Origin of the sequence: Pseudomonas sp. SIMBA_067 (assembly GCF_046534675.1) — a bacterium.
GTDB lineage: Bacteria > Pseudomonadota > Gammaproteobacteria > Pseudomonadales > Pseudomonadaceae > Aquipseudomonas > Aquipseudomonas putida.
The window spans coordinates 229,357-285,228 of record NZ_JAWRYH010000002.1 but is presented as its reverse complement, the minus strand read 5'-3'; the positions used below and the strand labels follow the sequence as shown (position 1 = coordinate 285,228).

55 protein-coding genes (2 of these 55 cut by a window edge) are annotated in these 55,872 nt (G+C 63.7%); 25 read left to right on the top strand and 30 right to left on the bottom strand.

The genetic code is table 11. The annotated features are described in order from the left end of the window. Positions 1-791: the 5' portion of a GTPase/DUF3482 domain-containing protein gene (locus SB765_RS06560; RefSeq protein ID WP_341797034.1), read on the bottom strand. 574 nt of this gene lie to the left of the window's left edge; 791 of the gene's 1,365 nt are visible here — the first part of the coding sequence; it begins with the start codon at positions 789-791; its stop codon lies beyond the left edge, outside the window. Continuing rightward, the gene (locus tag SB765_RS06555) at positions 784-2,175 is read right to left on the bottom strand and encodes a DUF2868 domain-containing protein (protein WP_341797033.1); all 1,392 of its coding nucleotides are present in this window, start codon (positions 2,173-2,175) and stop codon (positions 784-786) included. Before SB765_RS06555 ends, SB765_RS06560 begins: the two co-directional genes overlap by 8 nt. 54 nt (positions 2,176-2,229) lie before the next feature. On the opposite strand from SB765_RS06555, the gene SB765_RS06550 reads away from it, so the two are divergent. Beyond that, positions 2,230-2,745, top strand: a complete 516-nt coding sequence (locus SB765_RS06550) for a dihydrofolate reductase (RefSeq protein WP_410910997.1) — start codon at positions 2,230-2,232, stop codon at positions 2,743-2,745. 77 nt (positions 2,746-2,822) lie between these two features. On the opposite strand, the gene SB765_RS06545 is transcribed toward SB765_RS06550, so the two are convergent. Together SB765_RS06545 and SB765_RS06540 are read right to left on the bottom strand one after the other, a co-directional pair. Beyond that, the gene (locus SB765_RS06545; RefSeq protein WP_410931186.1) at positions 2,823-3,029 is read right to left on the bottom strand and encodes a hypothetical protein; all 207 of its coding nucleotides are present in this window, start codon (positions 3,027-3,029) and stop codon (positions 2,823-2,825) included. Between the two features lie 145 nt (positions 3,030-3,174). Continuing rightward, positions 3,175-4,566 carry an L-cystine transporter gene (locus SB765_RS06540; RefSeq protein ID WP_410910998.1) on the bottom strand — a complete coding sequence of 464 codons (1,392 nt, stop codon included), beginning with the start codon at positions 4,564-4,566 and terminating at the stop codon, positions 3,175-3,177. Between the two features lie 244 nt (positions 4,567-4,810). Here SB765_RS06540 and SB765_RS06535 point away from each other — a divergent pair, with 244 nt between their 5' ends. After that, the gene (locus SB765_RS06535; RefSeq protein ID WP_241799568.1) at positions 4,811-5,866 is read left to right on the top strand and encodes a haloacid dehalogenase-like hydrolase; all 1,056 of its coding nucleotides are present in this window, start codon (positions 4,811-4,813) and stop codon (positions 5,864-5,866) included. Between the two features lie 111 nt (positions 5,867-5,977). On the opposite strand, the gene ilvD is transcribed toward SB765_RS06535, so the two are convergent. Next, on the bottom strand, positions 5,978-7,819 hold the full coding sequence (ilvD, locus tag SB765_RS06530) for a dihydroxy-acid dehydratase (protein ID WP_016502088.1): 1,842 nt from the start codon (positions 7,817-7,819) through the stop codon (positions 5,978-5,980). A gap of 271 nt (positions 7,820-8,090) precedes the next feature. Next, the gene (locus SB765_RS06525; RefSeq protein WP_234226492.1) at positions 8,091-9,287 is read right to left on the bottom strand and encodes a class I SAM-dependent rRNA methyltransferase; all 1,197 of its coding nucleotides are present in this window, start codon (positions 9,285-9,287) and stop codon (positions 8,091-8,093) included. A gap of 423 nt (positions 9,288-9,710) precedes the next feature. Between SB765_RS06525 and SB765_RS06520 the strand changes: the two genes are divergently transcribed. Continuing rightward, entirely contained in the window at positions 9,711-10,529 is an 819-nt protein-coding gene (locus SB765_RS06520) for an HDOD domain-containing protein (RefSeq protein WP_341798936.1), read from the top strand. 3 nt (positions 10,530-10,532) lie between these two features. Beyond that, positions 10,533-11,345 carry a bifunctional DNA-formamidopyrimidine glycosylase/DNA-(apurinic or apyrimidinic site) lyase gene (mutM, locus tag SB765_RS06515; protein WP_049276511.1) on the top strand — a complete coding sequence of 271 codons (813 nt, stop codon included), beginning with the start codon at positions 10,533-10,535 and terminating at the stop codon, positions 11,343-11,345. A 116-nt stretch (positions 11,346-11,461) separates the two neighbouring features. Here the strand turns inward: mutM and SB765_RS06510 are convergent, their stop codons facing one another. The 3 genes from SB765_RS06510 to SB765_RS06500 form a co-directional block, all read right to left on the bottom strand. Further along, positions 11,462-11,713 (bottom strand): YfhL family 4Fe-4S dicluster ferredoxin, encoded by a 252-nt coding sequence (locus tag SB765_RS06510; RefSeq protein ID WP_019473229.1) that lies wholly within the window; start codon positions 11,711-11,713, stop codon positions 11,462-11,464. Positions 11,714-11,821: 108 nt separating this feature from the next. Continuing rightward, the gene (coaD, locus tag SB765_RS06505) at positions 11,822-12,301 is read right to left on the bottom strand and encodes a pantetheine-phosphate adenylyltransferase (RefSeq protein WP_016489662.1); all 480 of its coding nucleotides are present in this window, start codon (positions 12,299-12,301) and stop codon (positions 11,822-11,824) included. A 151-nt stretch (positions 12,302-12,452) separates the two neighbouring features. Next, positions 12,453-13,883 (bottom strand): coniferyl aldehyde dehydrogenase, encoded by a 1,431-nt coding sequence (locus SB765_RS06500; protein ID WP_341797029.1) that lies wholly within the window; start codon positions 13,881-13,883, stop codon positions 12,453-12,455. 151 nt (positions 13,884-14,034) lie between these two features. Between SB765_RS06500 and SB765_RS06495 the strand changes: the two genes are divergently transcribed. Both SB765_RS06495 and SB765_RS06490 read left to right on the top strand, forming a co-directional pair. After that, complete coding sequence (locus tag SB765_RS06495; RefSeq protein ID WP_410931097.1) at positions 14,035-14,700, top strand: TetR/AcrR family transcriptional regulator; 666 nt, start codon at positions 14,035-14,037, stop codon at positions 14,698-14,700. A gap of 35 nt (positions 14,701-14,735) precedes the next feature. Further along, a complete protein-coding gene (locus tag SB765_RS06490) occupies positions 14,736-15,590 on the top strand; it encodes a sulfurtransferase (protein WP_410931096.1) in 855 nt (284 codons plus the stop codon). Between the two features lie 174 nt (positions 15,591-15,764). Here SB765_RS06490 and SB765_RS06485 read toward each other — a convergent pair whose 3' ends face one another. The 6 genes from SB765_RS06485 to SB765_RS06460 form a co-directional block, all read right to left on the bottom strand. After that, positions 15,765-16,757, bottom strand: a complete 993-nt coding sequence (locus SB765_RS06485) for a hydrolase (protein WP_341797026.1) — start codon at positions 16,755-16,757, stop codon at positions 15,765-15,767. 60 nt (positions 16,758-16,817) lie between these two features. After that, positions 16,818-18,182, bottom strand: coding sequence for a M16 family metallopeptidase (locus SB765_RS06480; RefSeq protein WP_410931095.1), 1,365 nt, complete (start codon positions 18,180-18,182; stop codon positions 16,818-16,820). Then, the gene (locus tag SB765_RS06475) at positions 18,175-19,476 is read right to left on the bottom strand and encodes a M16 family metallopeptidase (protein ID WP_341797024.1); all 1,302 of its coding nucleotides are present in this window, start codon (positions 19,474-19,476) and stop codon (positions 18,175-18,177) included. Before SB765_RS06475 ends, SB765_RS06480 begins: the two co-directional genes overlap by 8 nt. Positions 19,477-19,570: 94 nt before the next feature. Beyond that, the gene (gene rsmD / locus SB765_RS06470; RefSeq protein ID WP_019473221.1) at positions 19,571-20,173 is read right to left on the bottom strand and encodes a 16S rRNA (guanine(966)-N(2))-methyltransferase RsmD; all 603 of its coding nucleotides are present in this window, start codon (positions 20,171-20,173) and stop codon (positions 19,571-19,573) included. After that, positions 20,173-21,663 (bottom strand): M16 family metallopeptidase, encoded by a 1,491-nt coding sequence (locus SB765_RS06465; protein WP_341797023.1) that lies wholly within the window; start codon positions 21,661-21,663, stop codon positions 20,173-20,175. Before SB765_RS06465 ends, rsmD begins: the two co-directional genes overlap by 1 nt. Then, a complete protein-coding gene (locus SB765_RS06460) occupies positions 21,656-23,011 on the bottom strand; it encodes a M16 family metallopeptidase (protein WP_410931094.1) in 1,356 nt (451 codons plus the stop codon). Before SB765_RS06460 ends, SB765_RS06465 begins: the two co-directional genes overlap by 8 nt. A gap of 231 nt (positions 23,012-23,242) precedes the next feature. Here SB765_RS06460 and ftsY point away from each other — a divergent pair, with 231 nt between their 5' ends. The 4 genes from ftsY (at position 23,243) to rpoH (ending at position 27,476) form a co-directional block, all read left to right on the top strand. After that, positions 23,243-24,814: a signal recognition particle-docking protein FtsY gene (gene ftsY, locus SB765_RS06455; protein WP_410931093.1), complete on the top strand. Its 1,572-nt coding sequence runs from the start codon at positions 23,243-23,245 to the stop codon at positions 24,812-24,814. Positions 24,815-24,816: 2 nt separating this feature from the next. Beyond that, positions 24,817-25,488, top strand: coding sequence for a cell division ATP-binding protein FtsE (gene ftsE, locus SB765_RS06450; RefSeq protein ID WP_012274659.1), 672 nt, complete (start codon positions 24,817-24,819; stop codon positions 25,486-25,488). Beyond that, complete coding sequence (gene ftsX / locus SB765_RS06445; protein ID WP_019473971.1) at positions 25,485-26,510, top strand: permease-like cell division protein FtsX; 1,026 nt, start codon at positions 25,485-25,487, stop codon at positions 26,508-26,510. The genes ftsE and ftsX overlap by 4 nt, the downstream gene beginning before the upstream one ends. Before the next feature lie 111 nt (positions 26,511-26,621). Beyond that, positions 26,622-27,476 carry an RNA polymerase sigma factor RpoH gene (gene rpoH, locus SB765_RS06440; protein ID WP_003249083.1) on the top strand — a complete coding sequence of 285 codons (855 nt, stop codon included), beginning with the start codon at positions 26,622-26,624 and terminating at the stop codon, positions 27,474-27,476. A 133-nt stretch (positions 27,477-27,609) separates the two neighbouring features. Here rpoH and mtgA read toward each other — a convergent pair whose 3' ends face one another. After that, positions 27,610-28,320 carry a monofunctional biosynthetic peptidoglycan transglycosylase gene (mtgA, locus tag SB765_RS06435; RefSeq protein WP_341798935.1) on the bottom strand — a complete coding sequence of 237 codons (711 nt, stop codon included), beginning with the start codon at positions 28,318-28,320 and terminating at the stop codon, positions 27,610-27,612. A gap of 64 nt (positions 28,321-28,384) precedes the next feature. Between mtgA and SB765_RS06430 the strand changes: the two genes are divergently transcribed. The 4 genes from SB765_RS06430 to trmB all read left to right on the top strand — a co-directional run bounded on the left by SB765_RS06430 (position 28,385) and on the right by trmB (position 30,658). After that, entirely contained in the window at positions 28,385-28,756 is a 372-nt protein-coding gene (locus SB765_RS06430; RefSeq protein WP_341797020.1) for a DUF423 domain-containing protein, read from the top strand. A gap of 102 nt (positions 28,757-28,858) precedes the next feature. Continuing rightward, the gene (gene thiS / locus SB765_RS06425) at positions 28,859-29,059 is read left to right on the top strand and encodes a sulfur carrier protein ThiS (protein ID WP_033692437.1); all 201 of its coding nucleotides are present in this window, start codon (positions 28,859-28,861) and stop codon (positions 29,057-29,059) included. A 54-nt stretch (positions 29,060-29,113) separates the two neighbouring features. Then, complete coding sequence (locus tag SB765_RS06420) at positions 29,114-29,926, top strand: thiazole synthase (RefSeq protein WP_016489647.1); 813 nt, start codon at positions 29,114-29,116, stop codon at positions 29,924-29,926. Between the two features lie 9 nt (positions 29,927-29,935). Continuing rightward, complete coding sequence (trmB, locus tag SB765_RS06415; RefSeq protein WP_060516925.1) at positions 29,936-30,658, top strand: tRNA (guanosine(46)-N7)-methyltransferase TrmB; 723 nt, start codon at positions 29,936-29,938, stop codon at positions 30,656-30,658. Between the two features lie 629 nt (positions 30,659-31,287). Here trmB and SB765_RS06410 read toward each other — a convergent pair. The 9 genes from SB765_RS06410 to SB765_RS06370 form a co-directional block, all read right to left on the bottom strand. Then, positions 31,288-31,614: a DUF3392 domain-containing protein gene (locus SB765_RS06410; RefSeq protein ID WP_016502064.1), complete on the bottom strand. Its 327-nt coding sequence runs from the start codon at positions 31,612-31,614 to the stop codon at positions 31,288-31,290. Positions 31,615-31,623: 9 nt separating this feature from the next. Further along, positions 31,624-32,799: a radical SAM family heme chaperone HemW gene (gene hemW / locus SB765_RS06405; RefSeq protein ID WP_016502063.1), complete on the bottom strand. Its 1,176-nt coding sequence runs from the start codon at positions 32,797-32,799 to the stop codon at positions 31,624-31,626. Beyond that, on the bottom strand, positions 32,796-33,392 hold the full coding sequence (rdgB, locus tag SB765_RS06400; protein ID WP_341797017.1) for an RdgB/HAM1 family non-canonical purine NTP pyrophosphatase: 597 nt from the start codon (positions 33,390-33,392) through the stop codon (positions 32,796-32,798). Before rdgB ends, hemW begins: the two co-directional genes overlap by 4 nt. After that, positions 33,389-33,823 (bottom strand): DUF4426 domain-containing protein, encoded by a 435-nt coding sequence (locus SB765_RS06395; protein WP_341797016.1) that lies wholly within the window; start codon positions 33,821-33,823, stop codon positions 33,389-33,391. The genes rdgB and SB765_RS06395 overlap by 4 nt, the downstream gene beginning before the upstream one ends. Positions 33,824-33,845: 22 nt before the next feature. Continuing rightward, on the bottom strand, positions 33,846-34,466 hold the full coding sequence (metW, locus tag SB765_RS06390; protein ID WP_016502060.1) for a methionine biosynthesis protein MetW: 621 nt from the start codon (positions 34,464-34,466) through the stop codon (positions 33,846-33,848). A gap of 7 nt (positions 34,467-34,473) precedes the next feature. Continuing rightward, complete coding sequence (locus SB765_RS06385) at positions 34,474-35,613, bottom strand: homoserine O-succinyltransferase MetX (protein ID WP_341797015.1); 1,140 nt, start codon at positions 35,611-35,613, stop codon at positions 34,474-34,476. Between the two features lie 88 nt (positions 35,614-35,701). Further along, entirely contained in the window at positions 35,702-36,292 is a 591-nt protein-coding gene (locus tag SB765_RS06380) for a YggT family protein (protein ID WP_016502058.1), read from the bottom strand. Between the two features lie 10 nt (positions 36,293-36,302). Beyond that, positions 36,303-37,121, bottom strand: a complete 819-nt coding sequence (gene proC / locus SB765_RS06375; protein ID WP_341797014.1) for a pyrroline-5-carboxylate reductase — start codon at positions 37,119-37,121, stop codon at positions 36,303-36,305. Positions 37,122-37,159: 38 nt separating this feature from the next. Continuing rightward, complete coding sequence (locus SB765_RS06370) at positions 37,160-37,846, bottom strand: YggS family pyridoxal phosphate-dependent enzyme (RefSeq protein ID WP_410911008.1); 687 nt, start codon at positions 37,844-37,846, stop codon at positions 37,160-37,162. Between the two features lie 65 nt (positions 37,847-37,911). Between SB765_RS06370 and SB765_RS06365 the strand changes: the two genes are divergently transcribed. Next, the gene (locus SB765_RS06365) at positions 37,912-38,910 is read left to right on the top strand and encodes a type IV pilus twitching motility protein PilT (protein WP_410931092.1); all 999 of its coding nucleotides are present in this window, start codon (positions 37,912-37,914) and stop codon (positions 38,908-38,910) included. 111 nt (positions 38,911-39,021) lie between these two features. Here SB765_RS06365 and SB765_RS06360 read toward each other — a convergent pair whose 3' ends face one another. Beyond that, a complete protein-coding gene (locus SB765_RS06360; RefSeq protein ID WP_341797011.1) occupies positions 39,022-39,648 on the bottom strand; it encodes a C40 family peptidase in 627 nt (208 codons plus the stop codon). 166 nt (positions 39,649-39,814) lie between these two features. Here SB765_RS06360 and SB765_RS06355 point away from each other — a divergent pair, with 166 nt between their 5' ends. Continuing rightward, positions 39,815-40,231, top strand: coding sequence for an NINE protein (locus SB765_RS06355; protein ID WP_016489634.1), 417 nt, complete (start codon positions 39,815-39,817; stop codon positions 40,229-40,231). A gap of 65 nt (positions 40,232-40,296) precedes the next feature. On the opposite strand, the gene SB765_RS06350 is transcribed toward SB765_RS06355, so the two are convergent. From SB765_RS06350 to SB765_RS06340, 3 genes are all read right to left on the bottom strand, one after another. Further along, entirely contained in the window at positions 40,297-40,995 is a 699-nt protein-coding gene (locus tag SB765_RS06350) for an SPOR domain-containing protein (protein ID WP_341797010.1), read from the bottom strand. 1 nt (position 40,996) lies between these two features. Further along, positions 40,997-42,733, bottom strand: coding sequence for an arginine--tRNA ligase (gene argS / locus SB765_RS06345; protein WP_410931091.1), 1,737 nt, complete (start codon positions 42,731-42,733; stop codon positions 40,997-40,999). Between the two features lie 187 nt (positions 42,734-42,920). After that, positions 42,921-45,140, bottom strand: a complete 2,220-nt coding sequence (locus tag SB765_RS06340) for a primosomal protein N' (RefSeq protein ID WP_341797008.1) — start codon at positions 45,138-45,140, stop codon at positions 42,921-42,923. A gap of 167 nt (positions 45,141-45,307) precedes the next feature. Here SB765_RS06340 and rpmE point away from each other — a divergent pair, with 167 nt between their 5' ends. From rpmE to SB765_RS06325, 3 genes are all read left to right on the top strand, one after another. Continuing rightward, positions 45,308-45,523: a 50S ribosomal protein L31 gene (gene rpmE / locus SB765_RS06335; RefSeq protein WP_016489630.1), complete on the top strand. Its 216-nt coding sequence runs from the start codon at positions 45,308-45,310 to the stop codon at positions 45,521-45,523. Between the two features lie 2 nt (positions 45,524-45,525). Beyond that, positions 45,526-46,347 carry a thermonuclease family protein gene (locus SB765_RS06330; protein WP_341797007.1) on the top strand — a complete coding sequence of 274 codons (822 nt, stop codon included), beginning with the start codon at positions 45,526-45,528 and terminating at the stop codon, positions 46,345-46,347. Between the two features lie 178 nt (positions 46,348-46,525). Beyond that, positions 46,526-47,794, top strand: coding sequence for a malic enzyme-like NAD(P)-binding protein (locus SB765_RS06325; RefSeq protein WP_016502048.1), 1,269 nt, complete (start codon positions 46,526-46,528; stop codon positions 47,792-47,794). A gap of 156 nt (positions 47,795-47,950) precedes the next feature. Here the strand turns inward: SB765_RS06325 and SB765_RS06320 are convergent, their stop codons facing one another. Continuing rightward, positions 47,951-50,401, bottom strand: coding sequence for a penicillin-binding protein 1A (locus SB765_RS06320; protein WP_410931185.1), 2,451 nt, complete (start codon positions 50,399-50,401; stop codon positions 47,951-47,953). 193 nt (positions 50,402-50,594) lie between these two features. On the opposite strand from SB765_RS06320, the gene pilM reads away from it, so the two are divergent. From pilM to aroB, 6 genes are all read left to right on the top strand, one after another. Continuing rightward, the gene (gene pilM, locus SB765_RS06315; protein WP_341797005.1) at positions 50,595-51,476 is read left to right on the top strand and encodes a type IV pilus biogenesis protein PilM; all 882 of its coding nucleotides are present in this window, start codon (positions 50,595-50,597) and stop codon (positions 51,474-51,476) included. Continuing rightward, positions 51,473-52,009, top strand: coding sequence for a PilN domain-containing protein (locus SB765_RS06310; RefSeq protein WP_341797004.1), 537 nt, complete (start codon positions 51,473-51,475; stop codon positions 52,007-52,009). The genes pilM and SB765_RS06310 overlap by 4 nt, the downstream gene beginning before the upstream one ends. Before the next feature lie 11 nt (positions 52,010-52,020). After that, entirely contained in the window at positions 52,021-53,022 is a 1,002-nt protein-coding gene (locus SB765_RS06305) for a pilus assembly protein PilP (RefSeq protein WP_341798934.1), read from the top strand. Further along, positions 52,946-54,214 carry a type IV pilus secretin PilQ gene (locus SB765_RS06300; RefSeq protein WP_410931090.1) on the top strand — a complete coding sequence of 423 codons (1,269 nt, stop codon included), beginning with the start codon at positions 52,946-52,948 and terminating at the stop codon, positions 54,212-54,214. The genes SB765_RS06305 and SB765_RS06300 overlap by 77 nt, the downstream gene beginning before the upstream one ends. Positions 54,215-54,218: 4 nt before the next feature. Continuing rightward, positions 54,219-54,737 carry a shikimate kinase AroK gene (gene aroK / locus SB765_RS06295; protein WP_024717571.1) on the top strand — a complete coding sequence of 173 codons (519 nt, stop codon included), beginning with the start codon at positions 54,219-54,221 and terminating at the stop codon, positions 54,735-54,737. Positions 54,738-54,834: 97 nt separating this feature from the next. Then, positions 54,835-55,872 carry the 5' portion of a 3-dehydroquinate synthase gene (gene aroB, locus SB765_RS06290; protein WP_234226551.1) on the top strand. It continues 60 nt past the right edge of the window, so only the first 1,038 of its 1,098 coding nucleotides appear in the window; it begins with the start codon at positions 54,835-54,837; its stop codon lies off the right edge, out of view.

Genomic DNA, 55,872 nt, shown 5'->3' with positions numbered 1-55,872 from the left:
CGTTGGCGTATGTCCTGGCGCAGCGCCTCTATGGCCTTGGCTTCCGCCGCTGGCTCGGCCTCGACGCTACGCCGGCAGGCGGCGCAGTCCAGCAGCAACTCGGCAATCAGCCGCTTGCCACTGTGCTGGCGGGCCAGGCGCTGTGCCTGCTGGTCGTCGATCAGCCGCTGCAGGGCCGGGCGGGCGTCCTCCAGCAGCAGGGCCAGGCTTTCATACAAGCGGCGCTCGCCATCCTCGGGCGGGGCCACGCTGTCGAACCGCACCAACGCGTGAAGCCCAAGCCGGGCAAGGGCTTCACGCCATTGCGGCTCGCGGTGCTGGTGGCTGGCGACGAAGTTGAGCACCGGCAGCAACGGCTTGCCGCAGCTGGCCAGCACTTCCAGTTCATCGCGGTACTTGGCCAGCACCGGCTCGCGCGCATCGATTACATACAGGCCGGCATCGCTGGCCAGCAACTGGCGCAGCACCTTGGCTTCCTGCTCGAAACGCTGGCGCGCTTCGCTGCCTTGCAGAAAGCGCTCCAGGCGGGCCGGGCCGTCCAGGCGCTCGCCCGGGCGTTCCAGCCGCTCGAGGTAGTCGAGCAGGGCAATGGCGTCCTCCAGGCCCGGGGTGTCGTACAGCTCCAGCAAGGCTTCGCCGTCCACCGACAAGCGCGCACCTTCTACATGGCGGGTGGTGCTGGGGCGGTGGGACACTTCGCCAAAGCCGACGTCACGGGTCAGCGTGCGCAGCAGCGAGGTCTTGCCAACGTTGGTGTGGCCGACCACGGCCAGTTTCAGTGGCTCAGTCATGGCCATGCTCCAGCCAGGTCAGCGGTGAGGTGTCGGCATGCTGCAGGCCAAGGCGGTCAAGGGCTTCGTGCCAATCGCCGAGGCGCTGGGCATCGACGGCCTGGCCCGGTGCAGCCTGCAGCAGCCAGATACGGGTTGCGCCGGCATTGCGCGCCAGTTCGGCGAGCAACGCCAGGCTGCCGCGGTCGGGCGAGCGCCGGGGGTCGCAGGCGATGGCCAGGCGTGCCGGGGGGAAACGGCTGAGTTGTTCGAGCAACCTGTTGCGCGATTCGCGGCTGTCGAGCACGCCGGCATCGATCACGCTTTCCGGCAGGGCGGGCGGCCAGGGGCGCTGGTCGTCCAGTTCCAGGCCCACCAGCAGGGCACCGCTGCTGCCGCTTTCCAGCTGGCCGGCGGCAAACTGTGGCAGGGCCTCGGGCGCGGCATCCTGCACGCCGATGCGTTCGCTGCGCGGCATCAGTGCATCACGCAGTTGCGCGTAGCCGGGCAGGCTCAAGTCCAGTGCCAGGCGCTCGCGGCCCTGGCGCCAGCGCCACAGGCACAATGCAGCCAGTACCATGCGTGGTAACAGGCCATACACCAGCACCACCCCCAGCAACCAGCTGGCCCAGGCCTGTCGGGCTTGCTCCAGGGCCGGCAAGGTGTCGCCGCTGGCGCGGATCATGGCTTGGTCGGGCACGGCAAAGCCCAGCAGCGAAGGCAGGGCGCCCAGGGCTTGGGTCAGGTGGATGAACGGGTCGGCGGCAAGCAGCGTGGTTTCCCAGACAAAGCCATAGCGCCGGGTCGCCAGCAAGGCCAGCAGCATGCCCAGGGCGGTGAGCATGGCCAGCAGCCACAGGCCATGCACCAGCAGGCCGAGCAGCCAGCGGTTCAGGCGTTGGCGTTGCAGCAGCACCAGCAGCGCAGGTGCCAGGTGTGCGGCCTTGGCATCGCGGGCAAAGCGTTCACTCAGCCATAGCCACAAGCGGCCCAGCCCTGCGCCATGCTCGCCGCTTACGGCAAAACCGATGGCCCAGCCCAGCAGCGTCAGCAGGTTCAGCCCGAGCAGGCTGCCCAGGGCCCAGAACACGTTCACCGGCCGCTGCCCGTCGCCCAGGGCGGCCAGGGCCAAGCCCGCGCCGCTGAGCACGGCCATCAGCAGCAAGGCCAGCAGCGCCAGGCGCGCGCCTTGCTTCCAGTGGCGCAGGGCGGTGCTCATGCCATCGCGTTCGGCCAGGAACAGTGCACGGGTTTCGATGCGGGCCGCCAGGTCGCCGCCCAACTGGCGGGCGCGACGGTTGGCTTCCTGGTCTTCCAGGGGGCCGGCGTGTTCCTCGCGCAGGCGTACCGCTTCGGTGAGCCAGCGCTTGTCCAGTGGAGTCGGTTCAGTCACATGGTCTTCCATTGCACAGGTCAGGGCAGAAGCATAACCCACACGCCCGGTGCTATCCTCGCTGGCATGAATACATCACTCCCCCTCAGCCTGATCGCGGCTTATGCCGAGAACCGCGTGATCGGCATCGACAATTCCATGCCCTGGCATTTGCCCGGGGATTTCAAGTACTTCAAGGCCACCACCCTGGGCAAGCCGATCATCATGGGGCGCAAGACCTGGGATTCGCTGGGGCGGCCGCTGCCGGGGCGGTTGAATATCGTCGTCAGCCGCCAGCCGGGGCTTGAACTGGCGGGTGCCGAGGTGTTTGCGTCGCTTGAAGATGCGCTGGTGCGGGCCGAGCAGTGGGCGCGCGAGCAGGGCGTTGAAGAGCTGATGCTGATTGGCGGGGCGCAGCTGTATGGCCAGGCGCTGGAGAAGGGGCTGGTCAGCCGCATGTACCTGACGCGGGTGGAGCTGTCACCGCAGGGGGATGCCTGGTTCCCCGAGTTTGACCAAGCGGTTTGGAAACTGGCGTCCAGCGAGGCGCAGGCGGAAGAGGGTAAGCCTGCGTATCACTTCGAGGTTTGGGACCAGATTTGAGAAAGCCGGGGCTGCTTTGCAGCCCTTTCCGACCGGGCCGGCGCCCCGGTAAGGCCGCTCTTGCGGTGGGGCGGTGCTCAGGTGAGCAACTTGATGATCAATGCGGTAACCGTCGCCACCGTCGTGACGAAACCTACGGCGATGGCAACCGGATACCAGAATGTTTCGCGGCTCATTTTGACCGCCTCGGCATTCAGCTTGCGCGTCTCGGCCATCAGTTTGTCGACTTCGACGCGAATCTTGGCTACCTCGATGCGGATTTTTTCGGCTTCGGCCTGGGTCATGTCGTACTGGTGCATGTTGGCTCCTTTCCCTCGGCGTATGCGCTACGCCCGGCTAGCAGTATAGCGACGCCTGCAGCGACCAGTTGCTGGCTTCCCTTGCCATTGCGTTACTGGATATTGGGGCGCACTGCGCCCCGGCAAACAGTCAGGTATGGCTCAGATCGGCATGCTCATCGCCCGCCAGCACGTCCTTGTCTGTCTCTTTCAAAAGCTGGCTGGTCACCACGCCCGCAGTCATCGAACCGTTCACGTTCAGCGCCGTACGCCCCATGTCGATCAGCGGCTCCACCGAAATCAGCAACGCCACCAGCTCCACCGGCAAGCCCATGGCCGGCAGTACAATCAGTGCGGCAAAGGTGGCACCGCCACCCACGCCGGCAACCCCTGCCGAACTCAAGGTGACGATGGCCACCAAGGTCGCGATCCACAGCGGGTCGAAGGTATCGATGCCCACCGCCGGTGCCACCATCACCGCCAGCATGGCGGGGTAGAGGCCGGCGCAGCCGTTCTGGCCAATGGTGGTGCCGAACGATGCGCTGAAGCTGGCAATCGACTGTGGCACACCCAGGCGGCGGGTTTGCGCTTCGATGTTCAGCGGAATGCTGGCGGCGCTGGAGCGGCTGGTGAAGGCGAAGGTCAGCACCGGCCACACCTTGCGGAAGAAGCGCAGCGGGCTCACACCCGTCGCCGCCAGGATGAGGGCGTGCACCACGAACATCAACCCCAGGCCCAGGTACGACACCACCACGAAGCTGCCCAGCTTGAGGATGTCTTCCATGTTCGAGCTGGCAACCACCTTGGTCATCAACGCCAGCACGCCATACGGGGTCAGTTTCATTACCACCCGCACCAGGCGCATCACCCAGGCTTGCAGGGTGTCGATGGCCGACAGGGCGCGCTCGCCTTTCTCGGCATCGTCCTTGATCAGCTGCAGCGCGGCCAGGCCGACGAACACGGCGAAGATCACCACGCTGATGATCGACGTCGGCTTGGCCCGCGCCAGGTCACCCACCGGGTTGCTGGGGATGAACGACAGCAGCAGCTGCGGGATGTTGAGGTCGGCGACCTTGCCGGCGTAGTCGCTGTGGATAACCTGCATGCGGGCGCTTTCCTGCACACCGGCCACCAGGCCTTCTGCACTCAGGCCGAACAGGTTGGTCAGCACGATGCCGATCAGCGCGGCAATGGCGGTGGTCAGCAGCAGGGTGCCGATGCTCAGCACGCTGATGCGGCCCAGCGACGAGGCATTGTGCAGGCGCGCCACGGCACTGAGGATCGAGGCGAAGATCAGCGGCATGACAATCATCTGCAACAAGCCGACATAGCCGTTGCCGACCAGGTCAAGCCAGGCGATGGTGGCCTTGAGCACGGGGTGGCCAGCGCCGTAGATCGTGTGCAGGGCCAGGCCGAAGACTACGCCCAGCACCAGGCCCAGCAGTACCTTCTTGGCCAGGCTCCAGTCGGTGCGGCGGGTTTGTGCCAGGCCCAGCAACAGGGCCAGGAACGCCAGCAGGTTAAGTGACAGCGGCAGGTTCATTGAAGCTCCAGCAGAAAAAAGCAGAAGTGGCATCGCCTCTGTGAGCGATTGCGAACGGAAATGCTAACAGCCTGAAAACAAACGAATTTATACCCAAATGGAATTTGCATAGTCGTTTATGGAATAACGAAGTGTCGCAGATTGCAATGAACGCGGCGTTTGCGGCTGCATTGAGGTCGTTATCGAAGGTTGGCAGTGGGGATTGTTGCACTAGCGTTTCTGGGTCATTTCAGGAGATTCGTACATGAAAGTCGCTGTGAAAGCCGCCGCCATCGGCCTGTCCCTGCTGTTCAGTATCGAAACCTTCGCCACCGAGCTCAAGCATTGGCCCGCCGAGGCGGCCAGGCAGCTCGACAGCATGATCGCTGCCAATGCCAACAAGGGTAACTACGCGGTGTTCGACATGGACAACACCAGCTACCGCTATGACCTGGAAGAAGCCCTGCTGCCGTTCATGGAAAACAAGGGCCTGCTGAGCCGCGACAAGCTTGACCCGTCGCTGAAGCTGATGCCGTTCAAGGACACTGCCGAGCACAAGGAAAGCCTGTTCAGCTACTACTACCGGTTGTGCGAAGTCGACGACATGGTCTGCTACCCGTGGGTGGCCCAGGTGTTCTCGGGTTTTACCCTGAAGGAGTTGAAGGTGCAGGTGGATGAGCTGATGGCTTCTACCAAGCCGATCCCCAGTACTTATTACGAAGGCGACCAGGTCAAGGCCATCGAGGTACAGCCGCCCAAGGTCTTCAAGGGCCAAGCCGAGCTCTACAACAAGTTGATGGAGAATGGCATCGAGGTGTACGTGATTTCGGCGGCCTCCGAAGAGCTGGTGCGCATGGTCGCCTCGGACCCCAGGTACGGCTACAACGTGAAACCGCAGAACGTGATCGGCGTGAGCCTGCTGCTAAAGGACCGCAGCAATGGGCAACTGACCACGGCACGCAAGCAAATCAGTGCTGGCCACTATGATGCCAAAGCCAACGAAGGGCTGGAGCTGACACCGTACCTGTGGACCCCCGCTACCTGGATGGCGGGCAAGCAGGCGGCCATCCTGACCTACATCGATGAATGGAAGAAACCGGTGCTGGTGGGCGGCGACACGCCGACCAGCGATGGCTACATGCAGTTCCACGGGGTGGATGTGGGCAAAGGTGGCATCCACCTGTGGATAAACCGCAAGGCCAAGTACATGGACCAGCTCAACGGCATGATTACCAGGAATGCGGCGGCGCAGGCCAAGGAAGGGTTGCCGGTGACGGCGGACAAGAACTGGGTGATCGTGACGCCGGAGCAAATCCAGTAGTTGTTGCGTTGTCTGTTCCGGCCTCTTCGCGGGTTCACCCGCGAAGAGGCCGGAACAGGCATAAAAAACCGGCACCCAGGGCGCCGGTTCTTCTTTCACGCTAGAAAAGCCTCAGAGCCCTTCCAGCATCGCCTTGTTGCGCACCGCACCTTTGTCGGCACTGGTCGCCAGCAGGGCGTAGGCCTTCAGCGCGGTGGTCACTTTGCGTGGGCGTACTTCAGCGGGTTTCCAGCCCTTCTTGTCCTGCTCGATGCGGCGCTCGGCCAGTTCTTCGTCGCTGACCAGCAGGTTGATCGAACGGTTAGGGATGTCGATCAATACCTTGTCGCCGTCGCGCACCAGGCCGATGGCGCCGCCGGCAGCCGCTTCCGGCGAGGCGTGGCCGATCGACAGGCCCGAGGTACCGCCCGAGAAGCGGCCGTCGGTGAGCAGGGCGCAAGCCTTGCCCAGGCCTTTGGACTTCAGGTACGAGGTCGGGTACAGCATTTCCTGCATGCCCGGGCCGCCTTTCGGGCCTTCGTAGCGGATGATCACGATGTCGCCGGCCTTCACTTCGTCGGCGAGGATGCCGCGCACGGCGCTGTCCTGGCTCTCGAAGATCTTGGCATTGCCTTCGAACACGTGGATCGATTCGTCGACACCGGCGGTTTTCACCACGCAACCGTCGAGGGCGATGTTGCCGTACAGCACGGCCAGGCCGCCTTCTTGCGAGTAGGCGTGCTCGAAGCTACGGATGCAGCCGTTTTCGCGGTCGTCGTCGAGGGTTTCCCAACGGGTCGACTGGCTGAACGCAGTCTGGGTCGGGATACCGGCAGGGCCGGCCTTGAAGAAGGTGTGCACGGCTTCGTCATCGGTCTGGGTGATATCCCATTTGGCGATGGCTTCTTCCATGCTGGCGCTGTGCACGGTCGGCAGGTCGGTGTGCAGCAGGCCGCCACGGGCCAGCGAACCGAGGATGCTGAAGATGCCGCCGGCGCGGTGCACGTCTTCCATGTGGTACTTCTGGATGTTCGGCGCCACTTTGCACAGCTGCGGCACTTTGCGCGACAGGCGGTCGATGTCACGCAGGTCGAACGCGACTTCGCCTTCCTGGGCTGCGGCCAGCAGGTGCAGGATGGTGTTGGTCGAGCCGCCCATGGCGATGTCGAGCATCATGGCGTTTTCGAACGCCTTGAAGTTGGCAATGTTGCGCGGCAGTACCGACTGATCGTTGTCGCCGTAGTAGCGCTTGCACAGCTCGACGATGGTGCGGCCGGCGGTGAGGAACAGCTGCTCGCGGTCGGCGTGGGTGGCCAGGGTCGAGCCGTTGCCCGGCAGGGCCAGGCCCAGGGCCTCGGTCAGGCAGTTCATCGAGTTGGCGGTGAACATGCCAGAGCACGAACCGCAGGTCGGGCAGGCGCTGCGCTCGTATTCGGCGACTTTTTCGTCGGAAGCCGTGGAATCGGCGGCGATGACCATGGCGTCGACCAGGTCCAGGCCGTGGCTGGCCAGCTTGGTCTTGCCGGCTTCCATCGGGCCGCCGGAAACGAAGATCACCGGGATGTTCAGGCGCAGGGCGGCCATCAGCATGCCGGGGGTGATCTTGTCGCAGTTGGAGATGCACACGATGGCGTCGGCGCAGTGGGCGTTGACCATGTATTCCACGGCGTCGGCGATGATCTCGCGGCTTGGCAGCGAGTACAGCATGCCGTCGTGGCCCATGGCGATGCCGTCATCGACCGCGATGGTGTTGAATTCCTTGGCCACGCCACCGGCGCGCTCGATCTCGCGGGCAACCAGCTGGCCCAGGTCCTTCAGGTGCACGTGGCCCGGGACGAACTGGGTGAACGAGTTGGCGATGGCAATGATCGGTTTCTTGAAATCTTCGTCCTTCATCCCGGTTGCGCGCCACAGGGCACGGGCGCCGGCCATGTTGCGGCCATGGGTGGAAGTCTTGGAACGATAATCAGGCATGAAACACTCCTGGCGGCTTAATCAGGTCACATAAAGGGGAGTGAGCTTCTCTTGTCCTTTGTGCCGCAGGCCTGTTGCCACTGGCACGGATGGGGCCGAAGACACCACGGGATCGCCGCGTGCTTGGCCAGAGCTCATAAACCCGCCGGGGATGACTGGCGATGAATAGGCCGATTCTACACCGCTGGCGCGGTGAGGGAATGCAGATGTGGATGGTTGGCGGGGAGATTGCAGCAGGAAAGGGCCGCCAGGCGGCCCTTTGCAGCAGATTTCAGCTGTTTGGCAGCAAGCGGCAGGTGATGCTCTTGATGTAGCGGGTCTCGGCGATGGCTGGGTGTACCGGGTGGTCTGGGCCCTGGCCGCCGCGCTCGAGCAGCTGCATGTTGCGGTCCAGGTGGCGGGCGCTGGTCAGCAGGATGTTGTTCAGGTCGTCCTCGGGCAGGTGCATCGAGCACGAGGCGCTGACCAGGATGCCATCCTTGTTCAGCATGCGCATGGCCTGTTCGTTCAGGCGGCGGTAGGCCGCTTCGCCGTTTTTCAGGTCTTTCTTGCGCTTGATGAAGGCGGGTGGGTCGGCAATGATCACGTCGAAGCGTTCTTCTGCAGCCTTGAGCTCGCGCAGGGCTTCGAACACGTCGCCTTCGATGCAGGTCAGCTTCTCGCCGATGCCGTTCAGGGCAGCGTTACGCTCCACGCCATCCAGGGCAAAGCCCGAGGCATCGACGCAGAATACTTCGCTGGCGCCGAACGCGCCGGCCTGCACGCCCCAGCCACCGATGTAGCTGAACAGGTCGAGTACACGCTTGCCCTTCACGTACGGCGCCAGGCGCGCGCGGTTCATGCGGTGGTCGTAGAACCAGCCGGTCTTCTGGCCTTCACGCACTGGGGCTTCGAACTTGACGCCGTTCTCTTCCAGCGCCACCCAGTCCGGCACTTCGCCGTAGACGGTCTCGACATAGCGCTGCAGGCCTTCGGCGTCACGCGCGGCGGAGTCGTTCTTGAACAGGATGCCGCTGGGCTTGAGCACCTGCACCAAGGCAGCGATCACGTCGTCCTTGTGCGCTTCCATGGTGGCCGAGGCCAGCTGCACCACGAGGATGTCGAAGAAGCGGTCGACCACCAGGCCCGGCAGCAGGTCGGAATCGCCGTAGACCAGGCGATAGCACGGCTTGTCGAACAGGCGCTCGCGCAGCGACAGGGCGACGTTCAGGCGGTGTACCAGCAGCGACTTGTCCAGCGGCAGCTTGATGTCCCGCGACAGCAGGCGGGCGCAGATCAGGTTGTTCGGGCTGAGTGCGACGATGCCCAGCGGCTTGCCGTTGGCTGCCTCGAGAACGGCCTGCTGGCCGGCCTGGAAGCCTTGCAGCGGGGTCGCGGTGACGTCGACTTCGTTGCTGTAGACCCACAGGTGGCCGGCGCGCAGGCGGCGGTCGGCATTGGCTTTGAGGCGAAGGCTGGGCAGGGACATGACGTCGCTCCGGAAAAAAGAGCGGGAGTATAACGTGTCTGCGGTGCTTTCGCCTTTAGAGGTGCAGCGCCTGGGAGATCGAGCGCCGCCCGCGCGGCGCTTCGCAGCGCAAGGCTGCTCCTACATCTGTTTCGGGCCAGTCACGCCTGTGCCAATGCACGCGATCGCTTTGTTTGTCCGACGCGATATTGAGGTGAACGGCAAAGGCCCGCGCGCCTTTGCTGCAGGAATAACAGGCCCGAAACAGATGTAGGAGCAGCCTTGTGCTGCGAAGCGCCGCGTGGGCGGCGCTCGATTTCCCAGGCGCTGCACCTGTCACGGCGAGCGCTTAGAGGGTTAAAATCGCCGGTCCTAAACGAGTGTGCACGTATGTCCCAAGAACTCAGCGCCGAACAGATCCAGCAAGCCTTGCAAGGCATCACCATTCCGCCGCAACCGCAGATCATGGTCGACCTGCAGTTCGAGCAGTACATGCCTGACCCGGACCTGGAAACCATCGCCAAGCTGATTTCCCAGGACCCGGGCCTCTCGGGCGCCTTGCTCAAGCTGGTCAACTCCCCGCACTTCGGCCTGTCCAACAAGATCGGCTCGATCCAGCGCGCGGTAAATTTGCTGGGCAGCCGTTCGATCATCAACCTGATCAACGCCCAGTCGATCAAGGGCGAGATGAGCGACGAGACCATCGTCACCCTCAACCGTTTCTGGGATACCGCCCAGGACGTGGCGAACACCTGTCTGATGCTGGCCAAGCGCACCGGGATCCAGGCCGCGGACGAGGCTTACACCCTGGGCCTGTTCCATGACTGTGGGGTGCCGCTGATGCTCAAGCGCTTCCCGGACTACATGGATGTGCTGGTGCAGGCCTATGCCCAGGCCGATGAAGAAACGCGCGTGGTCGACACCGAAAACCGCGTGTTCAACACCAACCATTCGGTGGTCGGCTATTTCACCGCCAAGTCCTGGCGCCTGCCCGAGCACCTCACGGCAGCCATCGCCAACCACCACAACGCCCTGGCCGTGTTCCGGGACGAGAGCGCGCGCAATACCCAGAGCCAGCTGAAAAACCTGCTGGCGGTGCTGAAGATGGCCGAGCACATCTGCGCGTCCTACCGGGTGCTGGGCAGCCAGGCGGTGGACCACGAATGGAACGTGGTCGGCCCGCTGGTGCTCGATTACATTGGCTTGTCGGAATACGATTTCGAAAACCTCAAGCAGAACATTCGCGAGCTGAGCGGGCACTGACACATGCCGGAATTGCCAGAAGTAGAAACCACCCGGCGCGGTATTGCGCCCCACCTCGAAGGCCAGCGCGTCAGCCGCGTGGTGGTGCGCGACCGGCGCTTGCGCTGGCCGATCCCGGAGGACCTGGATGTGCGCCTGTCGGGGCAGCGCATTGTCAGTGTCGAGCGGCGCGCCAAGTACCTGTTGATCAATGCCGAGGTCGGTACGCTGATCAGCCACCTGGGCATGTCGGGCAACTTGCGGCTGGTCGAGCTGGGTTTGCCGGCGGCCAGGCATGAACATGTCGACATCGAGCTGGAGTCGGGGCTGATGCTGCGCTACACCGACCCGCGCCGCTTTGGTGCCATGCTGTGGAGCCTGGACCCGCTGAACCACGAGCTGCTGCTGCGCCTCGGGCCTGAGCCGCTGACGGACCTGTTTGACGGTGAGCGCCTGTTCCAGCTGTCCCGCGGGCGGTCGATGGCGGTCAAACCGTTCATCATGGACAACGCGGTGGTGGTGGGGGTGGGCAACATCTACGCTACCGAAGCGCTGTTTGCCGCAGGCATCGACCCTCGGCGCGAGGCGGGCGGGATTTCACGGGCGCGCTACCTGAAGCTGGCAATCGAGATCAAGCGGGTGCTGGCGGCGGCGATCGAGCGCGGTGGTACCACCCTGCGCGACTTCATCGGTGGCGATGGGCAGCCGGGGTACTTCCAGCAGGAATTGTTCGTCTACGGGCGAGGCGGGCAGCCGTGCAAGGTGTGCGGCACGGAGTTACGCGAGGTGAAGCTGGGGCAAAGGGCGAGCGTGTATTGCCCGCGCTGCCAGCGCTGACCTGAAGCTGGCGCGATCACTGTGGGAGCGGGCAAGCCCGCGAAGCAGGCGACGCGATGGATGGCACCGGCTGCGCCGGTGTTCGCGGGCATGCCCGCTCCCACAGTGACCAGTGATCAGGCCTTGCCGGTAATCCGGCGGTACTTGGCCATCAGCTGTTCTTCGCTTTCCGGGTGCGCTTCATCCAGCGGGATGCAGTCGACCGGGCAGACCTGTTGGCACTGCGGCTCGTCGTAGTGGCCCACGCACTGGGTGCACAGGTTAGGGTCGATCACGTAGATCTCTTCGCCTTGGGAGATGGCCTCGTTCGGGCACTCGGGTTCGCAGACGTCGCAGTTGATGCAATCGTCGGTGATGATCAGGGACATGGGGACTCCGGCCGGGGCTCATGGCCCGGGCATGTTCAACGCAGTGGGCACAATTGTGCCGCATTCGCGCCCGCAGTGCACGCGGGCGCGATAATCAGGCGATCAGGCTTACTTCTTGAAGCGTTCAGTCAGCGCTTCGGCCACCACCGGGTGGACGAATTTGCTGATATCGCCGCCCAGTGCAGCGATTTCCCGGACCAAAGTCGAGGAAATGAACGAATAACGTTCCGAAGGGGTCAGGAACAGGCTCTCGACATCGGGGGCCAGTTGCCGGTTCATGTTCGCCAGCTGGAACTCGTACTCGAAGTCGGACACCGCACGCAGGCCACGCAGGAAGACGTTGGCGCCCTGTTCCTTGGCGAAATGCGCCAACAGGGAGGAGAAGCCGATGACTTCGACATTCGGCAGGTGCTTGGTGACCTCACGGGCTAGCGCCACCCGCTGCTCCAGGGGGAACAGGGGGTTTTTCTTCGGGCTGGCCGCCACCGCGATGATCACGTGGTCGAACAAGCGCGAGGCGCGCTCGACCAGGTCTCCATGGCCTTTGGTAATGGGGTCGAAAGTACCCGGGTACAACACTCGGTTCATCGCGTCATCCTGGCTGGAGTGCGTTGGGGAGTCGGATGGTAGCGCAGCGATTGCGCCCGGCCAAGTCATGCGGCCAGCTGATGGCACTATAGACAGGCGCCGTATTCGTTGTCATGCGCTGTGTGCCACGGGGCGGTGCACGGGCAGCTGCTTAGCGGATGAACAGCTTGTAGACCAGGCGCTGCAAGGCTTTGCCATAAGGCGGGTAGATCAGCCGTGCGGCGTTGAAACGTTGCTTGGCAAGTACGGCCTTGGCCTTGCTGAAGGTCAGGAAACCGTCGTGGCCATGGTAGTGGCCCATGCCCGAAGGGCCGATGCCGCCGAAGGGCAGGTCGTCCTGGGCCACATGCAGCAGGGTGTCGTTCAGACATACCCCGCCGGAGTGGGTGTGGCGCAGCACATGCTCTTGGCCGGCCCGGTCATAACCGAAGTAGTACAGCGCCAGCGGGCGCGGGCGCTGGTTGATGTAGGCCAGCGCCTGGTCGAGGCTGTCGTAGGGCACCAGCGGCAGCAGCGGGCCGAAGATTTCGTCCTGCATTACCTGCATGCTGTCGTTCACGTCCAGCAGCAGGTGGGGTGGCAGGCGCCGGCCCTGGCGGGTTTCACCAGGGTACAGGTCAAGCACCTGCGCACCTTTGTCGCGGGCATCGTCCAGCAGGTGCTGCAAGCGCTGCAGCTGGCGGGGGTTGATGATGGCGGTGTAGTCGGGGTTGTCGGCAATGCGTGGGTACAGGCGGCGCACGGCGCGCTGGTAGGCGTCGCTGAAGGCCGCCAGCCGTTCGCGCGGCACCAGCACATAGTCGGGGGCTACGCAGGTTTGCCCGGCGTTGAGGGTTTTGCCGAAGGCGATGCGCTCGGCGGCGCTGTCCAGTGGCACGTCGGCCGACACGATGGCCGGTGACTTGCCGCCCAGCTCCAGGGTAACCGGGGTCAGGTTCTGCGCCGCCGCCAGCATGACTTGCCGGCCCACGCTGGTGGCACCGGTGAACAGCAGGTGGTCGAAGGGCAAGTGGGCGAAGGCCTGGCCCACCGCTACCTCACCCAGCACCACGCTGACCAGATCGGAGGGAAACACCTGCTCCAAGAGTTGTTTCAAGGCCTGGGCGCTGGCGGGCGTGGCTTCGCTGAGCTTGAGCATGACCCGGTTGCCTGCGGCCAGGGCGCAGGTCAGCGGGCCGATGGCGAGAAACAGCGGGTAGTTCCACGGCACGATGATGCCCACCACCCCCAGCGGCTGATAACGTACCTGCGCGCTGGCCGGCTGGAAGGCCAAACCGACCCGTCGCCGGCCGGCGCGCATCCAGCGATGCAGGTGCCTTTCGGCGTGGCGCAGGCCCTGTACCGAGGGCAGCAGCTCGGCCAGCAGGGTCTCGTCGGCGCTGCGCCCGGAAAAATCCTCGCTGATGGCCTCGATCAGCCCAGCCTGGTTGGCCAGCAAGGCTTCGCGCAGGGTTCTCAGCCATTGCAGTCGCTGGGCCGCCGGCGGCAGGGGGTTGCCGGCGAAGGCCTGGCGCTGGGCAGCGAACATCGCCGCAAGGTCGAGGTCTGATTGCACAGGGGTCACGGCACTGGGCGCGTTCATGGCAGCGTTTGATCCGGGCAGGAAATGTCTAGAGCCTATACTCTAATCGGGACGATGGTGCGAATTTTTCCCCGCCGCCGAACGGTGCATTCCACCTGTAATACGCCGTAAGATGACCCTTTGATGAAAGCCCGCAGACTGGGAGCTGAGCATGGCCCCGCGCATGAAGACCCGAGAGCGCATCGTGCAGAACAGCCTGGAGCTGTTCAACCAGCAGGGCGAACGCAGCGTCAGTACCAACCACATTGCCGCGCACATGGAAATCTCGCCCGGCAACCTGTATTACCACTTCCCCAACAAGCAGGCGATCATTGCCCTGTTGTTCAGCCAGTATGAAGAACTGGTAGACAGCTTCCTGCGCCCGCCGCAAGGCCGCCAGGCAACCGTGGAGGACAAGCGGTTCTACCTCAAGGCCTTGCTCGCGGCGATGTGGAACTACCGCTTCCTGCACCGCGACCTGGAGCACCTGCTGGACAGCGACGCGGAGCTGGCCGCCCGTTACCGGCGTTTTTCCGAGCGCTGCCTGCGCCAGGGCCAGGCGATCTACCGCGGCTTTGTCGAGGCGGGCATCCTGACCATGGCGCCGGCGCAGATCGAATCGCTGACCATCAATGCCTGGATCGTGCTGACGTCCTGGGTCCGTTTCCTCAGCACTACGCGTGAACATTCCGCGCACCTGGGTGAAGAAGCCTTCAAGCGGGGCGTCTATCAGGTGCTGGTGCTGGAACTCGGCTACGTCACCGAGGGTGCGCGCAGTGCTGTGGACGCCCTGTGCCAGGAATTCCATGTACCGTTCAACCAGGCTCTGGAACATTGACCCAGGGCCCTAGTGCCATCGATCAGGAGATTGTCATGCCCCTTGCGCAATTGATCACCCCGCAGCAGTTGGCCGAGCGTCTGGGCTCGCCCAAGTTGGTGATCCTCGACTGTCGCTTTGCCCTCGAGGATGTGGACTACGGCCAACGCAGCTATGCCCAGGGGCATATTGCCGGGGCGCATTTTGCCGACCTGGACCGCGACCTCAGCGGGCCGGTGAGCAAGGGGCACACCGGGCGCCATCCGCTGCCCGATGCGCGCCGGCTGGTGGAGCGCCTGCGCGAGTGGGGCCTGGACAACGACAGCGAGGTGGTGCTGTACGACGACGGCCCTGGCGCCTTTGCCGCCCGGGCCTGGTGGCTGCTGGCCTGGCTTGGCAAGCGCAACGGCGTGGCGATCCTCGATGGTGGCCTGAAGGCTTGGCATGCGGCGCACCTGCCGTTGAGCCTGGACTCACCGTCCAGACGTGAAGGCACCTTCAGTGGTGAGCCGGATGCCAAGCTGCTGATCGATGCCGAACACCTGGGCAAGCGCCTGGGCAGCACTGACCTGACCTTGATTGATGCGCGTGCCTTGCCGCGTTTTCGCGGTGAAGTAGAGCCGATCGACCCGGTGGCGGGGCATATTCCCGGGGCCCAGTGCGCGGCGTTTACCGACAACCTGGGGGCTGATGGTCGCTTCTTGCCTGTGGATCAACTCAAGCAGCGCTTTGCCGAAAAGCTGGCCGGGCGGGCACCGGAGCAATTGGTGTCTTACTGCGGGTCTGGGGTGACGGCTTGCCATAACCTGTTTGCGATGGCGCTGGCAGGGTATCCGCTGGGCAAGCTGTACGCCGGGTCGTGGAGCGAGTGGATCAACAACCCGCAGCATGCCGTAGCTACCGGCGAGTAAGCAGGTCCGGCCTCATCGCCGGCAAGCCAGCTCCCACAGGTATGTCACTGCCCATCAGGGCTGTGCCCTACCTGTGGGAGCTATTGCCTTGCTCACATTCCAAAGCTTGCGCGATCCCTGTGGGAGCTGGCTTGCCGGCGATGAGGCCGGTACTGCCAATGAAAACTGCGGTTCTTACTGGCCTTCGACCAGCCACTGCGGAATCCGCCGCTCCAGGTAGTACCCCGGGTTGCGCAGGCTGCCATCGACAAACCCCACATGGCCACCGCGGCGGTGCAGTTCGAAGCGGGTCTGGGGTGCCAGTTCACGGGCCGTAGGCAGGCTCTGGCCGGCCACGAACGGGTCATCGCTGGAATGGATGATCAGCGTCGGGGTGCGGTTCTGGCCGAGGAAGAAGTGGCTCGATGAGCGGCGATAGTAGTCGTGCACATCGCGAAAGCCATTGAGCGGTGCCGTGACTTTGCCGTCGAAGTCCCAGAACGTGCGCAAGTTGGTCAGTTGCCCCAGGCGCTCCAGCGCCGCCAGCCGTTCATGCTCGCCCTGCTCGTGGAAGTGCCGCTGCTTGAGCTGAACATACGCCAGCATCTCGCGCATGAAATGCGCCTGGTACACCTTGGAAAAGCCCTGGCCGATACGGTCGGCGCAGTGGTCCAGGCGAAAGGGCACCGACACGGCAACTGCCGCCTCCAGCTGGCTGGCAACGCCGCTCTCTCCCAGGTATTTCAACAGCACATTGCCACCCAGCGAGTAACCCACCGCATACAGCGGCGCCAACGGTCGCTGGGCGTGCAGGTGGCTGACAATTTCTGCCAGGTCTTCGCTGGCTCCGGAATGGTAGCTGCGCGGCAGCAGGTTGGGTTCGCCTGAGCAACCACGCCAGTTCACCGCCACGCTGGCCCAGCCGCGGTTTTGCAGCGCTTGCTGCAACCCTTTGACGTAGGGTGAATGGGACGAGCCGGTCAGCCCATGTAGCACGAGCACCAGTGGCGCCTGTGCCTGATGCGGGCCATGCCAGTCGAGATCGATGAAATCGCCGTCGGCCAGCCACAGGCGCTCGCGGTTGCGCTGCAGCTCAGGCAGCTTGCGCCACAAGGGGCCCCACAGCGTCTGCAGGTGGGGGTTGGACAGGCCGATGGCCGGACGGAAGGTGGCGCTTGGGCTGGGCATGCTGGGCAACTCATGATGTGCTTGCCTAGAGTGCCATGAAAAAGCGCCACAGTACCTGCGCTATTGGTCGGTGGCCGGCAGTGGTTGTTGCGCGGTGGGTGGGCCGACACTGACGCGTACCGCCTGGCTCAAATCGAGCTGACGCTGCATGACGGCGCGGACATCTGCCGGTGTCAGCCTGGCGAGGCGCTCGATGCAGCTGTCGAGAAAGTCGGCTGGCTGGCGTTGATGGGTAATTTGTGTGAGCAAGGCTGCCAGCAGCTTGTTCTGTGCCACATCGCGCAGCAGTTGCCCTGCCAGTTGCTTGCGCGCCACTTGCAGCTCGGCCTGGGTTGGCCCTTGATCGATGAACTCGCGCAGCAACGTTTCAACCAGTACTTGAGAGCCTTCGACGTATTCTGGCGCGATATCCCATTCGGCGCTGAACAGGCCACCTGCGCTCAAGGCATTTACCCGAGTGTAGATGCCATACGTCAACCCGCGGCGGTGCCGCAGTTCATTCATCAGGCGTGACGCAATTCCCGACCCCAATACTTCACTCGCCAACACCAAGGCCGGATATTGCGGATGATTGGCGGGCACGCTCATGGGTAATGCAATCAGGACGGCACTGCTTGCGCCAGGCTGTTCGACGCTGAGCGTGGTGCCGGTTGCTGGAGCAGCGGCCGGCAGCTCGATTGCGGACCAGCCTTGGGGCAGCGCCTGACTGATCTGTTGTGAAACGGCCTGAGCCTGTGCAAGGTAAAGGTCCCCCACTACTACGATGTCCAGGTTACTGGCGCAGTAGGCACGTTGGTGGAAGCGCCTCAGATCCTCCGGGGTAACCTGGTCTATCCCTTGCGGAGTGCTGCCCGATGGGTTGCCATATGGATGACCACTGAACATATGACGAAAAGCTTCGCTACGCGCTCTCAGGCGAGGGTGCTTCTCGCGAGATGCATCGTGCCGCAGCAGTTGGCTTTTTATCTTGGCTAGCGCGTCAGCGGTGAAGGCAGGGCGTGCCACAAGGTCGATGAAAAGCGCCAGTGCCGGTTCGAACAGTGCTTCGGTGCTCAGGCTTCGCAAGCTCAGGGTTGCGTGCTCCAGGCGGATCTGCTTTTCCATGACAGCGCCCAGGCGCTCCAGTTGCTCTGCTTGCTGAGTGGCGGTGTGCTGCTGGCTGCCCTCTTCGAGCATGTAGAACGCCAGGGATGCCAGGCCGGGGAGTACGGTGTCCTGGGTTGTACCGGCCCTGAATTGCAGCACGATATCGACTATTGGCAGCCCTCGGGCTTCGACGAACTTCACCGCTGTGCCGCTATCCGTTGTCCACGCCTGGACGTGGGTATCAATGGGTTCGAAGAGGTCCAGATCAACCCCTTGGGCCGACACCAGACCACCATGAACAGGGCTGTCTGCAGTGGGGTATGAATTCGAGTCATTCATCAGCGCTTTCCTTGTGATGCGTAAAGGTGATGGTGGTCCGGGATTCGGTCAGGAAGTCATAAGCGGCCAGGCCTACCTGCTCGGCTGTCACGGCTCCGATGGCTTGCCGTTCATCCTCCAGTGCAACAGGGTCCAGGCCGCAGGCGGCCTGCTTGCCGATGGCTTCTGCCTGCTTGCCGATATCGTCCCTGTCGAATAATCGCTCCGCCAGAAGCCGTGCCTTGGCGCGCTGGAGGTCTTCTTTGCTGGGCGCTGACTGTCGGAACGCTTCGATTTCCATCAGCAGCCGTTCTGCCGCCGCCTCGGGTGCAACCTGCGGGCTGCAGAACGCGTAAAACGTCAGCAGGCTGTCCCCTCGTTGCCAGGGTTCATAGTCCGACCACACACCTTGCAGGACCGGTTCATCAAGCACGAGCAGGCGCTGGAGGAGGCTGGCCTGGCCTTGGGCAAGAATCTGGGGCAGCAGGCGCAGTGCATACGCTTGTGAGTCAGACCGGGCGGTGCATTGACTGGGTAGGTTGAAACTGATGATCACGCCCGTGTGCAGGCCGTGCTGGCGCAAGGTTTGAACGCGCCGAACCAGGCTGGAGGGCTCTACAGGTATTTGCCGGGCCGGCAGGCGATGAGCGGGGATCGCTGCGAAGTGTCGCGTTACCAGCGTTTGCAGTTGCGCCAAGGTAATGTCGCCGGCCACTGCCAGCGTCGCGTTGTTGGGGTGGTACCAGGTCCGGTACCACGTGCGTGCCGCGGCAGGTGTCATGTGGCCGAGGTCAGTCTTGTAGCCGATCGCGGGCGTGCCATAGCCGCGGTTGTCATAGGCCAGCAGCAGGTGATGTTCCAGGGCCTGCGACCACGGGTCGTTATCAACGTCTTCGCGTCGTTCAGCCATGACAACCGCCAGTTCGCGGGCAAAATGTGCATCGCTGAGGGTGGCGCTGGCCATGATATCGGCCATGGCTTCCAGGGCGATCTCCAGGCGGCTGGCGGGCAACGTCAGCGGAAAGGCCGTGGCATCGGGGAGGGTGAATGCATTTGCCTCACCACCCAAGTGGGTCATGAGGGAGGAGTATTGCCCCCCAGCCAGTTTGCTGCTGCCTTCGAACAGCAAATGCTCAAGGGCATGCGAAAGGCCGGTATGGCCTTCGGGCTCGTAGCTGGAACCCACGTGATACCACAGCTGTGCGCTGACCAGCGGGGCGCGGTGGTCTTCGCGCAGAAAGACGCGCAAGCCATTGGCGAGGGTAAAAGCACTTACCCGGCTAGCCGGTGTGGGCGGGGAGGGGCGGTCGGTCATGGTTGAAGTGCTCCTTCAAGAAACAAAGGAGCAGCTTCAGCCACGCAGGCTGCGGGAATGCGGTAACTAAGTAAGCCAAACCCGGCTTACCGGGTCATCCTCGCTGCCAGAGCGCGTAATGCACCTGGCCGGTTTTCTTCTCGCGGTGCAGGCGCCAGTTGCCGGGCATCGGCAGTGTTGACGGCGCCGCTTCGCTTTCGGTGTAGATCAGCGCCTGTTCGCCCAGCCACTGGTTTTGCTCCAGCAGGTTGCAGGTGTTGGCCAGCAGGTCCTGGTGGAACGGCGGGTCGAGGAACACCACGTCGAACTGTTGCTTGGCCGGGCCTTGCAAGTAGCGCAGGGCATCGGTTTGCAGGATTTGCCCGCGCGGGCAACGCAGGATTTCGAGGTTGTTCTTCAGGTTGCCGATCGCCGCCGGGTTGCTGTCCAGTGCCACGGCATCCTTGGCGCCGCGAGACAGGGCTTCGAGCACCAGGGCACCGCTGCCGGTGAAGGCATCCAGAACGCGGGCACCCTCGATGTGCGGCGCCAGCCAGTTGAACAGGGTTTCGCGCACGCGGTCAGGCGTTGGCCGCAGGCCTTCGCCTTCCGGTACCGCCAGGCGGCGGCTACGCCACTCGCCGGCGATGATGCGCAGGTGGCCCTGGCCCTTGCTTTGGCCCGATTGCGGGCGGGCGGGAGGGGTGGATCTTGGCATTAGTGCTCCGGTACCCCGAGCGCTTGCTCGGAGGGCTTGTCAGTGGGGGCTGGCAGCGGTTTTTGTGGCACTTTCGGGCCTACGGTGACGATCACCAGTTTATCGGCTGACAGGTGTTTGTTCATGGCCGCCTTGACCTGCTCGACGGTGAGGGCCTGGGACTGCTGCATGAAGTCCTCCAGCCAGGTCAGCGGCAGATTGTAGAAGCCGATTGCGCCCAACTGGCCGACGATGCTGGCGTTGCTTGCATTGGACAGCGGGAAGCTGCCGGCCAGTTCGCGCTTGGCATCGTCCAGCTCTTGCTGGGTGGGGCCTGTCTTCAGGTAGTCGGCAAGAATATCCTGTACCAGCTTGAGCGTGCCTTCACTGAGCTCGGCACGGGTCTGCAGGTTGATCATGAACGGGCCGCGCACCTGCATGGGGCTGAACACCGAGTACACGCCGTAGGTCAGGCCACGCTTTTCACGCACTTCGCTCATCAGCCGGGTACCGAAGGCGCCACCACCGAGGATCTGGTTACCCAGCGACAAGGCTGGCCAATCCGGGTCCTGGCGGTCGATACCAAGCTCAGCCAGCATGAGGTGAGTCTGTTTGGACGGGAAGTCGATGTGGGTCAGGCCGGCCTTGGCTTCGCTGGGCTGGGCTGGCGCGGCAAGCGCCGGGCCCTTGGGCAGGCCCGCCGAAACCTGGGCGGCAATGGCTTCGGCCTCGGCACGGCTGAGGTCGCCGACCAGGGCGATTACTGCGTTGCCGCCGGTATAAGCCTTGGCGTGGAAGGCGCGCAGTTGTGCCAGGGTAATGCCGTTGATGGTCTCTGCGGTGCCATCGCTTGGGTGGGCGTAGGGGTGGTCGCCATAGAGGTTGCCGAACAGCGCTTTGCCCGCGATCTTGCCGGGGTTCTGCTTCTCGTATTCGAAGCCGGCCAGCATCTGGTTCTTGATGCGCTTGAGGGCGTCCTCGGGGAAGGTCGGCTTGCCGGCCACTTCGGTGAACAGCTTGAGCGCAGGTTCGCGCTTGTCCTTGATGCTTAGGCTGCGCAGCGACGCCACGGCCATGTCACGGTAGGAGCCGTTGCCAAAGTCTGCGCCCAGGCCTTCGAAACCTTCGGCGATGGCGGTGACGTCCTTGCCGGCCACACCCTCGTTGAGCATGGCGTTGGTCAGCGCCGCCAAACCAGGTGTTCCGGCGTCCTGGCTGCTGCCGGCGGCAAAGGTGACGCGCAGGTCGAACATCGGCAGTTCACGGGCTTCCACGAACAGCACACGGGCGCCTTCAGCGGTGCTCCAGTGCTGGATGTTCAGCTGGCGCCGGCTGGGTGCCTTGCCATCCAGCTCGGCCAGCGACTGCAAGGTGTTGGCCGGGCGGGCGGCGCTGGTGTCCGCCTTGGCGGCGTTGTCGGCCATGGCCGGGGCGGCCAGCACTGCCGCCAGCGCCAGGGCGCGGACGCCCGTGGCCAGCAGGGTTGGGCGCGGTGCGCGACGATCACTCATGAACGGACTCCTCGGGCAGTACATGGGCAACGCTCAGGCGTTCGCGGGTGAAGTAGGTGCGCGCGGCGTCCTGGATGTCCTGCGGGGTGACGCGCTTGAGCTCGTCCAGCTCGCTGTCGATCAGTTTCCAGGACAGGCCGACGGTTTCCAGCTGGCCGATGGTGGTGGCCTGGCTGCTGATGGAGTCGCGGTCGTAGACCAGGCCGGCAATGACCTGGGCGCGTACGCGTTCGAGCTCTTCGGCGCTGGGCGGGGTGGTCTTGAGTTCTTCAAGCAACTGCCAGATGCCTTTCTCCACATCGTCGAGGGTTTTCTGCTTTTGCACGTTCGGCGTGGCCGAGATCAGGAACAGGCTGTCGCCGCGGGTGAAGGCGTTGTAGCTGGACGAGGCGCCGGCCACCAACTCCTGGCCACGCTCCAGGCGTGCCGGCATGCGGGCGCTGTAGCCGCCGTCGAGCAGTGCCGAGATCAGGCGCAGGGCATGCACGGTGCGCGGGTCCTTGGCGGTGGGCAGGCCGGGCACGTTGAAGCCATAGATCAGGCTGGGCAGCTGGGTGCGTACGTGCAGGGTCAGCTGGCGCTGGCCAGGCTCGGCCAGCTCCAGTGGCAGCTTGGCCGGCGGTACGGCGCGCTTTGGAATGCTGCCGAAATACTTCTGTGCCAGGCCCTTGACCTCGTCGGCGGTGACATCGCCGACCACCACCAGGGTGGCATTGTTGGGGGCGTACCAGGACTCGTACCAGTGGCGCAGTTCTTCGACCTTCATGCGCTCCAGGTCCGCCATCCAGCCGATGGTCGGCGTGTGGTAGCCGCTGGCCGGGTAGGCCATGGCGCGGAACAGCTCGAACGCCTTGGAGTTGGGCTGATCGTCGGTGCGCAGGCGGCGTTCTTCCTTGATTACCTCGATTTCGCGGCTGAACTCGTCGGCCGGCAGGCGCAGGCTGGCCAGGCGGTCGGCCTCCAGCTCCAGGGCGACCGGCAGGCGGTCGCGGGCCAGCACCTGGTAATAGGCGGTGTAGTCGTCGCTGGTGAAGGCGTTTTCTTCGGCACCCAAGTCACGCAGGATGCGCGAAGCTTCGCCGGGGCCGACCTTGGCGCTGCCCTTGAACATCATGTGTTCCAGCGCATGGGACAAACCGGTCTGGCCCGGGGTTTCGTAGCTGGAGCCGACCTTGTACCAGATCTGCGAGACCACCACCGGGGCGCGATGGTCTTCGCGCACGACCACCTTCAGGCCATTGTCGAGGATGAATTCGTGGGTGGGTTGCACATCGGCGGCGAAGGCCACGAGCGGCAGGCAGAGCGTGCCGAGCAACAGGCCAGCGGCGCGGCGGGCTAGAGCATTCATAAGGTGTTTAACCTGTTCGGCGGCCCGCTGGGTTTAGCGTCGGCGGGCCAGGAGGTGCTAGGATACTGATCCGGTTGCCTGGCGACCATGCCTGTCGCCGTTCTGGCCCGCAGGACACTAAGACAAAACGTTGCGCATGAACCAGCAGGCTTCAAGATAGTCTGTTCTGCGTAGAGAGAATTCCCGATGGGCCATTGCTGGCTCATCGCTACCCTGAGATAGCCGTCCTCCATGTTTGGTTCCAACGACGACAAGAAAGCGCCGGCCGAGGCTGGCGAGAAGAAAGGCCTGTTCAGCTGGTTTCGCAAGAAGCCGCAGCAACCTGTCGCCGAACAGCCACAAGCCCCAGAGCCGCAGGCTGCAGAGCCTGTAGCGCCGCAGCCCGCCGTCGAGCGCCCTGAAGCTGCTCCGGTCGAGCCGGTGGTTGCAGAAACCCCCGCCCCTGCAACCGAGGCGCCTCGGGCCGCCGAGCCGGCAACTGCCCCAGTGGTTACCCCGGTCCTTGAGCCCGCGCCCACCCCAGTGGCCGCCCCGGTCTTCGAGCCTGCACCCGCCCCAGTCCCGGCCCCCGAGCCTGCGCCGGCTGCAGAGGGTGTCCCGACCCTTCAGCCTGCCCCGGCCCCTGTGGGAGCGGGCGTGCCCGCGAATGCGCAGCCTGCGGCTCCGCAGGTCGAAACCCCTGCGCCGGTAGCTGCTCAAGCCGTCGAACCCCCTGTCAGCAACCTGGTCCTGCCCGTTGCCGAGGAACCTGTCGCTCTCGTCCCAGACCTGGAGCCAAAGGCCCCCCCAGCGATCCCCGAGCGTCAGGTGGCAGAGCCCGTCGCACCAGAGCCCGAGCCAGCTCCCGCAGCCGTCGCAACCGTTACCGAACAAGCCAAACCCGGCTTCTTCGCCCGCCTCAAGCAGGGCCTCTCGAAGACCAGCGCCAGTATCGGCGAGGGCATGGCCAGCCTGTTCCTCGGCAAGAAGGTCATCGACGACGACCTGCTCGACGAAATCGAGACGCGCCTGCTGACCGCCGACGTCGGTGTGGAAGCCACCTCGGCCATCGTCCAGAACCTGACCCAAAAGGTTGCCCGCAAGCAGCTGGCCGACGCCGACGCGCTTTACAAGTCGCTGCAGGAAGAACTGGCCGCGCTGCTGCGCCCGGTCGAGCAACCGCTGAAAGTGCAGGCGCAGACCAAGCCCTATGTGATCCTGGTGGTTGGCGTGAACGGCGCCGGCAAGACCACCACCATCGGCAAGCTGGCGAAAAAGCTGCAGGTGGAAGGCAAGAAAGTCATGCTTGCTGCCGGTGACACCTTCCGTGCCGCCGCGGTCGAGCAGCTGCAGGTGTGGGGCGAGCGTAACCAGATTCCGGTGATCGCCCAGCACACCGGCGCCGACTCCGCGTCGGTGATCTTCGACGCCGTGCAGGCCGCCAAGGCCCGTGGCGCCGACGTGCTGATCGCCGACACTGCCGGCCGCCTGCACACCAAAGACAACTTGATGGAAGAGCTGAAGAAGGTCCGTCGGGTGATCGGCAAGCTCGACGCCGATGCGCCACACGAGGTGCTGCTGGTACTCGACGCCGGCACCGGCCAGAACGCCATCAGCCAGGCCAAGTACTTCAACCAGAGTGTCGAACTGACCGGCCTGGCCCTGACCAAGCTGGACGGCACCGCCAAAGGCGGGGTGATCTTTGCCCTGGCCAAGCAGTTCAACATCCCGATCCGCTTCATCGGTGTTGGTGAAGGCATCGACGACCTGCGTACCTTCGAAGCCGAGCCGTTCGTCAAGGCTCTGTTCGCCGAGCGAGACTGACCATGATCCGATTCGAACAGGTTGCCAAGCGCTATCCCAATGGTCATGTGGGTTTGCATGAGCTGAGTTTCCGGGCGCGCCGGGGCGAATTCCTGTTCGTCACCGGCCATTCGGGCGCCGGCAAGAGCACCTTGCTGCGCTTGTTGCTGGCCATGGAACGCCCGACCAGCGGCAAGCTCATGCTGGCCGGTCAGGACCTGGGCCAGATCAGCAACGCGCAGATCCCGTTCCTGCGTCGGCAGATCGGCGTGGTGTTCCAGAACCACCAGCTGTTGTTCGACCGCACGGTGTTCAACAACATCGCCTTGCCACTGCAGATTCTCGGCTTGTCCAAGGCCGAGATCGCCAAGCGCGTGGATTCGGCGCTGGAGCGTGTGTCGCTGTCCGACAAGGGCGAACTGTTCCCGGCCGACCTGTCCACCGGGCAGCAGCAGCGGGTGGGTATCGCCCGCGCCATCGTGCACCAGCCGGCCCTGCTGCTGGCCGACGAACCCACCGGTAACCTCGACCCGCGCCTGGCAGCAGAGATCATGGGCGTGTTCGAGGACATCAACCGCCTGGGCACCACGGTATTGATCGCCAGCCATGACCTGGCACTGATTGCGCGCATGCGCCACCGCATGCTGACCTTGCAGCGCGGCCGCTTGATCGGCGATGGGGAGGCCGGGCAATGAGCACTATACGTACGCCGAAGGTTTCCGAGCGGGTTGCGCCAAAGCCGGCCGACCCGCAACCGGAGAAGAAAAAGCGCGGCGAGGACGATGACGGCCCGGATTTCCGCACACTGCTGCATGCCTGGCTGGAAAGCCACCGTGCCAGCATGGCCGACAGCCTGCGCCGCCTGGGCAAGCAGCCGATCGGCAGCTTTTTCACCTGCCTGGTGATGGCGGTGGCGCTGAGCATGCCCATGGGCCTGTCGTTGCTGCTGAAGAACGTCGAGCAGCTGGGCGGTTCGTGGCAGCGCGCTGCGCAGATTTCGCTGTACCTCAAGCTCGATGCCGGCAGCCGCGATGGTGAAGCGCTGCGCGACGAGATCAAGGGCATGCCTGGGGTGGCGGACGCGCAATTTGTCAGCCGCGAGCAGGCGCTGGAGGAATTCCAGCAGCAGTCCGGGCTGGGCGAGGCCCTGCGCGAACTGCCCGACAACCCGCTGCCTGGCGTGGTGGTAGTGACCCCGACCGAGGTCGACAAGCCGGCCCTGGACGCCTTGCGTCAGCGCCTGTCGGAGCTGCCACGGGTGGAGGTGGCGCAACTGGACCTGGTGTGGGTCGAGCGCCTGGCGGCCATCCTCAAACTGGGTGACCGCTTCGTCTTCGGCCTGGCCGTGATGCTGATTTCTGCCCTGCTGTTAGTAATCGGTAACACAATTCGTCTACACATTGAAAACCGCCGTGTCGAGATCGAAGTGATCAAGCTGGTAGGCGGCACTGACGCCTACGTGCGCCGGCCTTTCCTGTACATGGGCGCCCTGTATGGCCTGGGTGCGGGCTTGCTGGCGTGGGGTATCCTGGCGTTTGGCCTGAACTGGCTCAACGACGCGGTGGTAGGGCTTTCCGGGCTGTACGGCAGTGACTTCGCCCTGGGCGGGGTGCCGGCGTCCGATGGTCTGTCGCTCTTGATCGGAGCGGTGCTGTTGGGGTATATCGGTGCATGGATTGCCGTCGCTCGTCATCTGAACGAGCTGGCGCCGCGATAGTTTTTACGTGCCAGCATTGACATTTTCTTCACTGCGGAACTTGTACCGTCGTCCCAGGTCAATGTTGGCAGCGCCCACAAGGCGCGAGTTTAGTAAGTCGGAGGTTCTTGAATGACCACATCGTTGCAACCTGCCTATGCCCTGGTACCCGGTGCAAACCTGGAAGCCTATGTGCACACGGTCAACAGCATCCCGCTGCTGACGGTCGAGCAGGAGCGTGATCTGGGCGAGCGTCTCTATTATGAGCAGGATGTCGAGGCCGCTCGTCAAATGGTGATGGCCCACCTGCGTTTCGTCGTACATATCGCCCGCAGCTATGCCGGCTACGGGCTGGCCCAGGCTGACCTGATCCAGGAAGGCAACGTCGGCCTGATGAAGGCCGTCAAGCGCTTCAACCCGGAAATGGGCGTGCGCCTGGTGTCGTTCGCCGTACACTGGATCAAGGCAGAGATCCACGAGTTCATTCTGCGCAACTGGCGCATCGTCAAGGTGGCCACCACCAAGGCCCAGCGCAAGCTGTTCTTCAACCTGCGCAGCCAGAAGAAGCGCTTGGCGTGGCTGAACAACGACGAAGTGCATCGCGTGGCAGAAAGCCTTGGCGTCGAACCGCGTGAAGTGCGTGAGATGGAAAGCCGTCTGAGTGGCCAGGACATGGCCTTCGACCCGGCAGCGGAAGCTGACGACGACAGCGCCTTCCAGTCGCCTGCGCATTATCTGGAAGACCACCGTTACGACCCGGCGGTGCAGTTGGAGGATGCCGACTGGAGCGATAACTCCACCAGCAACCTGCACGAAGCGCTGCAAGGGCTGGACGAGCGTAGCCGCGATATTCTCTATCAGCGCTGGTTGGCGGAAGAGAAGGCCACGCTGCATGAGCTGGCAGACAAGTACAGCGTATCGGCTGAGCGGATTCGCCAGCTGGAGAAAAATGCGATGAACAAGGTCAAGGCATTGATCGCAGCCTGATCGAGCCTTGGTTGTAGAGAAGCCGCTGGCCCCGATGGGGCGAGCGGCTTTTTTGTGCACGGCGTGAATGTTGTGACGCCCGAGAGATCGAGCGCCGCCCGCGCGGCGCTCGATTTGCGCATCACCGCAAAATTCAAAGCTTGCGCGAAGTATCGAGCTGCATCAGGTAACCGGGCCCACCCAACTGGCTCATCTGCCGGCGAATCCACCCCGCCCGGCTAGCCACATAGGCACTTGGCCGGCTGGCACTCCACTTGATCGGGCTTGGCAGCACTGCGGCCAGTTGTGCGGCCTGCTGGCGGCTGAGCCGACTGGCATCGACACCAAAGTGATAACGCGCCGCTGCCTGGGCGCCAAATACGCCTTTGCCCCATTCGGCACTGTTCAGGTAAACCTCAAGAATCCGCTCCTTGGACCAGAACAGCTCGATCAGGGCCGTGAACCAGGCCTCCAGCCCTTTACGGAACCAGCTGCGCCCGGACCACAGGAACAGGTTCTTGGCCACTTGCTGGGTCAGGGTGCTGGCACCGCGAACATTGCCGCCGCGCTCGTTGTAGGCCAGCGCCGCCTGGATAGCCGGGATGTCGAACCCCCAGTGGCTGGCGAACTTCTGGTCCTCGCCGGCGATGACGGCAACCTTCAGCTCATCGGAGATGTTCTCCCACGGCTCCCAGTCGCGCTGCAGATCGATGGATTCTCCATTCACCCAAGACTGCACCTTGCGCTCGACCATCAGGGCCGTGCCGGGTGGTGGCACCCAGCGGAACACCAGTACCAGCACAATGCTGCCGGCAGCAAACCATAGCAGGGCACGGGAGAGGCGGCGGAGAAGGGTTGGCAGCATGGCGATGGCTTGGCCGTACGGGTGGAAGGGGCCATTATACAGACCCGATACAAGGAGTCGTCCCATGCTTCGCAGCTTCCTGATGCTTGCCGCCTTTTTCGGCTTTACCGGGGTCGCCCTGGGTGCCTTCGCTGCCCACGGCCTGAAAAGCCGGCTGACGGCAGACTACCTGGCGATCTTCCACACGGGCGTGACCTACCAGCTGGTGCATGCCTTGGCGATCTTCGCCGTCGCCGTGCTCTCGGTACACCTGCCCGGGCGCCTGGTCGGCTGGGCTGGCGGCCTGTTTGCCTTAGGCATCGTGCTGTTCTCCGGCAGCCTGTACCTGCTGACCCTCAGCGGCCTCGGCAAGCTGGGCATCATCACGCCGATCGGCGGCCTGTGCTTCCTGGCCGGCTGGCTGTGCCTGGGCCTGGCAGCCTGGCGGCTGGGCTGACCGAGTGGTCCACAATCGCGACTAATGGCGTGCACCGGCCTTGGGTTGCAGGTGGGTTCGGCGCTAGAATGCGGGCCCCAAAGAACAATGGTGGCCGTGCGCATGCGCATTCAACTGAACGGTGAACCTTACGAACTGCCTGCTGGCGAAAGCGTTGCAGCCCTGCTGACGCGCCTGGAACTGACCGGGCGCCGTGTGGCAGTAGAGCTGAACCTGGATATCGTGCCGCGTAGCCAGCACGACAGCACGCTGCTGAACGACGGCGACCAGGTCGAAGTGGTCCACGCCATCGGTGGTGGCTGACAGCAGCCCGGCGGTTTACAAGCAAGCCCAGCAACCTATTCCCGAGGAACAACGATGAGCAACGTTCGTAGCGACAAGCCCTTCACCCTGGCCGGGCGTACTTTCCAGTCGCGCCTGCTGGTCGGCACCGGCAAGTACCGTGACATGGAAGAAACCCGCCTGGCCACCGAGGCCTCGGGTGCCGAAATCGTCACCGTCGCCGTACGCCGCACCAACCTTGGCCAGAATGCGGGCGAGCCGAACCTGCTCGACGTACTGTCGCCCGACAAGTACACCATCCTGCCGAACACCGCAGGCTGCTTTGACGCGGTGGAAGCGGTGCGCACCTGCCGTCTGGCTCGTGAACTGCTGGACGGGCGCAAGTCGCACGAATCCCGCACGCTGGTGAAACTGGAAGTGCTGGCCGACCAGAAAACCCTGTTCCCCAACGTGATCGAAACCCTCAAGGCCGCCGAAGTGCTGGTCAAGGAAGGTTTCGACGTAATGGTGTACACCAGCGACGACCCGATCATCGCCCGTCAGCTGGCCGAAGCCGGCTGCATCGCGGTCATGCCGCTGGCTGGCCTGATTGGCACCGGCCTGGGCATCTGCAACCCCTACAACCTGCAGATCATCCTGGAAGAATCCAAGGTGCCGGTGCTGGTCGATGCCGGCGTAGGTACCGCTTCTGACGCCACCATCGCCATGGAAATGGGCTGCGAGGCAGTGCTGATGAACTCGGCCATCGCCCACGCCCAGCAGCCGGTGCTGATGGCCGAAGCCATGAAGCACGCCATCGTCGCCGGTCGCATGGCCTACCTGGCCGGCCGTATGCCGAAGAAACTCTATGCCAGCGCCTCTTCGCCGCTGGATGGTCTGATCAAGTAAGAGCTCCTGATGACTGAATCGCACGATACGCCGATCACCCCCGACGGCGAAGCCCGCCCACACCGCCGCATCAAGAGCTTCGTGATGCGCGCCGGGCGCATGACCGAAGGCCAGCAACGCGGCCTGGACCAGGGCGGCCCGCTGTACATCCTGCCGCTGGCCGACAGCCCGGTGGACTACGACCAGGTGTTCGGCCGTTCGGCACCCCGCACCCTGGAGATCGGCTTCGGCATGGGCCATTCCCTGCTGGAAATGGCGGCTGCCGCGCCTGAGCAGGACTTCATCGGTGTGGAAGTGCACCGCCCGGGTGTCGGCGCGCTGCTCAACGGCGTACTGACTCAGGGCCTGAAGAACCTGCGGGTGTACGACTGCGATGCCATCGAAGTGCTGAACCGCTGTGTGGCGGACAACAGCCTCGACCGCCTGATGCTGTTCTTCCCAGACCCTTGGCACAAGGCGCGCCACCACAAGCGCCGCATCGTCCAGCTGGAGTTTGCCGAGCTGGTACGTCGCAAGCTCAAGCCCGGTGGCGTGTTCCACATGGCCACCGACTGGGAGCCGTATGCCGAGTACATGCTGGAAGTGATGAGCGCCGCCCCGGGCTATCGCAACCGTGCAGCCGACGGCACCTACGTGCCACGCCCGGAAGAGCGCCCGATCACCAAGTTCGAACGCCGCGGCGAGCGGCTGGGGCATGGGGTATGGGACTTGAAGTTCGAGAAGGCGGATTGATCGGCTGATCTGGCCTTTCGATGTGCTGGTGCTTGCAGAAATGCGGGCGAAAAAAACCGCCTTGAGAAAGGCGGTTTTTTTGTGAGCGACAGGACTGAGTATCCTTCGCTCTGGGACTTCACCGAAAACGTCCCCACAGTCAGGGGATCATAAGCAGCCAAAAAGGGCGCGTCAACGATCAGAAATATCCAGCATCACGTGTGTCTGCGCGGTTAACAGCTTTGATTGCGCATCCCAATTATCATCGTGTTGCTCCTGTGGGGAAAAATTCGGTGATGGGTCGGGTAGGAGAAGAATTCTGCTTTCCGGCCCCTTCGACACGGCCTGAGAACCGTGCCGGTAACTGACTTCGAAGGGCCATTAACCTGGCCACTTCACCGAACACGTCCCCAGAGTTTTCGAAGGCATCGAAGTGCCGGTTAGATGCTGGAAGATTGGCCCGCCAACACGGAGGCCAAGGCATATGAAGCGTTTGCTTGATGCGCTGAGCCGCGTCTGGAAGCTCATTCGGATCTTGATTGTGCTCAAGACCGTTCGGGACTTCATGCGTGACCACTTCGATGATGCCCGTTAAGGGCTAGTCAGGTGGTAGGGCTGCCCTGGTTTCCCGGGGCAGCTTTTTGCAACCCTTACCCTCGGCGATCAGCCACCACACCAATCAACACCAGCACCACCAGCAACACCGGCGCCAGCGCGTAGTTGTTGAACTGGCCCAGCCCCTTCACCACCCACGGCGTGGCGTAGATCAGTGCCGCACCGCTGCCCACCATCACCATCAGCGCCATGAACGGCACCCGCAGTGCACCCGCCAGGCCACCGAGGCGTTGTTCGGCCCAGGCTTTGACATCGCTGCCGAACAGCACCAGCAGGCAGCCTACCAAGGCCAGGGAAATCTCCGACAGATTGCCGCGGCTCCAGCGGGAAACCGTCGCGAGTAGATCAAGTACCAGATCCATGGGTCATCCTTAGGTCAAGAAATACTGCAGCAGGTCGTTGAGGAACAACTGGCCCCTTGGCGTGGCTACCAGTCGATCCGGTTCGACCTGTAAAAGGCCTTTTTGTTCGGCGGCGCGGCGTGCCTCGCGCAGTTGTGCAAGCGGCAAACCAGTGCGCTGGGTGAACAGTTCGGCTTCCACGCCATCGGTCAGGCGCAAGGCGTTCATCAGGAACTCGAACGGCAGCTCGTCGACCGGCAGCAGCTTCTCGCCGGCCTTGAACGGCTTGGCCAGGTTCAGGTAGTCCTTGGGCAGGCGGGTTTTCCAGGTGCGCAGGATGCGGCCGTCGGCGAAGGTCAGCTTGCCGTGTGCACCGGCACCAATGCCGATGAAGTCGCCAAAGCGCCAGTAGTTGAGGTTGTGCCGCGCGGCGCGGTCCGCCTGGGCATAGGCCGAAACCTCATACTGGCGGAACCCGTGCTCGGCCATCAGTGCCTGGCCCGCCTCCTGGATGTCCCAGAGGATGTCGTCCTCGGGCAGCTCTGGCGGCTGGTTCCAGAACACCGTGTTCGGTTCCACTGTCAGCTGGTACCACGACAGGTGCGTCGGCCCCAGGTCGATGGCCTGGCGCAGGTCACCCAGCGCGTCATCCAGCGACTGGTCGGGCAGGCCGTGCATCAGGTCCATGTTGAAGTTGTCGAAGCCGGCAGCACGCGCCATGCCGGCAGCACGGACCGCTTCGTCACCATTGTGGATGCGTCCCAGCGCCTCCAGCTTGGCTGGCTGGAAGCTCTGTACGCCGATGGACAGGCGGTTGATGCCGGTTTGCCGGTAGGCCTTGAACTTGTCCTGCTCGAAGGTACCCGGGTTGGCCTCCAGGGTGATTTCGATGTCTGGCGCGAACGGGATGCGTTGTTCCACGCCGCGCAGCAGCCGCCCCAGGGCGTTGGCACTGAACAGGCTGGGTGTACCGCCACCAAAGAAGATCGAGCTGATCGGGCGGCCCTGTACGGCGGCCAGCTCCTGGTCAAGGTCGTCCAGCAGGGCCGAGACGTAGGCGTCTTCCGGCAGCTCAGGCCCGGCAGCGTGGGAGTTGAAGTCGCAGTAAGGGCATTTGCGTACGCACCACGGGATGTGGATGTACAGCGCCAGCGGCGGCAGGCTGGTAAAGGCCGCCGCGCCGGGAGAGGACAGCATTTCGATCATGCCAGGCCCAGACGTTGGCGCAGCAGGGCCATGGCACGGGCGCGGTGGCTGAGCTGGTTTTTATCTGCCGGGGCCAGGTCGGCGCTGGAGCAGTTGCGCTCCGGTACCCAGAACAGCGGGTCGTAGCCGAAACCGTGCTCGCCGCTGGCTTCGAACAGGATGCTGCCGTGCCACAGGCCTTCGCATAGGATCGGCAACGGGTCGTCGGCATGGCGCACCAGCGCCAGGACGCAGACGAACTGCGCGCCGCGCTCGCCTTCGGGCACGTCTTTCAGGGCCTCGAGCAGCTTGGCGTTGTTCGCTGCGTCACCCTGGCCGTCGGCATAGCGTGCCGAGTAGATACCCGGCGCACCACCGAGGAAGTCCACGGCCAGGCCGGAATCGTCGGCCAAGGCGGGCAGCCCGGAAATACGCGCGGCGTTGCGTGCCTTGAGGATGGCGTTCTCGACAAACGACAGGCCGGTTTCTTCCGGCTCGACCTGGCTGAACTCGCCAATCGAGCGCAGCTGCACGGACTGGCCGAGCATGGCCTGGAGTTCCTTGAGTTTGCCGGCGTTATGGCTGGCCAATACGAGTTGCTGGAAATTCATCATTCGCCTGGGAACACTTCCTGGTTGAAGCTGAGGGAGTTACTGATGCCGCCTGTTTCGATGTTCAGGTCGAAAGTGACGGTTTCTGGCTGGTCGATCTTGAACTGGGCGATGTAGTACACCGCGCCCTGTTCGGTAACCTGCTTGAACGACAGCGGGCTGCTGCGCCCGGTCAGGTCCTTGACGGTGCCGCTGACCACCGCCATGGCAGGTTTGTCGGCCTTGAGCACGGTAATGTTGAGCACGCCCTGATTCTTGCTGCGTATCAGCCCGGTGGCTGCGGCCACCTTGGGTGTAAGCATGCTCGACGTGAATGCGCTGTAATGCACCGTCACGTCGCCAAACACTTCCTTGCGCTCGGGCCGGGCGGCATCGGCAGCCAGTACCGGCAATGCCAGGCACAGGCTGATCAGGAACAGGGCTAGGCGACGCATGGGGCAATTCCTCCGGTGGGCGTCAGACAGCGAGCTGGTGCTCTGGCAGGCCCGGGCTGCTGACGCGGTAGATGCCGATCTCACCTAGAAGATTAGGCCAAAGCCGGCCACCCCACCCGTTGCGGTGCAAGTGGTCGACGGCCAGGCGGTCAAGCACCTTGGCCCTGCGTTCGTGCACCAGCTCCTCGAAGTCGGCGAAGGTGCAGAAGTGGATGTTCGGCGTGTTGTACCAGGTATACGGCATGAAGTCCGATACCGGCATGCGGCCTTTGGTCGCCAGGTACCAGCGGCAGCGCCAGTGGCCGAAGTTGGGGAAGGTGATGATGCACTGGCGGCCCACACGCAGCATCTCGTCGAGGATGCGGTCGGGGTACTCCACGGCCTGCAGGGCCTGGGTCATGATCACTACGTCGAAACTGTTGCTGGCGAAGTTGCCCAGGCCCTTGTCCAGGTCCTGCTCGATGACGTTGACGCCTTTGGCCACGCAGGCGGCAATGTTGTCGGCGTCGATCTCCAGGCCATAGCCGGTGACCTGCTTGCGGTCACGCAGCGAGGCCAGCAGTTCGCCGCTGCCGCAGCCCAGGTCGAGTACCCGGCTGCCGGCGGGGATCCAGTCGTGGATGATTTCCAGATCGGCTCTCATGCTGTCCTCAGATGGCAATGCGGTTCATGTAGTTCGAGAAACCCTGGATGTAGCGAGGCGTGGGTATCAGGAAGGCATCGTGCCCGTAAGGCGATTCGATCTCCAGGTAGCAGACGTTCTTGCGCGCAGCCATCAGGGCGTCGACGATCTCGCGCGAGCGGGCCGGCGAGAAGCGCCAGTCGGTGGTGAACGACATGATGCAGTAATCCGCCTTCACGTGAGCCAGGGTGGCAGCCAGGTCACCGCCTTGAGCTGCGGCCGGGTCGAAGTAGTCCAGCGCCTTGGTCATCAGCAAGTAGGTGTTGGCGTCGAAACGGCCAGAAAACTCCTCGCCCTGGTAGCGCAGGTAGCTTTCGACCTGGAACTCGACGCTGTGGAAGTCGTAGTTGAGCTTGTCGCTTTTCAGTTCACGGCCAAATTTCTCACCCATCGAGTCGTCGGACAGGTAGGTGATGTGACCGACCATGCGTGCCAGCATCAGGCCGCGCTTGGGAATCACACCCTGATCCTGGAACGAACCCCCATGGAATTCGGGGTCGGTGAGGATTGCCTGGCGAGCTACTTCGTTGAAGGCGATGTTCTGCGCCGACAGCTTGGGTGCCGAGGCGATGTCGACGCAATGGCGCACACGCTCCGGGTAGCTGATGGTCCATTGCAGGGCCTGCATGCCGCCCAGGCTGCCGCCGACGACAGCGGCCCATTGCTGGATGCCCAGGCGCTCGCCCAGGCGCACTTGGCTGTGTACCCAGTCCTCTACGGTCAACACCGGGAAGTCGGCGCCATAAGGCTTGCCGGTGGCCGGGTTCACGCTGCTGGGGCCGGTGCTGCCGTTGCAGCCGCCGAGGTTGTTCAGGCTGACCACGAAGAAGCGGTTGGTGTCGATCGGTTTGCCAGGGCCGATGCAGCTGTCCCACCATCCCGGTTTGCGGTCGGTGGCGGCATGGTAGCCGGCGGCATGGTGGTGGCCGGACAGGGCATGGCAGATCAGCACGGCGTTGCTCGCGCTGGCGTTCAGGGTGCCATAGGTCTCGTAGACCAGCTCGTAACTGGCCAGGGAGCGGCCACAAGCCAGTGCCAGCGGTTCATCGAACCGGGCGGTTTGCGGTACTACCAGACCGACGGAATCTTCGGGAAAGACAGTGGACATCGACCCTGCTCACGCTTGACGGAGGCGTAAGTCTAAAGAGCGCTACCCCCAGCGGCAAGCAAAGGCTTGCCGCTGGAAGCAACCAGGGTCAGATCATGCGCCACAGTTCTTGTGGCATGCCTGCGTAGGCGGCCAGCGGGGGCATGACGAACGATTGGATCACCTGGATCGCCAGGAAGGCGAAGATCGGCGAGATGTCCATGCCGCCCAGGTTGGGCACGAGGCGGCGGAACGGTGCCAGCACCGGCTCGCTGATCTGATAGGCCAGCTCGGCGGCCGGGTTGTGGCTGTTGGGGGCAACCCAGGAGACGATGACCATGACAATCATCGCCACCCAGAAAATCTTCAGGAACAGCGAGGTGATGCCGATGATCGCCCACATCAGCAGGTGCAGGACGTCACCGAAGGTGCCGTAGGTGACCATCAGCACGAAGCCCATCAGCAGGGCCTGGATGATGACCGCCAGCAGCAGCGACGAGGTGTCCAGCCCACCGATGCTGGGGATGATCCGGCGGATTGGCTTGAGCAGCGGCTGCGTGGCGCGCACTGCGAACTGGCACAGCGGGTTATAGAAGTTGGCTTTGACCAGTTGCAGGACAAAACGCAGCAGGACGATCACCAGGTAGAGGCTGACCAGGGTTTGCACCACGAAGATCGCGGCGCCGGACAGTGCATTCATCTAAAGCTCCTTATTTGCCCAGTTGTTCGGCCAGTTCGGCGGAGCGCGTGGCCGCAGCCTGCAGCGCCTGCTCGACGATGGCTTCGAAGCCGCTGGCCTGGAACGATTTGATCGCAGCTTCGGTGGTGCCGGCGGGCGAGGTGACGCGGCGGCGCAGCTCGGCGGCATCGACATCGCTGGCAACCGCCATGCGGGCAGCGCCAAGGGCGGTCTGCAAGGTCAGCCGGGAAGCGGTTTCACGTGGCAGGCCGAGCTTTTCGCCTGCTGCGGTCATGGCCTCGATCAGCAGGAAGAAGTACGCAGGGCCGCTGCCGGACACTGCGGTCACGGCGTCCAGTTGTTGTTCCTGATCCAGCCACAGGGCCGTGCCGACGGCCGACAGCAGTTGTTCGGCCTGCTGGCGCTGCGTGTCGGACACTTCAGCGGTTGCGTATAGGCCGCTTACGCCCTGGCGCAGCAGCGCAGGGGTATTGGGCATGCAGCGCACCACCGGGCGAGCGCCCAGCCAGCTTTGCAGGCTGGCACAGGTGATGCCGGCGGCGATGGAAACGATCAGTTGGCCATCCTGCAGGTTGGGTTGCAGGGCCTGGCACACGGCTTTCATGACCTGCGGCTTGACCGCCAGGACGATGACGTCGGCGCCGTCGATGGCCTGGGCGTTGTTCTCGAACGTTTCGATGCCGTGCTCGGCCTGGATGCGGGTGCGGGTCTCGGCGCCCGGGTCGCTGGCGCGGATCTGCGAGGCGTCCAGGCCCTGGGCACGCAAACCACCGATCAGGCTGGCGGCCATGTTGCCGGCGCCGATAAAGGCAATACGTGTCTTGCTCATGTCAGGTCCTTGTGGGGAAGAGTGAGTAAAGCATGGAGTCAGTTTTGGCCGTAGTCGCGGGCACCGAACAGGGCGGTGCCGATGCGTACCCAGGTCGCACCCTGTGCGATAGCCGCTTCCAGGTCGTGGCTCATGCCCATGGACAGGGTGTCCAGGCCAAGGCCCAGGCTTTCCTGCAACTGGCGCAAGCGGGCGAAGGAAGCTTCCTGGGCGGCGCGGTCGTCGGTGGGCTCGGGGATTGCCATCAACCCGCGCAAGCGCAGGTTGGGCAGCCCGGCTACGGCCTTGGCCAGGGCCGGAAGGTCGGCGGGGGCGCAGCCAGACTTGCTGACTTCGCCGCTCACGTTCACTTGCAGGCAGAGGTTCAGTGGCGCCAGGCCGGCAGGGCGCTGCTCGGACAGGCGTTGGGCAATTTTCAGGCGGTCCACGGAATGCACCCAGTCGAAATGCTCGGCGATGGCTTTGGTCTTGTTCGACTGAATGGGGCCGATGAAGTGCCAGATCAAGGGCAGGTCGCTTAGCTCCTGCTGCTTTGTCAGCGCTTCCTGTAGGTAGTTTTCCCCGACATCGCGCACGCCAGCGGCGTGGATTTCGCGAATGGCACTGGCGGGCTTGGTCTTGCTCACGGCCAGCAACTGAACGCTGGCCGGATCGCGCCCGGCAGCCTGGGCAGCGCTGGCGATACGGGCGGAAATAGCGGAAAGGTTGTCTGCTAGGGTGGACATGGACGGATGCCGGCGGCTGTAGGGTCTGCGGCATTCTACCTACTTGAAGGCCTTTGGGGAGTCTCATGGATGTGACCGACCTGTTGGCCCGGGCCGTGGATGCGGGGGCTTCGGACCTGCACCTGGCGGCGGGCCAGATCCCGATGCTGCGCCTTGAGGGTGACTTGCAACGCATGAATTTGCCGGCTCTGGTGCCGGCAGACCTGGCCGAAGGCATGGCGCCCTTGCTGGCTGAACACCAACGGCGGCAATGGGCCCAGGGCGATGAGCTGGACCTGGCGCTGGAGTTGCCTGCGCTTGGCCGCTTTCGGCTGAACCTGTTTCGCCAACTGAACGGCCCTGGGGCTACCTTCCGGCTGATTCCGGGGCGGATCGCCACGCTGGATGAGCTCGACTTGGGGGATGTGTATCAAGCTGTTGCGCAATGCACTGATGGCCTGATTCTGGTCGGTGGGCCTACCGGCAGTGGCAAGTCCAGCACCCTGGCGACGTTGATCGACCAGCTGAACCGCGAACGGGCGCTGCACATCATCACCCTAGAAGACCCGGTCGAAGTTATCCATAGCAGCCAGCGCAGCCTGATCAACCAGCGTGAGATTGGCCGCCATAGCTGCGACTTCGCCCAGGGGCTGCGCAGTGCGCTGCGCCAGGACCCGGATGTGATCATGATCGGTGAGCTACGTGACCTGGAAAGCGTTCGCCTGGCCTTGCGCGCAGCCGAGACCGGGCACCTGGTGCTGGCGACCGTGCATACGCGATCGGCGGCCAGCAGCGTTGACCGGTTGGTGGAGGTGTTTGCTGCCGAGGAAAAGCCCTTGGTGCGAGCGATGTTGGCCGAGTCGTTGCGCCTTGTAGTGGCGCAGGTACTGGTCAGGCGTGTGGGCGGTGGGCGGGTGGCGGCGCGGGAAGTGCTGGTGGCGACGCCGGCGGTGCGCAACCTGGTGCGGGAGGGGCGAATGGCGCAGTTGTGTTCGGTGATGCAGGGCGGGGCGGCGCAGGGGATGCGGACGATGGATGGGGCGATGCGGGAGCTTAAGGAGAGCGGACTGATCAGAGGGTTATAGTGCCTGCTCAGGCCTCTTCGCGGGCACGCCCGCTCCCACAGGTACGGCACAGGGTTCGAAGGCTGTGCTGTACCTGTGGGAGCGGGCGTGCCCGCGACGAGGCCGGACCTGTTAGCGCTTGGCCAGGTTCAGCTGCTGCTGTTCCTTCGGCAGCACCCGCTTGGCCACTACGTAGTGTTTTTGCCAGTAGGGCTTGCTCAGGTTGTCGATGCTTACCCGCTTGCCACGCCGTGGTGCGTGGATGAAGCGGTCGTTGCCCAGGTAGATGGCAACATGGTTCACCCGGCGGCTCTTGATGTTGAAGAAAATCAGGTCGCCAGGCTTGAGGTCACCCTTGGCCACCTTGACGCCGTGGCCCTGGGCCATGGCATTGGAGGTGCGCGGCAGGTCGACGTCGGCGACATCGTTGAAGGCGTATTTCACCAGCCCGCTGCAGTCAAAGCCTTTTTTCGGGCTGCTGCCACCCCAAACGTAAGGGGTACCGAGCACATTCACGGCACGGCTGAGCACATCGCTGCTCTGCTTCGGCGACATGGCAGCCACTGGCAAGCCGCGGTTGCTGGCGGCATTGCTCGGGCGTGCGCGTAGTGCGGTCTGCTTGACCGGCGCGTGTTTCACCGAGGCATTGGTGGTATAGCCGGTGAAACCATTGGGAAGACGTTGCTCACGATTGGTGGCGTGGGCGGCCAGGGGCAATAATAGGCAGAGGGTCAGCCATGTCTTGATCAAAGGCGGCATAGATGAAGCTCTTATGAATAGTTATGTGTTGGGCGCGCAACTTTATAACAGCTTTTTGATCAATCTTTGATCCGTTGGTCGATTGCCCAGGTGCCGTACGTCGGCCTGCGACGAGAAAGTCACATTTTTTTTTAGAAAATTTTCGGATAACCCACGAGGGCTACGCATGAACAGTTATCAACAGGGGGCGCCTTTTCACGACACCCACAGCAAGACCATTGGTTACCTGCTGTGGATTTTTGGCTTCACCGGGTCGCATCGTTTCTATTACGGCAAGCCGATTACCGGGACCCTCTGGTTCTTTACCTTCGGCCTGCTGGGCATCGGTTGGCTGATCGACCTGTTTCTGATCCCGTCCATGGACCGTGAAGCCGATCTGAGGTTCCAGTCTGGCCGTATCGACTACAACATCGCCTGGGTTCTGCTGACCTTCCTAGGGGTGTTTGGCCTGCACCGGCTGTATCAGGGCAAGTGGATCACCGCGATCATCTACTTCTTTACCGGCGGCTTGTTCCTGGTGGGGGTGCTGTACGATTTCTGGACGTTGAACAGCCAGGTCTCCGAGCGTAACGCCTTGCGTTGAAATGCTTCGCGGGTAATGAAAAGGCCTTGTCGCACCGAAGCGGCAAGGCCTTTTTTGTTGCTGGGTTACTGCCGCGTCTGCCGTTGTTGCAGCAGCAGGTTGCTGAACCCGGCCCCGGCCAGTTGCTTCTGCGCACCGGTCAGCTGTTCACGGTTGGTGAACGGCCCGACCAGTACGCGGTACCACGTCTCGTCCTTGACCGTACCCGACTCCACCTTCACCGACTGGCCCAGCAGGATGATCTGCGCGCGGACCTTGTCGGCATCGGCCTGCTTGCGGAACGAGCCAGCCTGCAGGAAGTACTGGGTGGTCGCAGCCGGCTTGATCACCGGCGGTGGCGGTGGCGGGGTCTGGCCCAGCAACGCCGCCTGGGCGCGGGCGGTGTCGATTTTCGCAGCTTCTGCCGGCGTCACCGGGGTCACCGGCTGGGCGGGTACCGGTGGTGTCTTCTCGGGCACGGCCTCCGGCGGCACGATCACCTCGGACTCCGGCAGCAGGGTGTAGAAGTCGTACTTCGGCTTCACCGGCTGCTGTGGGGTGGCCTGCGCAGGCTTGCTCGCTTCGGCCACTTTCTCCGGCTTCTGCTGATCGGGCTTGGCGCGCTTGATGTCATCGCCACCGGGCTCGAGCTTCATCAGGAACACGATGAACGCGCCGACGGTGAGGCCAACGGCCATCCATACCCAACCAGGGATCGGCTGTTTGGCCGGTGCCGTCTGGCGGCTGGCGCCGCGTTTTGGGGCGGGTTTTTTCTTGGCAGCCAACTTACATGCGCTCCAGGGTTTCCAGGCCGAGCAGTTCCAGACCTTGTTTGAGGGTACGGCCGGTCAGGGCGGCCAGGCGCAGGCGGCTTTGCTGTTGCTCCGGGGTGTCGGCGGCGAGGATCGGGCAGTTCTCGTAGAAGCTGGAGAACAGGCCGGCCAGGTCGTACAGGTAGCTGCACAGCACGTGCGGCGTGCCTTTGTCGGCGACGCTATTGAGGGTTTCGCCAAACTGCGCCAGGCGCGCGGCCAGGTCCTGCTCATGGGCGGCCTGCAGCACGATCTTGCCGTCGACTTCGTCAAAGCTTTTGCCCAGCTTGCGGAATACGCCGGCTACGCGGGTGTAGGCGTACAGCAGGTAAGGGGCGGTGTTGCCTTCGAAGTTGAGCATCAGCTCGAAGTTGAAGCTGTAGTCGCTGGTGCGGTGCTTGGACAGGTCGGCGTATTTCACCGCGCCAATGCCCACCACTTCGCCGATGTGTCGCAGATCTTCGTCAGCCAGGCTCGGGTTCTTCTCCTTGACCAGCGCGTAGGCACGCTCCTTGGCTTCGGTGAGCAGGTCGATCAGCTTGACGGTGCCGCCGTCGCGGGTCTTGAACGGGCGGCCGTCGGCGCCGTTCATGGTGCCGAAGCCCATGTGCTCCATCTGCATCGGGTGGCCGACAAAGCCTGCGCGGCGCGCTACTTCGAACACCTGGTTGAAGTGCAGGGCCTGGCGCTGGTCGACAAAGTACAGGGCGCGGTCAGCGTGGAGCACGTTGCTGCGGTAACGCACGGCGGCCAGGTCGGTGGTGGCGTACAGGTAGCCGCCGTCGGCTTTCTGCACGATCACCGGCAGTGGTTCGCCTTCGCTGTTCTTGAATTCCTCGAGGAACACGCACTGGGCGCCTTGGTCCTCCACCAACAGGCCCTTGGCCTTGAGGTCAGCCACCACGTTGGCCAGGTCGTCGTTGTACGCGCTTTCGCCCATCACGTCGGCCATGGTCAGCTTGACGTTGAGCAGCTCGTAGGTCTTCTGGCAGTGCGACAGCGAGATGTCCTTGAAGCGTGTCCACAAGGCCAGGCACTCGGGGTCGCCGGCCTGCAGCTTGACCACCAGGCCACGGGCGCGTGTGGCGAACTCTTCGGATTCGTCGAAGCGCTTCTTCGCCGCCCGGTAGAAGTTCTCCAGGTCCGACAGCTCGTCGCTGGTGATCGGGTTTTCCTGCAGGTAGGCCATCAGCATGCCGAACTGGGTGCCCCAGTCGCCGACGTGGTTCTGGCGAATGACGTTGTCACCCAGGAATTCCAGCACGCGTGCGACGCTGTCACCGATGATGGTCGAGCGCAGGTGGCCGACGTGCATCTCTTTGGCCAGGTTTGGCGCCGACATGTCGATGACGACTTTTTCGCTCGGGCCGGCCTTGCGCACGCCGAGGTGGTCATCGGCCAGGGCGGCGTCCAGGCGATTGGCCAGGGCGTCGGTGTTCTGGAAGAAGTTGAGGAAGCCGGGGCCGGCGATTTCCACCTTGCTGATGTCGGCGCTGGCCGGCAGGGCGTTGATCAGTTTTTCGGCCAGGTCGCGTGGCTTCATGCCTGCCTGCTTGGCCAGCATCATGGCGATGTTGCTGGCGAAGTCGCCGTGGGTCTTGTCCCGGGCGTTTTCCACCTGGATCGCCGGCGACAGCCCTTCAGGCAGCACACCGTCGGTGACGAGTTGGGTGAGGGCTTGCTGGACCAGCTGGCGAATGGTGTCTTTCATGGGGATCTCTTTTCGACCGCAAGCGCGGTGAGCGCCTGGATGCGCAGGTGGAAAAACTGGGCATTATCCGTTGCCGGGAGCGGGTTGCCAACCTTTGAGCGGCAAGCTGCAAGCCACAAGCTGCAAGAAAAAGCGGCATCGCATCCGCCATACTCTTGCTTGCGCCTTGTAGCCCGTAGCTTGCAGCTCAATAGAGGTCGACCGGGTCGACGTCCAGCGACCAACGTACCTGGCGCCCGCTGGGCATCTGCTCCAACACTAGCAACCAGGCACTGATCAGTCGATGCAAAGGCGCCCGGGTATTGGCCTGTATCAACAGTTGCGCGCGGAAGCGCCCGGCGCGGCGTTCCATGGGCGCCGGCACCGGGCCCAGCAGTTCGATGCCCGGCAGGCGCTGCTCGGCCACCAGGCGTTCGGCGGCGGCGCAGGCTTCGTCGAGGAAACCTTCGGCCTGCCCCGGCTTGTGCGCTTCGGCACGCAGCAGGGCCAGGTGGGAGTAGGGCGGCAGCCCGGCGGCGCGGCGTTCGTCCAGGGCCTGTTCGGCAAAGGCGAAGTAGCCCTGCTCGGTAAGCTGCACCAACAGCGGGTGGTCGGCCAGGTGGGTCTGGATGATGACCTTGCCTGGCTCTTCGGCCCGCCCGGCGCGCCCGGCCACCTGCACGATCAGCTGCGCCATGCGCTCACTGGCGCGAAAATCACCCGAGAACAGCCCACCATCGGCGTCGAGGATGGCCACCAGAGTCACCCGGGGGAAGTGGTGGCCCTTGGCAAGCATCTGCGTACCGACCAGGATGCTCGGCTGGCCGCGCTGTATGGTAGTGAACAGGTTGTGCATGGCGTCCTTGCGCGCCGTGCTGTCGCGGTCCACCCGCAGGATCGGGTAGTCCGGAAACAGCACCTTCAGGCGTTCTTCGGCGCGCTCGGTGCCCGCGCCGACCGGGCGCAGGTCCACGTGGTTGCACTGCGGGCACTGGTGCGGCAGGCGTTCGTCGTAGCCACAGTGGTGGCAGCGCAGCACGCCAGAACGCTGGTGCACGGTCATGCGTGCATCACAGCGCGGGCACTCGGACAGCCAGCCACAATCGTGGCACAGCAAGGTCGGGGCGAAGCCGCGGCGGTTGAGGAACACCAGCACTTGCTGGCCTGCCTCCAGGGTCTGGCGGATGGCTTGCTGCAGCGGGCCGCTGATACCGCTGTCCAGTGGCAGGCTCTTTACATCCAGGCGCAGCATGCGCGGCGGGCGGGCGCCACCGGCGCGCTGGTTCATGCGCAGCAGGCGGTAGCGACCGGTCAGGGCGTTGTGCAGGGTTTCCAGCGACGGCGTGGCAGAACCTAGCAGGATCGGGATGTTCTCCTGGTGGGCGCGCACCAGTGCCAGGTCGCGGGCGTGATAGCGCAGCCCCTCCTGCTGTTTATAGGAGCCGTCGTGCTCCTCGTCGATGATGATCAGGCCGGGGTTTTTCATCGGCGTGAACAATGCCGAGCGGGTGCCGATGATGATGTCGGCCTCGCCGTCCCGGGCAGCCAGCCAGGCGTCCAGGCGCTCGCGGTCGTTCACCGCCGAATGCAGCAGCGCGATGCGGGCGTTGAAGCGTTGCTCGAAGCGCGCCAGGGTCTGTGGGCCGAGGTTGATCTCCGGGATCAGCACCAGCGCCTGCTTCCCGGCTTCCAGGGTTTCACGAATCAGCTGCAGGTAGACCTCGGTCTTGCCGCTGCCGGTGACGCCGGCCAGCAGGAACGCGCCAAAGCCCCCAAAGCCTTCGCGCACGGCGTCAAAGGCGTCGCGCTGCTCATCGTTGAGCGGCAATTCCGGCTGCGCCAGCCAGTGTTCGTGGCGTAGCGCCGGCAAGTGCCGGCGGAGTTCAATCTGCACCAGCTCCTTGGCCAGCAGCAGGTCGAGGCTGTCCTTGTTCAGGTTGAGCTTGGCCAGCAGGCTGTGGGCCACGCCGTGCGGGTGCTGGGCCAGGGTCTTGAGGGCGTCGCGCTGGCGCGGCGCGCGGGCGATCCGGGGGTCTTCCAGGCGGGCGCCGGGGGCAATATGCCAGAAGCGCTCCTGGCGCATCTCGGCAGGTTCGCCCTGGCGCAATAGCGTCGGCAGGGCCCAGCTCAGGGTATCGCCCAGGCTGTGCTGGTAGTACTGGGCGGTCCACAGGCACAGTTTGAATAGCGATGGCGGGATCGGCGATACCGGATCGAGCAGGGCGCTGGCCGGCTTGAGCTTGTCGGCGGGCACCTCGCTCTGTGCGCACACCTCCACCAGCACGCCTATCATCTCGCGGCGGCCGAATGGCACGCGAATGCGCATGCCTGGGGTCAAGGCCTGGCGCGCCATGCTCGCGGGTGCCTTGTAGTCGAACAGGCGACGCAGCGGGGAGGGCAGGGCAAGGCGCAGGATGACGTCGGGCACGCGGAAGGTCTCGGAGGGCGTATCAAAGACTGGCGAGCCTAGCAGACGACGGTCGGTGCAAGCGACAACTTGCACTAGCGCAGCGCTCTGGTATTATTTGCCGCCTAATTACGTGCGGTATTCAACAATTGGTGTTGGATGGCGGCACGCAGCTCGAGGAAGCGACCATGAAAGAAGGTATCCACCCGAACTATGAAGTAGTTGCAGTCACCTGCAGCTGCGGCAACAAGTTCGAAAGCCGTTCGACCCTGGGCAACACCCTGTCGATCGACGTTTGCAACCTGTGCCACCCGTTCTACACCGGTAAGCAGAAAGTCCTGGACACCGGTGGTCGCGTACAGAAGTTCGCCGATCGCTTCGGCATGTTCGGTGCCAAGAAGTAATCATGCGCATGGCGAACCCCTCGGGTTTCGCATTGCTGCAAAAAAAAGCGCCCCTTGTGGGCGCTTTTTTTATGGGCGTCATCTGGCATTTCCCGGCCCTGGCGTTCTGCCCGCTGCCGGAGCAGCCACAGCAAGTGCAGGTACGCCAGGTGGTGGATGGCGATACCTTGCGCCTGGTCGATGGCCGCAGCGTGCGCCTGATCGGCATCAATACCCCGGAAGTCGGCCGCAAAGGGCGCACCAGCGAGCCCTATGCCGAGGCCGCCAGGCGACGTCTTCAAGCGTTGGTCAATGCCAGTGACGGCCGCGTCGGCCTGGTGCCGGGCGTTGAGGGAAAAGACAAATATGGCCGCACACTGGCGCATATCTATGGCCTGAATGGCGACAATATGGAAGCACGGTTGCTCAGCGAGGGTTTGGGCTACCGCGTTGCAGTTGCCCCCAATGTAAGCCTCAGCGGCTGCCTGCAGGTTGCCGAGCAAGCGGCGCGCAAGGGCGGTATCGGTGTGTGGCGACGCTCGCCCGTGGTGCCTGCAGGCAATGTCAGGCAGTCGGGTTTCGTTGTGGTCGGTGGCCGCATCAAGGGTATCGAGCGCAACCGTGGTGGGGTCTGGCTCACCCTGGACGACACTGTGGTGCTGCAGGTTCCCGCTCGTCTGCAACGCAACTTCCCCGCCAGCTTCTTCGATAACCTCAAGGGACGCCAGGTCGAAGCGCGAGGCTGGGTGCTGGACCGTTCCCGCAAGGGCGGCCTGAAGCCTGGGCAGCGACGCTGGGTGTTGCCATTGACCGATCCGAGCATGTTGGAGCGTTTTTCAGGCTAAAAGATGTAGACATTTCGCTATTGGATTGTACACACTGTTAGCCGTATGCCCCCGTGGGTTATAGCGTAAAGTCGTAGGCTAAAGGCCTTGACACAAGTGACCGACCAGTCTTGTGACTCCCCGGCTCTTTGCGTATCCTCGGCGGTCCGTCAGAACAGTAAATAGCGGAATGCCCACCATGTCAGACCTGAAAACCGCCGCTCTCGAATACCACGCTCAACCTCGTCCGGGGAAACTGAGCGTCGAACTCTCCAAGCCCACTGCCACCGCCCGTGACCTCGCCCTGGCCTACAGCCCAGGTGTTGCTGAGCCCGTGCGTGAAATCGGCCGTGATCCAGAGCTGGCTTACAAATACACCGGCAAAGGCAACCTGGTTGCGGTGATTTCCGATGGCACCGCCATCCTCGGTCTGGGTGACCTCGGCCCACTGGCTTCCAAGCCGGTCATGGAAGGCAAGGGCGTTCTGTTCAAGCGTTTCGCTGGTATTGACGTGTTCGACATCGAAGTCGAATCGGAAAGCCCGCAAGCGTTCATCGACACCGTTCGCCGTATCTCGATCACCTTCGGTGGCATCAACCTCGAAGACATCAAGGCACCTGAGTGCTTCGAAATCGAGCGCACCCTGATCGAACAGTGCGACATCCCGGTGTTCCACGATGACCAGCACGGTACCGCCATCGTTACCGCGGCCGGCATGATCAACGCCCTGGAAATCGCCGGCAAGAAGCTCGAAGACGCCAAGATCGTCTGCCTGGGTGCCGGGGCTGCTGCCATCTCCTGCATGAAGCTGCTGGTGAGCATGGGTGGCAAGGTCGAAAACATCTACATGATCGACCGCAGCGGTGTCATCCACGCTGGCCGTGACGACCTGAACCAGTACAAGGCCCAGTTCGCCCACGCTACCGACAAGCGCACCCTGGCCGACGCGCTCGACGGTGCTGACGTGTTCGTAGGCCTGTCCGGCCCGAACCTGCTGAGCCCTGAAGGCCTGAAGTCGATGGCTGCCAACCCGATCGTGTTCGCCTGCTCGAACCCGGATCCGGAAATCTCGCCTGAGCTGGCGCACGCCACTCGCAACGACGTGATCATGGCCACCGGTCGTTCCGACTACCCGAACCAGGTCAACAACGTACTGGGCTTCCCGTTCATCTTCCGTGGTGCCCTGGACGTTCGTGCCAAGCGTATCAACGAAGAAATGAAGATCGCCGCCGCCATCGCCCTGAAGGACCTGGCCAAGCTGCCAGTGCCGAAAGAAGTGTGCGAAGCCTACGGTGTCGAAGGCCTGGAGTTCGGTCGTGAGTACATCATTCCGAAGCCGCTGGACGCACGCCTGATCACCGTCGTTTCCGACGCAGTGGCCAAGGCCGCCATCGAATCCGGCGTGGCTACCCTGCCGTATCCGAAGCACTACCCGCTGACCAGCGTGGATGAAGTATTCAACGGCTGATTGCCGCTGTAGCGACACAAAAAAGCCCCGGCTCGCATGAGCCGGGGCTTTTTGTTGGGGCGTTGGAATGCGTCAGGGCTGCCAGGTGTTCGTCAGGGTACTTGTGGCGCCTATGAGATCGAGCGCCCACGCAAAACCTGAGTCAGGCGCCCTGCCTTAAAACAGATCCATCGGCGCTGCTTCATCGGCCGGCAGCGGGCTGCCCGGTGCTGTGCCATTGCCCAGTTCATCCACCGAGGGTGGCGAATCTTCGGCCTTGAACAGCTCGAAGAAGGCATTCGGCGTGCTCGGGGAGGCAGCGCGGCCGCTGATCGGGTCGACGCGCAGGCTGAGGATGCCTTCCGGCTCTGCTGGCGCGTGCGCCGGCTTGTCCTTGAGCGCCGCGCCCATGAAGCTCATCCAGATCGGCAGCGCCGCCGTGCCGCCGTACTCGCGGCGGCCGAGGGTTTCCGGCTGGTCGAAACCGACCCATACGGTGGTCACGTAATCGGCGTTGTAGCCGGAGAACCAGGCGTCCTTGGACTCGTTGGTAGTACCGGTCTTGCCCGCCAGGTCGGTGCGGCCCAAGGCCAGCGCCCGGCGGCCGGTACCGCGCTTGATCACGTCCTGCAGCATGCTGGTGAGGATGTAGGTGGTGCGCCCGTCGACGATCTGCTCAGCCACAGCCGGCGTTTGCGGTGCAGCGGCCACCTGGCTGAAGGCGGATGGCGCCTCACCTGGCATGGCAGCAGTGCTGATCGGCTGTTCGGGTGCCGCCAGGCCAGCCTGGTCCTCGGCACCTTGCGGTACGCGGGGCGGGTTGGCGGTGAACAGGGTTTCGCCGTTGCGGCTTTCGATGCGGTCGATCAGGTACGGGGTGACCTTGTAGCCGCCGTTGGCAAAGGTGCTCCAGCCTGTGGCGATTTCCATAGGGGTCAGGGTGGCGGTGCCCAGGGCCAGCGACAGGTTGCGCGGCAGGTCCTGCTTGTTGAAGCCGAACTTGGCGATGTAGTCGATGGTGCGGTCTACACCCATGGCCTGCAGCAAGCGGATCGACACCAGGTTGCGCGACTTGTACAGCGCTTCGCGCAGGCGGATCGGGCCGAGGAAGGTGTTGGTGTCGTTCTTCGGACGCCACACTTTGTCCACGGATTCGTCGACGAACACGATCGGCGCATCGTTGACCAGGGTGGATGCGGTGTAGCCGCTGTCCAGCGCAGCACTGTAGATGAACGGCTTGAAGCTCGAACCCGGCTGGCGCTTGGCCTGCATGGCGCGGTTGTAGTTGCTCTGCTCGAACGAGAAGCCGCCAACCAGCGCGCGGATGGCACCGTTGTAAGGGTCGAGGGTGACCAGGGCGCTTTGCGCACCAGGCACCTGGCTGAACTTGAGCTTGCCATCTTCCAGGCGCTGCAGGCGCACCAGGTCACCGACCTGCGCCACGTCTGCCGGCGACTGTGGTGAGCGGCCCTGGGCGTTACTGTTGATGAACGGGCGCGCCCATTTCATGGTGTCCCAGGCAACTTCGGCTTGCTGGCCGTCCCGGGTCAGTACCTGGAGGCCGGTTTTGTCGACATGGGTGACGATGGCCGGCTCCAGGCCGCCAAGGATGCGCTGCTTGCCCAGCTCCTGCAGCCAGGCTGCCTGTGTGCGGCCCGGGAAGCGTGCTTCGGGGCCACGGTAGCCGTGGCGTTCGTCGTAATCAGACAGGCCTTTGAGGATGGCCTTGTTGGCCATGTCCTGCATGTCGCTGGGCACCGTGGTGGTGACGCGGAAGCCTTCGGTGTAGGCGTCGCTGCCGTAGCGGCCGACCATTTCGGCGCGGGCCATTTCGGCGATGTAAGGCGCATTCACCTCAGGCGTCGGCACGTGGTAGCTGGCATTGAGCGGCTCGGCCAGGGCGGTCTGGTAGCTGGCCTGGTCGATCTTGCCCAGCTTGTACATGCGGCCGAGGATCCAGTCGCGGCGCTCCTTGGCACGCACCGGGTTGGCCAGCGGGTTGAAGCGTGACGGTGCCTTGGGCAGGCCGGCGATCATCGCCATCTGCGCCAGGCTCACGTCGCGGATCGATTTGCCGTAGTACACCTGCGCGGCGGCATCGATGCCGTAGGCGCGGTTGCCCAGGTAGATCTTGTTCACGTACAGCTCAAGGATCTCGTCCTTGGTCAGTTCACGCTCGATCTGCAGGGCCAGCAGGATCTCGTTGGTCTTGCGCGAGAAGCTGCGTTCGCTGGTGAGGAAGAAGTTCTTCGCCACCTGCATGGTGATGGTGCTGCCGCCGGTCTGGATGTGCCCGGTTTTCACCAGCTGGGTCGCTGCACGCATCAGGCTGCTGGGGTCGACACCGTAGTGATTGAGGAAATTGTCGTCCTCGGCTGACAGAAGCGCCTGAATGAACTGTGGCGGAATTTCCGCGAAACGGATCGGCGAGCGGCGCATTTCGCCGAATTCGGCAATCAGTTTGCCGTCGCTGCTGTACACCCTGAGGGGGATCTGCAACTGGATGCTTCTGAGGGACTCGACCGAGGGCAGGCTGGGGCTAAGATACAGAAACGCACCGCTCACACCGAGTACGAGCGCGCAAATGACTGCGACGGAAGACCACCAGAAGAACTTCAGCAGACGTATCAAGGCTTTTCGGTGTCCAGGTTGAGAGTGGGTTGCACGCAGGCCCGGCGGACCAGAAAGCGCTGGGCATTATAAGCATTTTTTCGCCTCTCCGGGTTACCGGCCAGGCTGCCCGTCGCCTCGATGGGCAGGCCGGGCCTAGTGTTGACGCGGGGTTGCGACCGACCGCTGCAGCAGGCAGCAAGGAAGCCGCATGTTAGGACGCTTTGGCAAGGATGCCAGTTCACTCGTGGGGGTGGAAATTGCCCCTGACGCTGTTCGTGTTGTGCAACTTCAGCGGCGCAATCGGCGCTGCCGGGTGCTTGCATCGGCACAAGAGCCGTTCGAATTACTGGCAGGCAAGGATTGGGTCGCGGAGCCTGCTACCGTGGTGGCAGCCCTGCGCCGTGCCTACCAGCGCAGCGGCCTCAGGCAGCGTCGGGTAGCGTTGGCGTTACCGGCCAGCCAGGTGATCTGCAAGCGGTGCCATTTGCCGATGGAGCAGGCCGGGGCAGAACTGGAGACGCAGTTGCTGGCCGATGCCGAGCGGCTGTTTCCGTTTCCGTTGGAGGACCTGGCCCTGGACTTTCAAGTCTTGGGGGCATCCCGCACGCAACCGGGGTGCGCCGAGGTGATGGTGGCCGCGTGTCGGCAAAGTGCGTTGGCGTCTCTTGATGCCATCGTCGAAGAGGCCGGGTTGCAACTGGAGGCTATCGAGGTCGACAACATTGCCTTGTGCCGCATGTTGCCTCAGGGCTGCCTCGAAGGTTCGGCACTGCTGCGGGTCGAAGCGCACAGCGCAGTGCTTTATGACTGGCAGCCCGGCCGGCCTTACCAGCGTCGTGAGCTTCAGGTGCAGGGGCTGAACAACATGGGGCAGTTGTCGGAGCAACTGCACGCGCTGCTTGCCGATGAGCATTTGCCTGGTGGCCTGTGGATTACCAGCAGCTCATCGGTGGACCCAACCTGGTTGCAAAACCTTGGCCACCAGCTGACTACGCCGTGCAGGCCTTTACCTGGCCTGAAGGGGCTGGAACACGTTGACGGCACGATGCTCCTGGCGTGCGCCCTGGCGCTTGGAGGGTTGCGCCCATGATGCGGCTTAACCTGATGCCCTGGCGTGAGCGGCAGCGCGAGGCGGCGCTTCGGCGCTTTCGCACCCAGCTGATGGCCGGCGCACTGCTGGCGCTGTGCGCCGTGACGCTGGTCGACCAGTTGGCCCGTCAGCGCGGGCAGCAACAGGCGGTGGCCAATGCCCAACACCATGCCGCCCTTGAGGTGCTGGTCGAGCAACTGCAGCCGCTGGCCGATGTGCGTGCACAGCATGACGCGCTCATCTCACGCTCGGCAGCGCTAGAGGGCTTGCGTGCCCAGCAGGGTGTTCTGGGCGATGTATTCGCTGACCTCGAAAGGGCGCTACCGGTTGGGGTCCAGCTACTCGACCTCAGCTTGGAAAACGGCCATCTGCAGATGACCGGGCTGGCTACGTCCGGCGCCGTGGTTGCGCAGTTCATGCGCGATCTGGATCGGTCGGGTGTTCTGCTCGATCTGGCGCTCAAGCGCGTCAGGAGCATGCCGGGTGGCGATGAATTTCTGCTCGTTGCGCGCGTTTCGGCGTTCTGGTCGTGAATGCAGCACCGATCCTTGCCTGGCTGGCGGTAGCCGAGCGTTCCAGAAGCATCAGGCGTATCGCGCCAGTGCTGGTCGCTGTGCTGGTGTTCGGCCTGGGTTGTGCGTTTCGCCTGCCGGCAGGTTTACAGCAGCAGGCGCAGGAGGCGGCCAGGCACGCCACATTGAACGAGCAGCAGGCAGCCAGTGCGGCGCAGCTGGTCGAGCTGGAGCGATTGCAGGCGTCTCTGGTTTTTGCCGAGCGGCGGTTGCTGGAGGCCCACTGGCACCTGGCCGCAGGGGAGGGCATGAGCGATCTGCTTGAGCGCCTGGCGGCTTCGGGGCATGTGCACGGGTTGCTGGTCGAGCGGTTCGACGTACAAGAAGCCGAGCAACAGGCAGGCTATTGGAAAGTACCGCTGGAAATACAAGTGGTGGGGCGTTACGTGGACTTGCGTCAGTGGCTGGGCGACTGGCTGGGCCAGGCACGCCTGCTGCGCAGCGGTGACATGAGCCTGGCCGCAGTCGAGGGTCAGCCCGGCCTATTGCGTCTGCAACTGCGGGTCGATGCCTTCCAGGCCACCGCGCCCGTACCGGCACCTGACGTGCTTGCGCATATGCCGGCCATGGCCGCGACGCCAGTGCCTGCGGTCGACCCCTTCGCGCCAGGGGCGACGCGAACGGCTGGCTCCGGGCTGGCCAGCGTGCCGCTGGCGCAACTGGAAATGGTCGGCAGCCTGTCGCGAGGTGCGGCGCATGAGGCTCTGTTGATGGCGGCTGGCAGGCTCTATCGCGTGCGGGCAGGTGAGCGCTTGGGGCGTAACCACGGTGTGGTGGCGCGGATTGATCAAGGCCAGGTCGAAGTGCACGAACGGCTATTCATGGCAGGGGTGTGGCACGAGCGCACAGCGTTCATCACCCTTGCAAACCGCGTGGGCAAGGAGGCCTCGAACCAGAATGAAGAGAGTGATGAAATGGATGTTGGCAGCCCTGCTGCCGATCCCGCTGGTGTCGGCGACGCCTTACCAGGGTGAACCCCTGTCGTTGAACTTCCAGGATGTGGAGGTGCGTTCGGTGCTGCAGGTGCTGGCCGATTATGCGGGCGTCAACCTGGTTGCCAGCGATGACGTGCAGGGCAGCGTGACCTTGAGGTTGCAGGACGTGCCCTGGGACCAGGCGCTTGACCTGGTGCTTCGCAGCAAGGGCCTTGCCCGGCAGCAAGAGGGCAATGTGCTGCTGGTGGCGCCTGCGGCAGCTTTTGCCCCGCAGCCGTTTGATGCTCATGTCGGCCTGTTGCCGGATGCACCATTGCAGCCGTTACGCCGTGAATTGATACCGATCCAGCATGCCAACGCCGCCGAACTGGTCGAGCTGTTGATGACCAGTCTGGCGGATGACAGCACACTCGCCGTTCGTGGCAGCCTGGGTGTCGATGAGCGCACCAATACCTTGGTGGCGCACCAGCCCGCCGAACGCCTGGCCGAGTTGCGACAACTGGTCGCGCAGCTGGATGTGCCGGTGCGCCAGGTGGCGATCGAGGCACGTATCGTCGAGGCCAATGTCGACTACGAGAAAAGCCTGGGGGTGCGCTGGGGCGGGCCGCTGTACGGTGAAAACCTGCGGCCGGGCAAGGAGCTGTTCATCGACCTCGGCGTGGAGCGGGCGGGCAGCAGTGTCGGCCTGGGCCTGCTGCGCGGCGGCGTGCTGCTCGACCTGGAACTCAGCGCCATGGAAAAAAGCGGTAACGGCGAAATCATCTCGCAGCCCAAGGTGGTCACGGCCGACAAGGAAACGGCCAGGATCCTCAAAGGCACCGAAGTGCCCTACCAGGAAACCAGCCAGAGCGGCGCCACCTCGGTCGCCTTTCGCGAAGCCTCGCTGTCGCTGGAGGTGACCCCGCAGATTACCCCGGACAACAAGGTGATCATGGCGGTCCGGGTGACCAAGGACGAGCCGGATTACGTCAATGCCTTGAACAACGTACCGCCGATCCGCAAGAACGAGGTCAATGCCAAGGTTCGCGTGGCGGACGGCGAAACGATCGTGATCGGTGGCGTGTACTCGACTTCGCAAAACAATGTGGTCGACAAGGTGCCATTTTTAGGCGATCTGCCGTATGTTGGGCGGCTGTTTCGACGCGATGCATTACAAGAGAAAAAATCCGAGCTGCTGGTCTTCCTGACTCCGCGTATCATGAGTGACCAGGCGATTGCTGTGAGTCGTTGATTCTGTGCGAAATTTGATACTTGTGGGGCCCATGGGCGCTGGTAAAAGCACCATCGGACGCCTATTGGCCAAAGAGCTGCGCCTGCTGTTCAAGGATTCCGACAAGGAAATCGAACTGCGATGCGGCGCCAACATCCCGTGGATTTTCGACAAGGAAGGCGAGCCAGGTTTCCGTGAGCGCGAGCAGGCGATGATCGCCGAACTGTGCGCACTTGACGGCGTGGTCCTGGCCACCGGCGGTGGCGCGGTAATGCGCGAAGCCAACCGCCAGGCATTGCGCCGGGGCGGCCGGGTGATCTACCTGCATGCCTCGGTGGAACAGCAGGTTGGCCGTACCGCGCGTGATCGCAATCGCCCGCTGCTGCGCACCGCCAACCCCGAGGCGACCCTGCGCGCCCTGCTGGAAGCCCGCGACCCGCTCTACCGCGAGATCGCCGACGTGGTGGTGGAAACCGACGAGCGGCCGCCGCGCATGGTGGTGATCGATATTCTCGAACGCTTGCAGCAGTTGCCGCCCCGTTAACCCGGGACTATTCTCGGCCACCAGCGCCGAGGCGAGGTTCAACGATAGCGCGTGGGTTGCCCGAATGGCGCCGCGCCCAAGTACATTGTGGGGATACATGCAGACACTTAAGGTCGACCTGGGCGAGCGCAGCTACCCGATCTACATTGGCGAAGGCCTGCTGGACCAGCCCGAGCTGCTGGCGCCGCACATTGCCGGCCGGCAGGTCGCCATCGTTTCCAACGAGACCGTCGCGCCCCTGTATCTCGAACGCCTGAGCAAGACCCTGGGTGCCTACTCGGTGCTGCCGGTGGTATTGCCCGATGGCGAAGCCCACAAGAACTGGGAAACGCTGCAGCTGATCTTCGACGGCCTGCTGACAGCCCGCCATGATCGTCGCACTACTGTGGTTGCCCTGGGCGGCGGCGTGATCGGTGACATGGCCGGCTTCGCTGCCGCCTGCTACCAGCGCGGTGTCGACTTCATCCAGGTGCCGACTACCCTGCTTTCCCAGGTCGACTCGTCGGTGGGCGGCAAGACCGGTATCAACCACCCGCTGGGCAAGAACATGGTCGGTGCCTTCTATCAGCCCAATGCGGTGCTGATCGATACCACCAGCCTGAAGACCCTGCCGGCGCGCGAACTGTCTGCTGGCCTGGCCGAAGTGATCAAGTACGGCCTGATTTGCGACAAGCCGTTTCTCGGCTGGCTTGAAGACAACATGCAGGCCTTGCGCACCCTCGATTCGGCTGCATTGACCGAAGCCATCCGCCGCTCCTGCGCGGCCAAGGCCGCAGTGGTCGGTGCCGACGAGCGCGAGTCCGGGGTACGGGCCACCCTGAACCTGGGGCATACCTTCGGGCATGCCATCGAGACCCACATGGGCTACGGCGTGTGGCTGCACGGCGAAGCCGTGTCGGCGGGCACGGTGATGGCCCTGGAAATGTCCATGCGCCTTGGCTGGATCGACCAGGCCGAGCGCGATCGCGGAATCCGCCTGTTGCAGGACGCAGGTTTGCCGGTGGTGCCACCACAGGAAATGACCCCGGCGCATTTCATGGAGCACATGGCGGTCGACAAGAAAGTGATCGACGGCCGCTTGCGTCTGGTGCTGTTGCGCCAGATGGGCGAGGCCGTTGTGACCGACGACTATCCG

Coding starts and splice junctions, on each gene's coding strand:
- SB765_RS06555 (WP_341797033.1), bottom strand. CDS start 2,175: ATGGAAGACCATGTGACTGAACCGACTCCACTGGACAAGCGCTGGCTC.
- SB765_RS06550 (WP_410910997.1), top strand. CDS start 2,230: ATGAATACATCACTCCCCCTCAGCCTGATCGCGGCTTATGCCGAGAAC.
- SB765_RS06545 (WP_410931186.1), bottom strand. CDS start 3,029: ATGACCCAGGCCGAAGCCGAAAAAATCCGCATCGAGGTAGCCAAGATT.
- SB765_RS06540 (WP_410910998.1), bottom strand. CDS start 4,566: ATGAACCTGCCGCTGTCACTTAACCTGCTGGCGTTCCTGGCCCTGTTG.
- SB765_RS06535 (WP_241799568.1), top strand. CDS start 4,811: ATGAAAGTCGCTGTGAAAGCCGCCGCCATCGGCCTGTCCCTGCTGTTC.
- ilvD (WP_016502088.1), bottom strand. CDS start 7,819: ATGCCTGATTATCGTTCCAAGACTTCCACCCATGGCCGCAACATGGCC.
- SB765_RS06525 (WP_234226492.1), bottom strand. CDS start 9,287: ATGTCCCTGCCCAGCCTTCGCCTCAAAGCCAATGCCGACCGCCGCCTG.
- mutM (WP_049276511.1), top strand. CDS start 10,533: ATGCCGGAATTGCCAGAAGTAGAAACCACCCGGCGCGGTATTGCGCCC.
- SB765_RS06510 (WP_019473229.1), bottom strand. CDS start 11,713: ATGTCCCTGATCATCACCGACGATTGCATCAACTGCGACGTCTGCGAA.
- coaD (WP_016489662.1), bottom strand. CDS start 12,301: ATGAACCGAGTGTTGTACCCGGGTACTTTCGACCCCATTACCAAAGGC.
- SB765_RS06500 (WP_341797029.1), bottom strand. CDS start 13,883: ATGAACGCGCCCAGTGCCGTGACCCCTGTGCAATCAGACCTCGACCTT.
- SB765_RS06495 (WP_410931097.1), top strand. CDS start 14,035: ATGGCCCCGCGCATGAAGACCCGAGAGCGCATCGTGCAGAACAGCCTG.
- SB765_RS06490 (WP_410931096.1), top strand. CDS start 14,736: ATGCCCCTTGCGCAATTGATCACCCCGCAGCAGTTGGCCGAGCGTCTG.
- SB765_RS06485 (WP_341797026.1), bottom strand. CDS start 16,757: ATGCCCAGCCCAAGCGCCACCTTCCGTCCGGCCATCGGCCTGTCCAAC.
- SB765_RS06480 (WP_410931095.1), bottom strand. CDS start 18,182: ATGAATGACTCGAATTCATACCCCACTGCAGACAGCCCTGTTCATGGT.
- SB765_RS06475 (WP_341797024.1), bottom strand. CDS start 19,476: ATGACCGACCGCCCCTCCCCGCCCACACCGGCTAGCCGGGTAAGTGCT.
- rsmD (WP_019473221.1), bottom strand. CDS start 20,173: ATGCCAAGATCCACCCCTCCCGCCCGCCCGCAATCGGGCCAAAGCAAG.
- SB765_RS06465 (WP_341797023.1), bottom strand. CDS start 21,663: ATGAGTGATCGTCGCGCACCGCGCCCAACCCTGCTGGCCACGGGCGTC.
- SB765_RS06460 (WP_410931094.1), bottom strand. CDS start 23,011: ATGAATGCTCTAGCCCGCCGCGCCGCTGGCCTGTTGCTCGGCACGCTC.
- ftsY (WP_410931093.1), top strand. CDS start 23,243: ATGTTTGGTTCCAACGACGACAAGAAAGCGCCGGCCGAGGCTGGCGAG.
- ftsE (WP_012274659.1), top strand. CDS start 24,817: ATGATCCGATTCGAACAGGTTGCCAAGCGCTATCCCAATGGTCATGTG.
- ftsX (WP_019473971.1), top strand. CDS start 25,485: ATGAGCACTATACGTACGCCGAAGGTTTCCGAGCGGGTTGCGCCAAAG.
- rpoH (WP_003249083.1), top strand. CDS start 26,622: ATGACCACATCGTTGCAACCTGCCTATGCCCTGGTACCCGGTGCAAAC.
- mtgA (WP_341798935.1), bottom strand. CDS start 28,320: ATGCTGCCAACCCTTCTCCGCCGCCTCTCCCGTGCCCTGCTATGGTTT.
- SB765_RS06430 (WP_341797020.1), top strand. CDS start 28,385: ATGCTTCGCAGCTTCCTGATGCTTGCCGCCTTTTTCGGCTTTACCGGG.
- thiS (WP_033692437.1), top strand. CDS start 28,859: ATGCGCATTCAACTGAACGGTGAACCTTACGAACTGCCTGCTGGCGAA.
- SB765_RS06420 (WP_016489647.1), top strand. CDS start 29,114: ATGAGCAACGTTCGTAGCGACAAGCCCTTCACCCTGGCCGGGCGTACT.
- trmB (WP_060516925.1), top strand. CDS start 29,936: ATGACTGAATCGCACGATACGCCGATCACCCCCGACGGCGAAGCCCGC.
- SB765_RS06410 (WP_016502064.1), bottom strand. CDS start 31,614: ATGGATCTGGTACTTGATCTACTCGCGACGGTTTCCCGCTGGAGCCGC.
- hemW (WP_016502063.1), bottom strand. CDS start 32,799: ATGATCGAAATGCTGTCCTCTCCCGGCGCGGCGGCCTTTACCAGCCTG.
- rdgB (WP_341797017.1), bottom strand. CDS start 33,392: ATGATGAATTTCCAGCAACTCGTATTGGCCAGCCATAACGCCGGCAAA.
- SB765_RS06395 (WP_341797016.1), bottom strand. CDS start 33,823: ATGCGTCGCCTAGCCCTGTTCCTGATCAGCCTGTGCCTGGCATTGCCG.
- metW (WP_016502060.1), bottom strand. CDS start 34,466: ATGAGAGCCGATCTGGAAATCATCCACGACTGGATCCCCGCCGGCAGC.
- SB765_RS06385 (WP_341797015.1), bottom strand. CDS start 35,613: ATGTCCACTGTCTTTCCCGAAGATTCCGTCGGTCTGGTAGTACCGCAA.
- SB765_RS06380 (WP_016502058.1), bottom strand. CDS start 36,292: ATGAATGCACTGTCCGGCGCCGCGATCTTCGTGGTGCAAACCCTGGTC.
- proC (WP_341797014.1), bottom strand. CDS start 37,121: ATGAGCAAGACACGTATTGCCTTTATCGGCGCCGGCAACATGGCCGCC.
- SB765_RS06370 (WP_410911008.1), bottom strand. CDS start 37,846: ATGTCCACCCTAGCAGACAACCTTTCCGCTATTTCCGCCCGTATCGCC.
- SB765_RS06365 (WP_410931092.1), top strand. CDS start 37,912: ATGGATGTGACCGACCTGTTGGCCCGGGCCGTGGATGCGGGGGCTTCG.
- SB765_RS06360 (WP_341797011.1), bottom strand. CDS start 39,648: ATGCCGCCTTTGATCAAGACATGGCTGACCCTCTGCCTATTATTGCCC.
- SB765_RS06355 (WP_016489634.1), top strand. CDS start 39,815: ATGAACAGTTATCAACAGGGGGCGCCTTTTCACGACACCCACAGCAAG.
- argS (WP_410931091.1), bottom strand. CDS start 42,733: ATGAAAGACACCATTCGCCAGCTGGTCCAGCAAGCCCTCACCCAACTC.
- rpmE (WP_016489630.1), top strand. CDS start 45,308: ATGAAAGAAGGTATCCACCCGAACTATGAAGTAGTTGCAGTCACCTGC.
- SB765_RS06330 (WP_341797007.1), top strand. CDS start 45,526: ATGCGCATGGCGAACCCCTCGGGTTTCGCATTGCTGCAAAAAAAAGCG.
- SB765_RS06325 (WP_016502048.1), top strand. CDS start 46,526: ATGTCAGACCTGAAAACCGCCGCTCTCGAATACCACGCTCAACCTCGT.
- pilM (WP_341797005.1), top strand. CDS start 50,595: ATGTTAGGACGCTTTGGCAAGGATGCCAGTTCACTCGTGGGGGTGGAA.
- SB765_RS06310 (WP_341797004.1), top strand. CDS start 51,473: ATGATGCGGCTTAACCTGATGCCCTGGCGTGAGCGGCAGCGCGAGGCG.
- SB765_RS06300 (WP_410931090.1), top strand. CDS start 52,946: ATGAAGAGAGTGATGAAATGGATGTTGGCAGCCCTGCTGCCGATCCCG.